The organism is Streptomyces sp. NPDC050560 (genome assembly GCF_044457285.1).
GTDB lineage: Bacteria > Actinomycetota > Actinomycetes > Streptomycetales > Streptomycetaceae > Streptomyces.
Map to the genome: position 1 here is coordinate 57109 of NZ_JBITGT010000003.1, position 56495 is coordinate 113603.

The following is a 56495-nucleotide window of genomic DNA, read 5'->3' on the forward strand; positions in this document are numbered from 1 at the left end:
ACGAGCCCCAGCGGCATGTCGGCGGCGATCACCTTCCACACCGCGCGCGACCTGCGCAGCTCCCGCTTGAGCCAGGCCAGTTGGGCGGCGCCCATGATGCCCTGGTGGTCGTCGGGCTGCCGGTCGGGCGAGTTGGCGTCGCGGTACGTGCGCATGTCGAGGACGAACACGTCGAGGAGCGGCCCGTGCCGCATTACCCGGTACACCCGGCCCTCCGGGTCGCCGGGCGGCAGGGTGGAGATCGGGAAGTACTCGCTGAACGCCCGCCGCGCCCGTGCCGCGAGCACGTCGACGTCCTTCACGGTGTACTGGTCGTCGTCGAGGATCTGCCCCGGGTACCAGTTGTTGTGGACCTCGTGGTCGTCCCAGCTCATGATCGTGGGCACCTGCGCGGAGAAGCGGAGCAGGTTGTCGTCGAGCCGGTTGTAGCGGAAGGCGCCGCGGAACTCGTCCAGGGTCTCGGCGACCTTCGACTTCTCCTCGGTGGTGATGTTCCGCCAGGTCCGCCCGTCGGGCAGGGTCGCGGTCCGCGGGATCGGGTTGTCCGCGTAGATGTTGTCGCCGCTGCACAGGAAGAAGTCCGGGTCGAGGCGCCGCATGTCCTCGAAGACCCGGTAGCCGCCGCGGTCGGGGTTGATGCCCCAGCCCTGGCCCGCGAGGTCGCCCGACCAGAGGAACCGCACGCCGCGGCCGCGCTTCGTCGGGGTGGTGCGGAAGGTGCCGCTGACGGGCTCCCCGGTGCGCCGGGGGTCGTCGGGGTCGGCGAGGCGCACCCGGTAGTGGATCTGCTCGCCCCCCGGCAGTCCGTGGAGTTGGGTCCTGCCGGTGAAGTCGGTGTCGGGGCCGAGCAGCGGGCCCCGCCACACGCGCGGGCGGTGGAACGACTCGGTCGCGGAGGTCTCCACGACCATCCGCGCGGGCCGGTCGGAGCGCACCCAGACAAGACCCGAGTGCGCGGTGACGTCCCCGGCCTGCACGCCCCATGCCGCTCCGGGCCGCCCGGACAGCGCCAGGGCGGGGGCCGCCGCCGCGACCCCGGGCAGGGCGAGCGCGGCGGACGCGACGACGGAGCCGCGCAGCACGCTGCGGCGGCCCGGGAGCTGACGGGGCGGAAGGTGTGCCATGGATACTCCTCCATCGACGGTTCAGGACGGGGCGCGCGGTGCTGCGCCGCGGGTCCTGTGCGCTGCCAAGACCTACTGCGGCGGTGCCACGCGCACACGAACCGCGGGTGAACAACCGTCGCGGCCACCCTGTCGGCCCCGCCCGCGCGGTGCCAGGCGCGGGGCGCCCCGCCTGGACAGCGGCCCGCCGGTGAGCTGGGATGGGGGCCGTGGGAACCGATACCGCAGTCGACGTCTTCGAGCAGCACCGCCCCGTTCTGATGGGGGTGGCGTACCGCATGCTGGGCGGTGTCGCGGACGCGGAGGACGTCGTGCAGGAGGCGTGGCTGCGCTGGTCAGCGGCGGACACCGGCGAGGTGCGCAGCCCGCGCGCGTATCTGGTGCGGGTCACCACCCGGCTCGCGATCGACCGGCTGCGGCATGTCGCCGCGCGGCGTGAGGCGTACGTGGGCCCCTGGCTGCCCGAGCCGCTCGCCACCGAACTCGACCGCACGGTGCCCGACGTGGCCGAGCGCACCGTGCTCGCCGACACGGTCTCCCTCGCCGTCCTCGTGGTCCTGGAGTCGCTCTCCCCGCTGGAGCGGGCGGTGTTCGTGCTGCGTGAGGCGTTCGGGCTGCCGTACTCCGAGATCGCCGTCACCCTGGAACGGGGCGAGGCCGCGGTGCGGCAGCTCGGGGCGAGGGCCAGGGCGCATGTCGCCGAGCGCAGGCCACGCTACGAGGTGGACCCGGCCGAGCGCCGGGAGCTGACCGAGCGTTTTGTGGCGGCGGCGGTCGAGGGCGATCTGGCGGGGCTTGTGGGCCTGCTGGCGCCGGACGCCACGCTGGTGGGCGACAGCGGCGGCAAGGCGAAGGGGCCGCTGCGGGTCATCGAGGGCGCCGACAAGGTGGGCAGGTTCGTCGCCGCCATCGCCCAGCAGGGGGCGCGGGGAGCCGAGTTGCGCTTCCTGGAGCTGAACGGTGTGGCGTCGCTGCTGGTGCTGGTGGCGGGAGCGCCGGACACGGTGGTGCAGTTGGAGGTCTCGGCGGGCCGTGTCGCTCGCGTCTACGTCCTGCGCAACCCGGACAAGCTGACCGGCCTCGGCGGGAGCGCGGCCGCGGGGGAGGGCGGCGCGGGCTGAGCGCCGGGGGAGCGCGGCGCACCGCGGCGCGCTCCGCCCGGGTCAGGAGGCGTGCCGCTCGGGGTCCTGGTGTATCTCGACGCCGCCGGAGTCACCGAAGGTGAGCCGGCAGGTGTCCGCGCGGTAGGTGGCCACGGACACGGCGGCGGTACGGTCGCCCGCGTAGAAGCGGGTGGTGACGACGAGGACGGGGGCGCCGGGCAGCCGGTCGAGTTCCCGCGCGTCGTCGGCGCCCACGGAGCCCAGCTCCACGGAGCGGTCCTGGCCCTGGAGGGTGCTGCGCTGTAGCTCCCGCAGTACGGCGCGGGCGCGCAGCGCCCCGGTGGGGGTGTCGATCGCGGGCAGACCGGGGACCGAGGCGGCGGGGATGTAGAGGAGTTCGGCGGCGACGGGGCGGCCGGCGAAGATCCGGCTGCGGCGCACCGTGTGCACCTGCTCGCCGTCGGCGGTACCGAGCGCGCGGGCGACCGCCGTCGGCGGCACCGCCTCGGCGCCGTCGAGCCCGCCCCAGGAGTCGTCGGCGGCGCCGGGCCACGCCTGCGCCGTGGTGCCGACGGAGACGCCGACCCGGGGCGGCGCGACGGTGGTGCCGACGCCGCGGCGGCGCTGGAGGCGCCCTTCGAGTTCGAGCTGTTCGAGCGCCTGGCGCAGGGTCGCGCGTGCGACGCCGAACCTGGCGGCGAGGTCACGTTCGTTCGGCAGGATCTCGCCCACCGAGAACTCGGAGTCCAGTGCCTCGCTGAGCACGGTCTTGAGATGCCAGTACTTCGGCTCCTGCGCCGATTCGAGCTGCGTGGTCCCCACCCTGTCCTCCGCAATTCCCGTGTCGCCGGCCGTGTGTGGCGTCTTTTGGCTTCATTGTTTATTAAAGGACCTTGCACTATCCGGTTCGACGATAGGGCCGGGCCCCGAGTTGGTCAAGACCAATCGGGGGAGGCGGGTGGGAGCAGGGGGCGCCCGTGGGGGGCGTGAACGGCGTGCGGGGGAGGGGGCCGGGGCCCGGTTCAGCGGCGGGCGGTGACGGTGCTCTCCACCGCGAACAACTGCTCCTCCACGTGGTCGAGGGCGAGCCGCAGCGCGCCCGTGGCGACGGCCGCCTCTCCGAGCAGCGAAAGGGCCACCCGTGGCGGCCGCAGACAGAAGCGGGCCAGTTCGCTGCGGAGCGGCGCGAGCACGCCGTCGAGACCCGCGGCCCAGCCGCCGACCACGACAAGCTCCGGGTCGAGCGCGAGGACCAGCGCGGCCACGTCGTGCACCAGCCGCTCGATGAAACGCTCTACGGCCTCCCGCGCCCGCGCGTCGCCCGCACGCGCCAGCCGGAACACCTCGGCGACCGCCTGCTCGTCCAGCGGGTGCAGGGGCTCGCCCGTCGTGGAGAGCAGGGTCTCGGGCGTGGCCTCGCGGCCCAGCAGGTGCAGCGCGCCGATCTCGCCCGCGGCGCCCCCGAAGCCGCGGTGCAGCCGTCCCCCGATCAGCGATCCCGCGCCGGGGCTGAGCCCGGCCATCACGAACACGATGTCGTCGGTGCCGGTCGCCACGCCCTTCCAGTGCTCGCCCACGGCGGCCGTGTTGGCGTCGTTCTCGACCAGGATCGGGCAGGTGAAGGAGCGCCGCAGCCGGTCGGCGAGCGGCAGCCCCGTCCAGTCGGGCAGCGCCGTCCCGAGCCGTACCGTGCCGTCGGCCTCCACGATGCCGGGGCTGCCGACGCCGACCGCCCGCAGCGAGCCGCGCGCCACGCCCGCCCGGCGCAGCAGGTCCGCGACCGCGGCCCGCAGCCGCTCAAGGCGCTCGTCGGCGCTCGCGGTCTCCCCGACCTGCTTCGCGGCCGTGCCCAGCACCCTGCCCTCCAGGTCGGACAGCATCGCCGCGACCCGGTGCGCCCCGATCTCCAGGCCCAGCAGATGGCCCGCCTCGGCGCGGAACCTGAAACGGCGCGCGGGTCTGCCCTGCTTGCGCGCGCCGCCCTCCTCCGCGGCGACCTCCACCACGAGCCCCGCCTCGCCCAGGCCCTCCACGACGCCCTCGACGGTCGGCCGGGAGAGCCCCGTCACCCGGGTGATCTCGGTCAGCGTCGCCCCGTCGCCGCCGCGCAGCGCGTGCAGTACCACGGCGGAGTTGATCCGCCGCAGCAGAGAGGGATCTCCGCCGGTCAGCCGCCCCAACGTTCGTCCTCCCGCCCATCCGGTGCGCGTGTGGGCGGATCGTACCCGCAGCGCACGGCGGCTGCGAGGGCGGGGACGTGCGGGCGCGCTCCCACTCCCGCGCACCCTGCCGCCGCCGGTGCCCGCGGGGCGCGCTGCGGGGCGTCCGGCCCGGCGGGGGAGCGACCGGGGCCGCGCCTCGTGGCGCCTGCGCGGCGGGCAAGAGACCGGGGCGGCGCCTGACGCGGTGCCAGTTTCCGCGCGGGCACGGTTTACTGGAATGCATGGCACTCGCCCAGCAGCTCGCCGCGCTCGACGCGCTGTGCTCCCGCGCGCCGGGAGCCGCCGCGCCCGGCAGTGCCGCGCAGGACCACGGCACCGCGCTGCTGCCGGGCACCGCCGACGGGGAGCACGGGGAGCGCTCGCGCGAGCAGTGCGAGGCCGAACGGGACGCGCTCACCCTGCTGCTGACCGCCCGCTGGGGCGCCCCGCACCGCTTCGGCCTCCAGGGCCTGCCGCTGCGCGCCGCCGAATACGGCGAGGACATACCCGAGCCCTGGCGCTCCCTCGCCGGCCATGTCGGCGACGTGCACGCCTGGCACACCGGGGGCCGGTGGGTCGTCCTCGGCGTCTCGCGCCGCGGCGACGACCTGCCCTGCCGGCTCCTCGCCGCGGTCACCCCCGTCGACCCGCCCTGACCCGCGGCCGCCCGCGCCCGTCCCTCGGCTCACGCGCCGCGCCCTCCACCCCCGCGCGCAGCGCCTCCTCGGTGACGGGCACCATCAGTGCATCCTCCTGCCGGTACACACCTCTCCCCTCCCCAGGGCGCGCCCGGTGCGCCGAGGTTCTGACGCAGAAGCTAGCGCCGGGGTTTGACAACGGCCCGCGAGGCGTGCCGGGCGGGAACCACCGGACCCGTGGCGCTGTCAGTCCCCCTTGGTAGAAAGTGCGCGGGCACGACAGCCCGCCGGGGCCCGGGGTCCGTACACGCGCGTCGCAGACACGACATCAGGAGCAGGTCCATGAACGACTGGAAGAAACTCCACGGCAGCGACATGGGCGGCCTGCCCACGTTCGCGTTCCCCCGCGCGGGGGAGAGCGCCGGGAAGCTGCCCGACGCCGCCTCCGTGGCCTGGAAGGTCCGGGTGCAGGCGTGGGGCGACGAGGAGAAGTGGACCGACGCGTTCGCCCGCTTCCTCGACACCGTCGACACCGCGCGGGTACGCGCCCTGGTCATCGGCGCCTGGGAGGAGCCGCAGGACGGCGGCGCGCAGGAGGTCGTGGAGGCGGTGGCCGCCGCCCGCGACCGGCTGCCCGCGCTGCGGCACCTGTTCTTCGGCGACATCGACTCCGAGGAGTGCGAGATCTCCTGGATCGAACAGACCGATGTGGCACCCCTCCTGACCGCCTTCCCCGACCTGGAGTCCTTCCGGGTGCGCGGCGCGCTGTCCCTGGCCCTCACCCCGCTGCGGCACGAGAAGCTGCGTCACCTGACGGTCGAGAGCGGCGGGCTCCCCGACGCTGCCGTGCGCGAGATCGCGGCGTGCGACTTCCCCGCGCTCGTCGAACTCGACCTGTGGCTGGGGGAGCCGAACTACGGGGGCACCGCCGAGGTCTCCGACCTGGCGCCGTTCCTCGACGGCACCCGGCTGCCCGCCCTGCGCTCCCTCGCGCTGCGCAACAGCGAGATCCAGGACCGGATAGCGGCGGCGTACGCGTCGGCGCCCGTCGTGGCCCGGCTCAAGCGGCTCGACCTGTCGATGGGCATCCTCACCGACGAGGGCGCCGCCGCGCTCCTCGGCGGCCAGTCGCTCACCCACCTCGCGATGCTCGACCTCCACCACAACTACCTCACCGACGCGGTACGGAGCCGGATCGAGGAGGCACTGGCCCCGGCGGGTGTGGAACTCGACCTCGACCCCGACGACGCGTACGAGGACGAGATGGACGACGGCGAGGTCTGGCGCTCGGTCGCCGTAGGCGAGTAACGCACGGTCGCCACGGGCGTGCCCGGCCCGGTACCGACAGCCGCGCCGCCCTCCTGCGGGGGCGCGGCACCCACACCCCGCGGCGCGCCCCGCCGCGGCACGAACGGGGGAGAAGGTATGGACGAGCCACCGCGGCACGCGCGCGTGGACGGCGCCGCGCGCCGCTTCACGGTGGTGGGCAACCCCGAGAACCGCAGGGTCGCGCTCTTCGCCGACGCCGTGCGCGCCGCAGGGCTGCCCGCGCCGCGCGTGGTGCCCTGGCTCACCGTGCTCCGCGACGGCGGCGCCGACTTCGGCCCGGGCGAGACCGTACGCCTCGAATCGCCCGGCGAGAACGCGGAGGTGGACCGGATCTGGCGCGGCCTCGACGACCCCACACGCGTCGAGGGCGGCGCCCGCTGGTACGCGGGCCTGAACGCCGCCGTGCGCACCCTGCGCGGCGGCGTCAGACTCGACGACCCCGGCGAACTCGCGGTGCTCTTCGACAAGCGGCTCTGCCACCGCGTACTCGCCGACGCCAACGTCCCGGTTCCCGACTCGCCCACCTCGGGCGCGACCACCGCCGTCACCGGCTGGGACGGGCTGCGCGCGCTGATGCGCGCCCACGGCCTGCCCCGGGTCTTCGTGAAACCGGCGCACGGCTCCTCGGCCGCCGGGGTGCTCGCGCTGGAGACCGCGGGCGGCGGCCGCACCCAGGCCACCACCTCCGTGGAGTCGGCGGACGGGCGCCTGTACAACTCCCTGCGGGTGCGCCGCCTCACTCGCGAGCGCGACATCGCCGCCCTCGTCGACGCGCTCGCCCCCGACCACCTCCACGTCGAGCGCTGGCTGCCCAAGGCGTCCCTCGGCTCACACCCCGCAGACCTGCGGATCGTCGTCGTCGCGGGGCGCGCCACCCACGCCGTGGCCCGCACCGGCAGGCACCCCATGACCAACCTCCACCTCGGCGGCGCACGCGGCGACCTCGCCGCGGTCGTCGAGGCCGCGGGACCCCGCTGGCCCGAGGCGCTGCGGGTGGCCGAACGCGCCGCCGCCTGCTTCCCCGGCACCCTGTGCGTCGGCGTCGACGTACTGCCCGCCACCGGCTGGCGGCACTTCGCCGTCGGCGAGGTCAACGCCTTCGGCGACCTGCTGCCCCGGCTCACGGGGCTGCCCGGCAGCGGCGCCGAGGGACTCGACACCTACGGCGCCCAGGTCGCCGCCCTGACCGCGCCCCACACCCCGAGGAGCGCCCGTGCACCCCACTGAACCCCCGGCCACCACCCCACACCGACTCCTCGACACCGCACCCGACATGAACGAGGTCGTGGGCCGCGACGACATCCTCCTCGTCACCCTCGACACCCTCCGCCACGACGTCGCCGCCGCGGCCGCGGCCGACGGCCTCACCCCGCACCTGGCCCGCCACCTGCCCGGTGGGGCGTGGGAGGAGCGGCACGCGCCCGGCAGCTTCACCTACGCCTCCCACCAGGCCATGTTCGCCGGATTCCTGCCCACACCCGCCACCCCTGGACCGCATCCGCGGCTCTTCGCCGCCCGCTTCGACGGCAGTGAGACCACCGCGCCGCGCACCTGGGTCTTCGACACCCCCGACCTGGTCGGCGGCCTCGCCGCGGCCGGTTACCACACGGTGTGCCTCGGCGGCGTCGGCTTCTTCAACAAGCGCGGCGCCCTCGGCGGAGTCCTGCCCGGACTCTTCCAGGAGAGCCACTGGGAGCCCTCCTTCGGCGTCACCTCACCCACCTCCTTCGAGGCGCAGATCCGCCGCGCCGAGCAGTGCGTCGCCCAACTGCCCAACGAAAAACGGCTGTTCCTCTTCGTCAACGTCTCCGCGCTGCACCAGCCCAACTGGTTCCACACCCCGGGCGCCACCCGCGCCGACGGCGACACCCTGGACACCCACCGCGCCGCCCTCGCCCACGTGGACCGGCACATCGGGCGCCTCTTCGACCTGATGAGCGCGCGCCGCAGGTGCTTCGCCATCGTCTGCTCCGACCACGGCACCGCCTACGGCGACGACGGCCACACCGGGCACCGCATCGGCCACCCCGCGGTGTGGACGGTCCCCTACGCCCACTTCTTCCTCACCCACCAGGAGCCCGACGCATGACCCAGGCCGCCGCGCCGCCCGCCGTTCGCCCCTACGAGGCGTACGTGTACGCGTACCCGCACAAGACCGCCTACCGCCCGCTGCCCGACAGGCCCGCGCTGCGCGACGTGTGGCGCGGCGAGCCGAAGGACACGCTCGCGCTCTACCTGCACATACCCTTCTGCGAGGTCCGCTGCGGCTTCTGCAACCTCTTCACCCGCACCGGCGCCCCCGCGGAACTCACCGCCCGCTACCTCGACGCCCTCGACCGCCAGGCCGCCGCGGTCCGCGACGCGCTGGACGACGGCGGCCCCGTGCGCTTCACCACCGCGGCCTTCGGCGGCGGCACCCCCACCCACCTCGACCCGGGCGAACTCGACCGGCTCTGCGACATCGCCGAGCACCGCATGGGCGCCGGGCTGCGCGCCGTGCCCCTGTCCGTCGAGGCGTCCCCCGCCACCGCCACCGCCGACCGGCTCGCCGTGCTCGCGGCGCGCGGCACCACCCGGCTCAGCCTCGGCGTGCAGTCCTTCGACGACAGGGAGGCGCGCGCCGCCGTACGGCCGCAGCGGCGCGCCGACGTGGAGGCCGCGCTCGCCCGCGTCAGGGACACCGCCATCCCGGTCCTCAACATCGACCTCATCTACGGCATCGCCGGGCAGACCACGGCGACTTGGCGCGCCTCCCTCGACGCCGCGCTCGCCTGGCGCCCCGAGGAGCTGTACCTCTACCCGCTCTACGTACGCCCGCTGACCGGCCTCGCCCGCAGGGGCGCGGAGCCGGACGCGGCCTGGGACGAGCGGCGGCTCGCGCTCTACCGGCAGGGCCGCGACCACCTCCTGGAGCGCGGCTACGAGCAGGTGTCGATGCGGATGTTCCGGCGCGCGGGCGGCGCTCCCCAGGGCCCCGACGACCACGCCTGCCAGACCGACGGCATGGTCGGCCTCGGCTGCGGCGCCCGCTCCTACACGGCCGGGCTGCACTACTCCTTCGACTACGCGGTCGACGCCCACCGGGTCCGCGGCATCATCGACGCCTACACGGCCGCCGCCGACTTCACCACCGCCCGCCACGGCCGCCGTATGGACGCGGGCGAGACCAGGCGCCGCCATCTGCTCCAGTCCCTGCTCCAGGCCGCCGGGATGCCGCTCGCCGACTACCGCGCCCGCTTCGGCACCGGCCCGTACGACGACTTCCCCGCGGAACTCGCCGACTTCGCACGCCGCGGCTGGCTCGCCGACCCCGCGGCCGGCACCCTGCGGCTCACCCCCGAGGGCCTTGCCCACTCCGACGCGGTCGGCCCCGCCCTCTTCTCGCCCCGGGTACGGGCCGCCATGGCCGCGTACGAGGCGAAGTGAGCCGCGCATGGACCTGACCCTGCTCTACCGCGGCCCGCTCGCCTCCTGCGACTACGACTGCCCCTACTGCCCGTTCGCCAAGCGCCGCGACACCCCCGCGCAACTCGCCGCCGACCGCGCCGCCCTCGACCGCTTCACCCACTGGGCGGGGGAGCGGCCCGAGGACCGCCTCTCGGTGCTGTTCACACCGTGGGGCGAGGCCCTGACCCGGTCCTGGTACCGGCGGGCCGTGGTGCGGCTCTCACGGCTCGGCCACGTCCGCAGAGTCGCCGTGCAGACCAATCTGAGCTGCCGCACCGGCTGGCTCGCCGCCGCCGACCGCGACACCGTCGCCCTCTGGTGCACCTACCACCCGGACCAGGTCCCGTACGACCGCTTCCTCGGCAGGACCCGCGAACTGGCCGCGCTCGGCGTCCGCTTCAGCGTCGGCGTCGTCGGGCTGCCCGAACACCGGGAGGCCGCCGCCCGGCTGCGCGCCGACCTGCCGTCCCATGTCTACCTGTGGGTGAACGCCGCCGAGGGCCGCGCCTACACCGACGCGGAGGCCGCGGCCTGGACGGCGCTCGACCCGCTTTTCCCCTACAGCCGCCACCCGCACGCCTCGGCGGGCGCGCCGTGCCGCACCGGCGACTCGGTGGTGTCCGTCGACGGCGACGGCACCGTGCGCCGCTGCCACTTCGTCCGCGCCGCACTCGGCAACCTCTACGACGGCTCCTACCGTGCCGCCCTCGCCCCGCGCCCCTGCCCGCTGGCGGTCTGCGACTGCCACATCGGCTACGTCCATCTGGAGACGCTGCCGCTGTACGACGTGTTCGCCGGGGGAGTGCTGGAACGCGTCCCGGCCGCCGTACCGCCGCGTAAACCCGCTCGCCCCGCGGGCCGCGCGCCGCTTACCGTCCTCCCGTGACCACCGCCCTGCGCCGCTTGACCCCCGCCGACACCGACGCCCTGACCGCGTTCCTCACCGCCGAGAGCTGGCCGTACCACGGCTCGCACCGCCCCGACCCGGGCCTGGTGCGCCGCCGCGCGGCGCAGGGGTACTACGCGGGCCCCGGCGCCGAAACGTTCTGGATCACCGCCGACGGCACGGACGTCGGCATGGCACGCCTCTTCGACCTCGACGACGGCGGCACCCCGATGTTCGACCTCAGGGTGGCCGCCGGGCACCGGGGCCGCGGTATCGGCACCGCCGCCCTCGCCCACCTCACCCGGCACGTCTTCACCGCGTACCCCGCCGTCCACCGCTTCGAGGGCACCACCCGCGCCGACAACACCCCGATGTGCCGCACCTTCCTGCGGGCCGGGTGGGTCAAGGAGGCCCACTACCGCGAGGGCTGGCCCGACGAGGACGGCACCCGCCACGACGCCGTGGGCTACGCGATCCTCGACCACGACTGGCGCGACGGCACCGTCACCCTCCCCCGCTGGGACGCCGCGCCGATGCCCGGCCCCGGCCTGCCGTAGCGACGGGCATGCCTTCGACCCCGGGGGCCTCACTCCCCGGTCGCCGCCCGCAGGCGGGCGAACTCCTCTGCCATCGTCTGGGCGGTCCAGTGGGCGTTGAGGCCGCTCGGGTTCGGCAGGACCCAGACGCGGCTGGTGCCGAACGTGCGCTCCTGGGGGCCGACCTTGGCGTGCTTGTCGCCGAAGGCCGCGCGGTAGGCGGTGACCCCGAGGACCGCGAGCCAGGCCGGGCGCAGCCGCTCCACCTTCGCGGCCAGCAGGCGCCCGCCCTCGCGGTACTCCTCGGGGGCCAGCTCGTCGGCGCGCGCGGTGGCCCTGGCGACCACGTTGGTGATGCCGATGCCGTGGTCCAGCAGCAGGTGCTGCTCGGAGGGGTGCAGTCGGCGCGGGGTGAACCCCGACAGGTGCAGCACCGGCCAGAAGCGGTTGCCGGGGCGGGCGAAGTGGTGGCCGGTGGCGGCGGTCATCAGGCCCGGGTTGATGCCGCACAGCAGCACCCGGAGCCCCGGCGCCACCACGTCCGGCACCAGCAGCTCCCTGGCGGCCTCCAACTGCTCGGGGGTGAAGCGGGGCGCGGCGGTGCTCGGCATCAGAGGATGGCCCCCGGCGTGTAGGCGGCGGCGCCCGGATGGCGCTTGACGATCTCGTCGACCGCCGCGGCCACGGCCGCGACCTGGTCGGCGGCGGCGCCGGTGAACGACAGCTTGTCGGCCATCAGCGCCTCAAGCGCGGGGCGGTCGAGCGGAATCCGCTCGTCCGCCGCGAGCCGGTCGAGCAGGGTGTTGTGCTCCGTGCCCTCCTCGCGCATCGCGAGAGCGGCGGCGACCGCGTTCTCCTTGATGGCCTCGTGCGCGACCTCCCGGCCGACGCCCGCACGCACCGCCCCCATCAGCACCTTGGTGGTCGCCAGGAACGGCAGGTAGCGGTCGAGTTCGCGGGCGACGACCGCGGGGAAGGCGCCGAACTCGTCGAGCACCGTGAGGAACGTCTCCAGCAGCCCGTCCAGCGCGAAGAACGCGTCGGGCAGCGCCACCCTGCGCACCACGGAGCAGGACACGTCGCCCTCGTTCCACTGGTCGCCCGACAGCTCCCCGGTCATGGCGGCGTAGCCCCGCAGGATCACCATCAGGCCGTTCACACGCTCGCAGGAGCGGGTGTTCATCTTGTGCGGCATCGCGGAGGAGCCGACCTGGCCAGGCTGGAAGCCCTCGGTGACCAGCTCGTGCCCCGCCATCAGCCGGACCGTCTTCGCCAGCGACGACGGGGCCGCCGCGAGCTGCACCAGGGTGGTGACGACCTCGTAGTCGAGGGAGCGCGGGTACACCTGCCCCACCGAGACCAGGCCCTCGGCGAACCCCAGGTGCTCCGCGACCCGCCGTTCGAGCAGGGCGAGCCTGTCGGTGTCCCCGCCGAGCAGGTCGAGCATGTCCTGGGCGGTGCCCACCGGGCCCTTGACGCCGCGCAGCGGATAGCGTGCCAGCAGGTCGTCGAGGCGGCCGAAGGCCCGGGTCAGCTCGTCGGCCGCGGTCGCGAAGCGCTTGCCGAGCGTGGTGGCCTGGGCGGCGACGTTGTGCGAGCGGCCCGCCATCACCAGCTCCGCGTGCTCCACGGCCAGCCGGGAGAGCCGGGCGAGCACCGCCACCGTGCGCTCCCGCACCAGTTCCAGGGAGAGCCTGACCTGAAGCTGCTCCACGTTCTCCGTGAGGTCGCGCGAGGTCATGCCCTTGTGCACCTGCTCATGACCGGCGAGGGCGTTGAACTCCTCGATCCTGGCCTTCACGTCGTGCCGGGTGACCCGCTCGCGGGCGGCGATCGAGGCGAGGTCGACCTCGTCCACCACCCGCTCGTAGTCCTCGACGGCGCCCTCGGGCACCTCGATGCCGAGGTCGCGCTGGGCGCGCAGCACGGCCAGCCACAGCCGCCGCTCAAGGCGTACCTTCTGCTCGGGCGACCAGAGGGCGGCCAGCTCGGCGGAGGCGTAGCGGCCGGCCAGGACATTGGGGATACGGGGCTTCGACGGCGCAGATGTCACGTGGAGCGAGTCTACTGGCGCCGCGCGCCGGTCCGACACCTCGGCCCCGGCCTCACGCCCGCTGCCCGAACAGCTCCCGCAGCACGTCCTCCATGGTCACGAGACCGCTGAGCCGGCCGTCCGCGCCGCGGACCGCCGCCACATGGGCGCGCCCGCGGCGCATCGCGGTGAGGACGTCGTCGAGCGGGGTGGCCTCCCTGACCCGGGGGATCGCCCGCATCCGCTCGCGCGGTACCGGCTCGCGCCGCGGCAGCTCCTCCAGGGCGTCCTTGACGTGCAGGTAGCCGACGATGTGCCGCCCTTCGTCCACCACCGGGAAGCGGGAGAAGCCGGTGCGCGCCGACAGCCGCTCAAGCTCCTCGGGGGTGACCCCGAGGCGGGCGTACTCCACCCGCTCCAGCGGCAGCACCACGTCGCGCACCGGGCGGCGGCCCAGTTCCAGCGCGTCGTGCAGCCGCTCGCGCGCCCGGTCGTCGATCAGGCCCGCGTCCGTGGAGTCCTTCACGATGCGGGCCAGCTCGTCGTCCGAGAACACCGCGCTGACCTCGTCCTTCGTGTCCACCCGCAGCAGCCGGAGCAGCAGGTTCGCGAAGCCGTTGACGGCGGCGATCACCGGGCGCAGCGCCCGGGACAGCGTGACGAGCGGCGGCCCGAGCAGCAGCGCGGTGCGCACCGGCTCGGCCAGCGCCACGTTCTTCGGCACCATTTCGCCGAACAGCATGTGCAGATACGTGGCCAGGGCGAGCGCGATCACGAACGACACGGGGTGCACCACGCCGTGCGCCACGCCCGCCGCGTCGAACAGCGGCTCCAGCAGGTGGGCGATGGCGGGCTCGGCGACGATGCCGAGCACCAGGGTGCACAGGGTGATGCCGAGCTGCGCCGCGGCCATCAGCTCCGAGACGTGTTCGAGGCCGTACAGCACTCGGCGGGCGCCGCGGTCGCCGTTCTCCGCGCGCGGCTCGATCTGGCTGCGGCGCACCGAGACGAGGGCGAACTCGCCGCCCACGAAGAACGCGTTGGCGACCAGGGTCGCGAGGCCGACGAGGAGTTGGACGACGGTCATCGCGCACCGCCTCCCGCACCGCCGCGCCGCCCGCCGCCGTGCGCGCTGCTCGGCCCGTCCGGCCCGTCCGGCCTGCCCGGCGCATCGGGCCCGTCCGTTCCGTCCGTCCCCGCGCCGTCCCGCGGTCCAGGCGGCGGCGCGTGCAGCAGCACCCTCGCCGCCCGGTGCCCGGTCGCGTCCGTCACGTCGAGCCGCCAGCCGTTCACCACCACGCTGTCCCCGTCCCGTGGAATGCGCCCCAGCTCCGTGGCGACCAGGCCCGCCAGGGTCTCGTAGGGCCCCTCGGGCGCCCGCAGCCCGACCCGCGCGAGCAGGTCCGTACGGGCGCCGCCGTCCGCCGTGTAGAGCGCCCTGCCGTCGGCGTCGTGCCCCGCGGACGCGAGGTCGGGGTCCTCGTGCGGGTCGTGCTCGTCGCGTACCTCGCCGACGACCTCCTCGACGATGTCCTCCAGGGTGGCGACGCCCGCGGTGCCGCCGTACTCGTCGATGACGACGGCCATGGTCCTGCGGGCCGAGAGCCGGTCGAGGAGCCGGTCCACGGTCAGCGACTCCGGTACGAGCAGCGGTTCGCGCATCACCCGCGACACCGGGTGCCGCGGCCGCTGCGCCGCGGGCACCGCGAGCGCGTCCTTGATGTGCGCGACGCCCACCACCCTGTCCAGGCTGTCGCGGAAGACCGGGAAGCGGGACAGCCCCGTGGCCCGGGTGGCGTTGGCGACGTCCTCGCAGTCGGCCCGCTCGTCCAGCGCGATGACCTGCACCCGGGGCGTCATCACGTTCTCCGCGGTCAGCTCGGCCAGGTTCAGGGTGCGTACGAACAGCTCGGCCGTGTCGGCCTCCAGCGCGCCCTCGCGCGCGGAGTGCCGGGCCAGGGCGACGAGTTCCTGGGGGGAGCGCGCGGACGCCAGCTCCTCGGCCGGTTCCAGGCCGAAGGCGCGCACCACGCGGTTCGCGGTGTTGTTCAGATGGCTGATGAAGGGCCGGAAGGCGAGGCTGAACCAGCGCTGCGGGGTGGCCACCCGGCGGGCGACCGCGAGCGGCGCCGAGATCGCCCAGTTCTTCGGCACCAGCTCGCCCACCACCATCAGGAACACCGTGGACAGCGCGGTGCCGACCACCAGCGCGGCGGAGGAGGCCACGGAGGGGGCGAGGCCGAGGCCGCGCGCGGGGCCCGCGAGCAGCCTGGCCACGGAGGGCTCGGCGAGCATGCCGACGACCAGGTTGGTGACGGTGATGCCGAGCTGTGCCCCGGAGAGCTGGAACGTCAGGTTCCGTACGGCGGTGAGCGCGCCGGAGGCGCCGCGCTCGCCGCGCTCCACGGCCCGTTCGAGATCGCTGCGCTCGACCGTCGTCAGCGAGAACTCCGCCGCGACGAAGGCCCCGCAGGCCAGCGAGAGCAGCACCGCCACCAGCAGCAGGAGGGCTTCGGTCATCGGGTCACCTCGGTCCCATGGTCGGTCAGGGGCCGGGCGGCCGCGCGTCGGTGGTGCCCGGGTCGGGGCGGCTTCTCTCTGCGGTCACGGGGGGACACGGGTGGGCGCTCACACCTTCCGACGGCGGCGATGACGGCGCCCCGCGCACCGTACGGCCGCGGGGCGGGGGCGGCGGACCGCTCCCCGGGACTCGGACTACCCCGCCATGGTAAAGGAACCGCAAAGTTGCCTAGGGGGCGCCCGCCCGGCCCCGCCGCCCCCGTGCCCCGGGACCCGCGAGCAGCAGCCACGCAAGGAAGGCGCCGCCGACGGCGCCCGTCACCACCCCGGTGGGCAGCGTGACGCCGGGCGCCCGGCACACGGCGTCCGCGAGCAGCAGGGCCAGCGCCCCGGTGAGCGCGGCGGGCAGCACCCCGGTCCCGGGGGACCCGGTCAGCCGGCGCGCGAGCGGGGGCGCGGCCAGCGCCACGAACGGCACCGGGCCCGCCACACAGACCCCCGCGCCCACCAGCGCCACCGCGAGCAGCAGCGCGGCGGCCCTGGTGCGCCCGGCCTCGACGCCGAGCCCGCGCGCCCCGTCGTCGCCCATCTCCAGCAGGTCGAGCGGCCTCGTCAGGGACAGCAGTACGGCGAGCAGCGGCGGCAGCGCGAGCCCGGCGGGCAGCACCTGCTCCCAGGTGGCGCCCGCGAGTCCGCCGGTCAGCCAGAGCTGGGCGCCTGCCGCGTCCTCAAGACCGGCCCTGCTCAGGAAGTAGTCGGTGAGCGCGTACGCCATCGCGTTGGCGCCGATGCCCACGACCACCACCCGGTGGCCGCCCACCCCGCGCGCGGCGGTGCACAGGAACACCACGAGCGCCGTGGCGAACGCGCCGCAGAGCGCGCCGCCCGCGACGGCCGCGGCGCCGCCGTGCAGCAGGGCGATCACGGCGGTGGCCCCGGCCGAGGCGCCGCCGGTGAAGCCGAGCAGGTCGGGGCTGCCGAGCGGATTGCGGGTGACGCTCTGGAAGACGGCGCCCGCGGCGCCCAGCGCGAGCCCGGCCACGAGCGCGCCGACCGTGCGCGGCGCCTCGATCCGGTACAGCACCAGCTCCTGGAGCCGGTCGCCGTGCCCGGAGAGCGTGTGGAGCGCGGCGGCGGGCGACAGCGTCCCGAGCAGCAACAGGGACAGCAGCCCGCACAGCGCGCAGCCCGCCGCGAGGAGCGCGGTCACCAGCACCGCGCGCGGGCGCAGCCGCAGCGCAGCGCCGCGGCCGAGCCGCAGGACGGGGCGGCGGGGCGTCGCCGCGGTGTTCACACGGACCCCCTGCCGCGCGCGGCGAGCAGCATCAGCACCGGCGCCCCGCAGAAGGCGGTGACGAGCCCCACCTCAAGCTCGCCCGGGGGCGCCGCCACCCGCCCGACGATGTCGGCGGCCAGCAGCAGCGAGGGCGCGGTGAGCATCGAGTAAGGGACGACACGGCGCTGGTCGGGCCCGGTGAGGCGGCGCACCAGGTGCGGCACCGCGAGCCCCAGGAACGACACGGGACCTGCCGCTGCCGTGGCGGCCCCGCAGAGCAGGGTGACGGCGAGGGCGGCGAGCAGCCGGGTGCGCCCCGCGCTCACCCCCTGCGCGCGTGCCACGTCGTCGCCGAGCGCGAGGGCGTTGAGCGCGCGCGGCAGGCACAGCGCGATCACGGCACCGGCCAGCAGGAACGGCAGCACCGCGAGCAGCACCCCGGTGCCGCGCCCCGCGAGCGAGCCGATCTGCCAGTAGCGGAAGCTGTCGAAGGCGCCGGGGCGCTGGGTGAGCACGGCGCGCACGAAGCCGAGCAGCCCCGCGCTCACCGCCGCCCCCGCCAGCACGAGCCGTACCGGGGTGGCGCCGCCGGGGGCGCGGGAGCCGATGGCGTACACCAGGACGGTGGCCCCCGCGGCGCCGAGCAGCGCGAGCCAGACGTACGCGCCGGGTGCGGCCACGCCGAGGAGCCCCATGCCCGCCACCACGGCGGCCGACGCGCCCGCGTTGACGCCGAGGAGCCCGGGGTCGGCCATCGGGTTGCGGGTCACGGCCTGCGCCAGGGCGCCCGCGGTGCCGAGCGCGGCGCCGACGGCGATCCCGGTGAGGGTACGGGGCACCCGCAGGGTGCGCACGGTGATCTGGTCGGCGGTGCCGGTGTAGTGGAACAGCGCGTCGAGGACGGTGTGCGGGGCGATCGGCCTGCTGCCCACCGCGACGCTGCACAGCGCGAGCGCGGCGAGCGCGAGCACGCCCGCGACGGGCAGCAGCGCCATGCGCCGCGCCGCACGGACGGAGGGGCGCGCGCCGGCCGCCTCCGTGGGCGCGGGGGCCAGGTCCGCTGCGGGCGGGGCTCCGGTACCTCTCGCCCGTGGGCCTGCCACCGCTCCATCCCCCCTTGGCACCGTGCTCCTTTGTGGTTAGGTTAGCCTAACCTTCACCGTATGTGGTGTGCGCCCCGGGGCCGCCCCACCCGCGCCCACCAGCCGTCCCCCGACCCCCGGAAGGCAGCAGCACCCGTGCCACCCCGGCGATCCGCCGTCAGCCACCGTGAAGGAGTGGAAACATGACCGTTCCCGCCCGCCGCCGACTCCCCACCGGGCTCTCGGGGCGCCCCACCCGCCTCTTCCCGGTACGGGTCGCCCGGCGCACCGCGCTGACGCCCCACATGGCCCGTATCACCTTCGAGGGCCCCGCACTCGCGGACTTCGCCGACGACGGCCCCGACCAACGGGTGAAACTGATCCTGCCGCGCGCCGACGGGCCGGGCCTCGACCTGCCCGCCGACCTCACCCCGCTGGACATCCTGGCGCTGCCCGAGGCGGAGCGCCCGCTGATGCGGACCTACACCGTACGCGACGCCGACCCCGAGGCGCGGCGGGTGTCCGTCGACTTCGCGCTGCACCACCCGGCGGGGCCCGCCACCGAGTGGGCCGCCGCCGCGCGCCCCGGCGCCGAGGCCGCCCTCTTCGGCCCGGTGGCCGCGTACGCCCCGCCGCCCGACACCGCCTGGCAGTTGATCGCGGGCGACGAGACGGCGCTGCCCGCCATCGCCGCCATCGTCGAGCGCCTGCCGGCCCGGATGCCGGCCCATGTCGTCGTCAGCGTCCCCGCGCCCTCCGCGGTGCTGCCGCTCGCGGTGCGCCCCGACACCAACGTCACCTGGCTGCCCCGCACCACCGGCGAGCCCGAGGGCGCCGAGGACCGGCTGACCGCGGCCGTGCGCGCCGCCAACCTGCCGCCGGGGCCCGGCTACGCCTGGGTCGCGGCCGAGCAGTCCGTCGCCGGTTCGGTCCGCCGCCACCTCGTGCACGAGCGGGGCATGGACCGCGACCGCATCTACTTCTCCGGCTACTGGCGCCGCGGCAAGAGCGAGGGGGACGCGTGAACATCCGCACCCGGGGCCGGTACGCGGCCGTCGCCGCCGCCGCGCTCGCCGCGCTGACCGCCTGCACCAACAGCGACGCCGGAGGGCCCGCGCCCGCCACCTCGGGCGGCACCTCCGTCACCGTCAAGGGCAAGCTGGGCACCGCCACCGTCAAGGGCCGCCCCCGCACCGTGGTCGCGCTCGACTTCACCAGCGCCGACATCGCCACCCAGCTCGGCTTCCAGCCCGTGGCCATGTCCGACGTGCCGCTCGGCCCGAAGGACGGCATCCAGCCCTGGACCGAGGCCGCCCTGCACGGCGACAAGCCCGCCCTGCTCTCCACCGCGGACGGTGACCCCGTCGACAAGGTGGCGTCGTACCACCCCGACGTCATCCTCGCCACCAAGGACTACAACCTCACCAAGAGCTACCCGCAACTCAGCGCGATCGCGCCCGTGGTGCACTACACCGACGCGCCCAACACCGACTCCTGGCAGCAGACCACCCGCACCGTCGCCAAGGCCCTCGGCGTCCCCGGCAAGGGCGAGAAGCTGATCAGCGGGGCCGAGTCCGCCATCGCCAAGGCCAGGAAGGACCACCCCGCGGTGGTGGGCCGGAAGTTCAACTTCCTGGTCTCGCCCGAGCCCAGCGGCGTCTGGGCGGTCAACTCGACGAAGGACGTCTCCGCGCAGTTCCTCTCCAGGCTCGGCCTCACCCTCGACGAACCCCTGCGCAAACTGCCGACGTCGAGCATCCCGGGACGCACCCGCCTCAGCTACGAGCGCATCTCCGACACCGACACCGACATCCTCTTCGCCACCGGCTCCGCCGCCTCACTGCGCACCCTCGGCGGGCAACAAGGCTTCAAGGCGCTCGCCGCGGTACGCGAGCACCGCTACCTCACGCTCGACCCCACCATCGCACAGGCCATCGCCTTCCCCTCGGCGACCAGCATCACCTGGGCCGTCGACAAGCTGATGCCCAGGATCGACAAAGCCGCCAAGCGGGGGTGAGACGGTGGCCGCCCGGTTAACAACCGCATAACCACGTACAACCGACCGGGTGCCCGCCCGGGTCTCACAGGTCATGCGGATCAGATTCCTCCTGCACAACGCCTACGGCATCGGAGGCACCATCACCACGACCCTCAACCTCGCCCAGGCGCTCGCCGACCGGCACGAGGTCGAGATCGTCTCCGTGTTCCGGCACCGGCAGCGGCCCAACCTCACCCCCGACCCCCGGGTGCGGCTGCGCCCGCTGGTGGACCTGCGCCACGAGAAGGACGACCCGCGCCACCGCGCGCCCGCCCGGGTCTTCCCGGCGTCCGAGTACCGCTACCGGCAGTACAGCGCCCTGACGGACAGCCGCATCGGCGAGGCCCTGGCCGAGGACACCGCGGACGTGGTCATCGGCACACGACCCGGGCTCAACGTGCACCTCGCCCTCCAGGGCCCGCGCGGCGCCCTCAGGATCGGGCAGGAGCACCTCACACTCGACAACCACCCGCCCGCGCTCCGCCGCGTCCTGCGCCGCACCTACCCGGCGCTCGACGCCCTCACCACCGTCACCCACGCCGACTCCCGTGCCTACCGGCGCAAGCTGCGGCTGCCGGGGGTGCGCCTAGAAGCGCTTCCCAACAGCGTGCCAGAACCGGCGCTTCCGGTCGCGGACGGCTCGGCGAGGACCGTGGTCGCCGCCGGGCGCCTGGTCCCGGTGAAGCGCTTCGACCTGCTGATCACCGCGTTCGCCCGGGTCGCCGAGCGGCATCCGCAGTGGCGGCTGCGGATCTACGGCAAGGGCGAGGAGCACGGCAGGCTCAGGGCGCTGATCGACTCACTCGGACTGTGCGAGAACGTCCTGCTGATGGGCGCCACCGCACCCATGGAAGCGGAGTGGGTGAAAGGCTCCATCGCCGCCGCCACCTCGAACTTCGAGCCCTTCGGCATGACCATCGTGGAGGCCATGCGCTGCGGCCTGCCCGTGGTCAGCACCGACTGCCCCTACGGCCCCGGCGAGATCATCCAGGACGGCGTCGACGGCCGCCTGGTGCCGGTCGGCGACGCCGACGCGCTCGCCGACGCCCTGCTCGCCCTCGTCGAGGACGACGAACTGCGCCGCCGCATGGGCACCGCCGCCGTACGGGCCGCCCGCCGCTTCGCCCCCGGCCCCGTCGTCGGCCAGGCGGAACGCCTCATCGAGGAGCTGATGGACTCCGCCCGGACCACACGGCCCGCCAAGGCCACCCGGCGCCCGCCCGGCGTACGCCACCGCGTCGTCAGCGGCGGCTACGCGGCGAAGGACACCCTCCACGCCACCGCCTCCGCGGCCCTGCGTACCGTACGGGGAATACGGGGAGGCCACCGGTGACCCGCACACCCGCCACCGAGCCCCGCGCCCACTGCACCGCCGCCGCCGACGGCACCCTGACCTGGCTCCTCGACCCGCCGGCCGCCACCGCGCCCGCACTGGTGCTCACCCGCCGCCGCAAGCAGGGGCGGGAGCAGGCCCCGGGTGACGAGCGCACCCTGCCCCTCACACCCACGCCCGAGGGCGGCAGGCGCGCCGTCCTGCCGCCAGAACCGCCCCTCGCCGAGGGCCGTTGGGACACCTGGGCCCTCCTCGACGACGGCACCCGCCACCGGCTGCGCCCCGGCCTGCGCGACCTGCGGCTGCTCACCGAGGGCGCCGCCCGCGACCGTCCGTCCCCCGTGGCGGTGCGCATCCCCTACCCCACCAAGGACGGCTACCTCGCCCTGCGCACCTGGCTGCGCACCGCCCACGCCGAGGCCGAGACCCTCCGGGTCACCCCCGGCACGATGACGGTACGGGCGCGGCTGCACGGCGCCACGACCGGCCCCGGCGCCGCCGTGCTGCTGCGCGAGCGCGCCCACGGCGCCGTACGCGAACTGGAGCCCACCCGCCGCACGGACCAGGAGATCGAGTTCACCGTCGGCTACGCGGCCCTCTTCGACGAGGGCAAGGAGGCGGCGCGGGGCCGGGTCCTCGACGTCTTCGTCAGGCCCCGGCAGGGCGCCGACCGCGTCCGCGTCGGCCGGCTCCTCGACGACCTGGCCGACCGCAAGGCGGTCAGCGTCTACCCGGCGGCCACCGTGCACGGCACCGCCGTGCGGCCCTACTTCACCGTCGACAACGACCTGGCGCTCGACGTGGGCGGCGCCGCCGTCTGAGCCGTCCGCCTCACCCGGCGAGCGGCTTCACCCACCGGCGCCAGTGGTCCTCGCGGTGGTAACCGGCGGAGCCCCACGCCCGGTGCGCCCGCTCGTTGACTTCGAGGACCATGGCGTCGGCGCGGCGCCCGCCGAGCGCTTCGAAGCGCCGCTCGGCGGCATCGAGCAGCGCGGTGGCGACGCCCCGGCGGCGGTGGCCGGGGTGGACGGCCAGCCGGTACAGGGAGCAGCGCCACCCGTCGAAGCCCGCGATGACGCTGCCGACGAGCAGCCCCTCCCGCTCCGCGAGCAGCAGCGCCCCGGGGTCGGTGCCGATGAGCACGGCCACCCCCTCCTGGTCGTCGCTGACGCTCGTGCCCTCCGCGGCCTCCCGCCAGAACCGCAGGACGGACGCGATGTCGGAGGCGGCGGCCGGACGTATGCGCAGATCACTCATGCGCCCACCCAAGCACGCGGTGCGCGGCCGCCGCGAACGGGTTCCCGACGGCCGCCCCCCCCCCGCTCAGCCGCCCGTGGTGAGACGGAGGGTGTCCAGGTAGATCCCCGGCTCGGTGAACACCAGGTGCAGCGCGCGGTGTCCATCGCCGCCGGGGTCCTGGCGCAGGGCGGTGTGCGCGGTGCGGAAGTCCTGGAGGCCGCCCGTGGGGGCGAAGGACACCGTGCCGAGCAGCGGCCCGTCGGGCGCGTCGGCGTGGACGCGGACGGCGGGCCTGTCCACCCCCGCCCAGGAGGCGTCGGTGGTGGCCACCCGCAGTTCCACGCCGCGCACCCCGCGCAGGTCGACACGGGTGAAGCCGATGTGGTCGCCCGCCTTCCGCGAGGCCACCGAGTGGTAACCCCCGCGGCCCGCGAAGGTGTTCTCCTTCGACACCTCCCAGTGGGTGATGCCGGGGCTGCTGACCGTGTAGTGCTCCCAGGCGTTGCGCGCGTGGCCCTTCAGGTCGAGGGTGCCGATGGTGTGTCCTGCGATCCGCAGGGTGCCGCGCAGCCTGATGTCGTCCGACGCGGCACCCACCATGATCTCGTAACGGCCGTCCTCCACCACCGTGGTGCCGCTCACCGGGTCCCACACGGCCAGGTCCGCCGGGTCGACACGCACCCTGACGGTACGGCTCTCGCCCGGGCGCACCCCCTTCACCCGCAGGAATCCGGCGAGTTGCCTGACGGGGACGTTGTCGCCGTACGCCGAGTCCAGCGAGCGGACGTACACCTGCACGACCTCGTCGCTCGTGGCACGCCCGGTGTTGCCGAGCCGCAGCGACACCGTGAACGGCTCCCGCGCCCGCGCCCTGCCCGGGAGCACCAGCTTCCCGTAGCGGAACGTCGTGTACGTGAGCCCGTGTCCGAAGGCGTAGGTGTACGGCGCCGTCGAGTAGCGGTAGGTGAGCTTCGCCGCCAACTGGTCGTACTGGAGCATGTCCACGGTGTATTGGGGCTCGTGGCCGTCCGCGTCGGCCAGCATCCTCGGCAGCGACGACTCGTCCCGCAGCCATGTCGAACTCAGCCGTCCCGCGGGGGAGCAGCGGCCGAACAGCACGTCGGCGAGCGCGGTCCCGGCGGCCTGGCCGGCGTGCGACGTGTAGAGGACGGCCGCCACGTTCGGGTCGTCCTGGATCTCCTGCACCGCGTACGGATAGCTGCTGACGATCACCACCACGGTGCGCCCGGGACGGGCCGCCGCGGTCGCCCGCACCAGCTCCAACTGCCCCGTGGGCAGGGCGAGTCCCGGCCTGTCCTGGCTCTCGCGCGCGTTCACCCGCACGTTGTTGCCGACCACCACCACCGCGTAGTCGCTGGAACGGGCGAGCCCCGCCGCGCTCTTCGCGCCCCGTTCGAGGACCACCTCGTGGAACTCGGCGGTGGCACGCAGCGCCGCGTCGCCCGAGTGGAAGTCGTCATGGCTCAGGTCCGGCACCAGGCGGTGGTCGCCGCCCTCCTCGGCGCGCACATAGCGGCCGGTGGGGTACTGCCGGTAGAACTGGTCGTTCTCGATGTAGTCCACCCCGTAGAGCGACCTGGTGCCGTTCGCGCCGCGCGGGTAGTGCCAGTTGGTGTTGGTGTTCCACTGCGCGTCGCCGTCCGGCATCGTCGGCTGCGAAGTGCGCAGCTCCGTCGCGTCGTTCACGATGTCCTGGTCCGTGTCGACATAGGCGCCGCTCGCCACACTGCGGAAGAACTGCTGGTCGTAGCCCCAGTCATAGACACGGAACGCCTGCTCCGGGCCGATCAGGCCGCCGGGCACCCGGTAGCCGCCCTGCACCCCGCCCGCCGCCGGTGTGCAGGCCGCGGTCATCGGCCCGTCGCCGGTGCCCGCCGTGACGTAGGTGCCGTACGCGGCCGAGCGCCAGGCGACGACGTCGGTGCCGGTGGTGAACCGCACCTTCCCCCGGCCGATCTCGGCCTCGATGCCCCCGAGCGGGGTGACCCGCTCCTCGTCGGGGGGCGCGGGGCTGTAGTAGTCCCGCAGGTTCACGTCCGCGAGCGGCCCCACCACCGCGACCCGGCGCGCCCTGGCGCGGTCCAGCGGCAGCAGGCCGTGCTCGTTCTTCAGCAGCACCATCTGCTCGCGCGCGGCCAGCAGCGCGAGCCTCCTGCTGCTCGCCTTCCGCTGCGGCCGGTCGTCGGGCGGCACCGTCTTCACGTTGTACGGGCTCGCGTCGCCGTCGAGGGCGCCGCTGCGGATCTGGTAGGCGAGCCAGTCCCGCACCACCCGGTCCACGTCCGCCATCGACGCGCCGAGCACCCCCTTCGCGACGGCGTCGCGGGCGTAGGCGTCCGGGGTGAAGTCGGCGCCGTTGCCGTCGGAGAAGTTCGACATGCCCGAGTGCAGCAGCAGCGCGCCCGCGGTGGCCAGGTTCGTCGCCTCGTCCGCCGGGTCGGGGCTCAGACCCGTGGTGTACGACACGTCGGCGCCGTCCGGCACCGTCAGCGGGAACACGTACGGCGCGCCCTTGGTGGCGTAGACGTTGAACTCGTCCCAGGCGTCGGACACGAACATGAAGCTGCCGGGCGCCCACTCCTCGCGCACCTGCTTCAGCACCGGGTTCATGTTGCTCGGCACCCCGTTGACGAGGTTGTACGCCACCATCGCCCCGAGCACCGCACCGGCCGCCACCGGCATCCGGTAGCTGACGATGTTGAACTCGTGCAGGGCGCGCGCGCTCATGCTGCTGCTCGAACGGGCCCTGTTCCACTCGTGGTTGTAGGCGAAGAAGTGCTTCATCTCGGGCTTCGCCAGGATGTAGAGGGGGTGGCGGCCCTTGATGCCGAAGGCGTACGCGGTGCCCAGCGTCCCGCTCAGGAACGGGTCCTCGCCGTAGCCCTCCTCGTAGCGCCCGGCGAGCGGGTTGCTGCGGGTGTCGGCGACCGGCGCCCAGGCGCGCAGGTTCGCCGGGTTCCTCGCCCGCACCTCCATCCCGACGACCCGGCCCATCTCCTCGACGAGTTCGGTGTCCCAGGTGGAGCCGAAGCCGATCGCCTGCGGGAACATCGTGGCGTTGGGCACCTGCCCCGAGCCGTGCAGGCCCTCGACGCCCGCGCTGCTGCGGGCGGGCAGCGCGTAGCCGTCCTCCAGGGTCATGGCCGGCAGGCCGGTGAGGCAGGAGAGCTTCTGCTCGTCGGTGAGCCGGGCGAGCAGCGCGTCGACGCGCCTGTCGAGCGGGAGCGAGGTGTCGAGGTAGTCGGCGACGGCCTTCTCGGCCGCGGCCCTGTCCGCGGCGCTCGCGTGCTGTGCGGGCAGCCCGAGCACGAGGCCGCCCGCGCCCGCGGCGAACACACCGAGGAGGGCGCGGCGGCGCACACCGCCGCCTCCTGTCGACTCGTCACTGGTCTGCGGGTGCTGGGTCATGGTCACTGTCCTCCGTGGGAAGTACCTCTGCCATGCGGAATCGAAGGGAGCGGGTGGGGTGCGGGGGTGCGCGTGCGGGCGCGGTGTCGCGCGGGCATGCCGAGCGGTCATGCGGTGCGCTGCGGCGAGGGGGGCGCTCCGGGGCCGGGGCGGAGGCCGTCCGCCCCGGGCCCGGGCGGTTCAGGCGAGGCGCGCGGTCAGCCGGCGGGTGCCCGCGGGGAGGGTGTACAGGGCGCCGAGCGGATCGGCCGCCGCGTCCCCTGCCGGGGCGGCGCCCACGAGCAGGACCCGCCAGGGCCCCGCGGCGTCCGTCTCCACGGTCACCTCGTGGCCCGCGCGGCGGACGGTGAACACGGCGGCCGCCTCCGAGCCGTCGCGGGACGGGATCGCCGTCACCCGCTCCGAGCCGTCGGCGGGCTCGTGCACCCGGAGGGTGACCCCGTCCGCCCAGTCGTACCCGGGGCGGTCGTCGACGGCGCCGAACGGCACCACCGAGCCGGGGCGCGCCAGCAGCGGCAGTGTTCCGAAGCCGTGGGTCTCGCGCCGCCAGCGGGGCCCCTCGACACGCTCACCGGTGAGGACGTTGGTCCAGACGCCCTCGGGCACGTAGTACTCGACGACGCCGTCCTCGTCGAACACCGGCGCCACCAGCAGGTCGTCGCCGAGCATGTACTGCCGGTCGAGGGCGTGGCACGCGGGGTCGTCGGGGAATTCGAGCACCATGGCGCGCATGGTGGGCGTGCCGTCGTCCCTGGCCTGGAGCGCCGCCCCGTACAGGTACGGCATCAGCCGGTGCTTGAGGCGGGTGAAGGCGCGGGTGACCTCCACCGCCTCCTCCCCGAAGTCCCACGGCACCCGGTACGACTTGGAGCCGTGCAGCCTGCTGTGCGAGGACAGCAGGCCGAACTGCACCCACCGCTTGAAGAGCGCCGGGCTCGGCGTCCCCTCGAAGCCGCCGATGTCATGGCTCCAGAAGCCGAAGCCCGAGAGGCCGAGCGAGAGCCCGCCGCGCAGCGACTCCGCCATCGCCTCGAACGTCGACTCGCAGTCGCCGCCCCAGTGCACCGGCAGCCGCTGCCCGCCCGTGGTGGCGGAGCGCGCGAACACCACCGCCTCTCCCTCGCCGCGCTCCCGGCGCAGCAGGTCGAACACGGTCTCGTTGTAGAGCTGGGTGTAGTAGTTGTGCATCCGCTCGGGGTCGGAGCCGTCGTGCCACACCACGTCGGTCGGCACCCGCTCGCCGAAGTCGGTCTTGAAGCAGTCCACGCCCTGGTCGAGCAGCGCCTTGAGCTGCCGCGCGTACCAGTCCCGCGCGTCCCGGTCGGTGAAGTCCACCAGAGCCATCCCGGCCTGCCAGCGGTCCCACTGCCACACGTCGCCCTCCGCGGTGCGGAGCAGGTAGCCGCGCTCCATGCCCTCCGCGAACAGGTGCGACTTCTGGGCGATGTAGGGGTTGATCCACACACAGACCCGCAGGCCGCGCTCCCGCAGCCGGGCCAGCATGCCCGCCGGGTCGGGGAACACGTCGGGGTTCCAGACGAAGTCGCACCACTGGTAGCCGCGCATCCAGAAGCAGTCGAAGTGGAAGACGCCCAGCGGGATGCCCGCGTCCGTCATCCCGTCCACGAAGCGGCCCACCGTGGCCTCGTCGTAGTCGGTGGTGAACGACGTCGAGAGCCACAGCCCGAAGGACCAGTCCGGCGGCAGCGCCGGGCGCCCGGTGAGCGCGGTGTAGCGCGCCAGCACCTCCTTGGGCGTGGGCCCGTACACCACGAAGAATTCGAGCGACTGGTCCTCGACGCTGAACTGGACCTGCCCGACCGCCTCGGAGCCCACCTCGTAGGAGACGTGCCCCGGGTGATTGACGAACACCCCGTAGCCGCGGCTGGAGAGGTGGAACGGCACGTTCTTGTACGCCTGCTCGCTGCTGGTGCCGCCGTCCGCCTGCCAGACGTCGACGCTCTGGCCGTTCCTGACGAACGGGGTGAACCGCTCGCCGAGCCCGTACACCTGCTCACCGACGGCCAGACTGTGCCGGCCGACCATGAAGTGCCGCCCCTCGGCGTCCTCGGTGTACCCGGTGCCGCGGTCGCCGAGCGAGGTCAGGAGGAGGCCCCCGGCGCCGAAGTCGAGCCGCCAGGGCGCCTCGGTGTCCACCCGCAACGACAGTTCCCCTGAGCGCAGTTCGAGCGCGGAGCCCTCCCGTACGGTCTTGGCGTGGCCGCCGTCACGGGCCGTGGCGAGGGCGAACTCGGGGCCGCGCGGGGCACGTCCCGCGTGGTGGGTGGTGCGCACCCCGATCACCCCCTCGGCGGGGGACCAGCACTCCACGGTCAGCAGCGGGGCGTTGAGGGTGTCGCCCCGGTGCCGCACCCTGTCGACCGGCGCGTACAGCGTGAACCGGTCCTCGGCGACGACGGCGTCGGCGACCGAGGACGCGTGGTACGCGCGCACCCCGGGACGCATCAGCCAGTAGCCGTCGGTGAACTTCATCGGTACTCCACTCTGTTCACTTGACCGAGCCGCCGGTGATACCGGCGGCGACGTACTTCTGGGCCAGCACCAGCAGGATCGCCGCGGGGACCGCGGAGACCACGGCGGTGGCCATGACCGCGCCCCAGTCGCTGACATGGGCGCCGATGTACTCGTACATGCTCAGCGTGATCGGCTTGACGTCGTCCGTGGTGTTCAGCGTCAGCGCGAACATGAAGTCGGACCAGGCGAAGAGGAACGTGAACAGGCCCGCCGTGATGAGGGCGTTGCGGCTCATCGGGAGCACGATCCGCACGAACGAGGTGAACCTGTTCGCGCCGTCCACCAGCGACGCCTCGACCACCTCGCGCGGGATCGACACCATGAACGCGCGCAGCAGCACGAGCGAGAACGGCAGCCCGAGCGAGGCGTCCGCGAGGACGAGGCCGAGCAGCGAGTTCACCAGGTGCAGGTCGACGTAGGCGCTGTAGAGGGCGTTGGCGACGACGATGCCCGGCACCATCTGGGTGATCAGGGTGCCGAACAGGATGGTCCTGCCGCCGCGTAGCCCGAACCGCGCGAGCCCGTACGCGGCGGGGGCCGCGAGCACCAGGCACACCACCACGGCGCCGAGCGCGACGAGGAGGCTGGTGCCGAGCGAGCCGCCCTGGCTGCTCAGCGCGCGGTGGAAGTTGTCCCATCCGGGCGAGACGGGGAACCAGTCGGTGGCGGCCAGGCTCTCCCCGGGCTGGAGCGCGATGTTGACCATCCAGTACAGCGGGAACAGCAGGACGACCAGGATCACCACGGCGACAGCGGTGTTGGCGCCGCGCGGCATCCTGCGGGCCCGGCCTGGGCCCCGGCGCGCGGTGCCCGCGGGCCTGCGGGTGGACACTGAGGGTGACGACATGGCGGCTCACTTCCCCCGGCCGAAGTCGGCCCTGTTGGCGCGGAGGTAGAGCACGGCGAACACCGCGCTCACCAGGATCAGGATGTTGCCCACCACCGCGCCCTGCCCGAAGTCGAGCTGCTGGAAGGACAGTTGATAGGTGACGGTGCCCAGCGTCTGGGTCGAGTCCGCGGGGCCGCCCGCGGTCAGCGCGAGGATCAGGTCGAGGATCTTCACCGTGGACATGAAGCCGAGCACCAGCACCACCGTGACCACCGGCCGCAGCAGCGGCAGCGTCACACTGCGGAACGTGCGCCAGGCCCCCGCGCCGTCGAGCGACGCGGCCTCGTACAGCTCCTCGGGTATCTCCTGGAGGCCGCCGTAGAGGATCACCATGTTGAACGGGATACCAATCCAGATGTTCACCAGGATCGCGGAGAGCAGCGCCACGCTCGGGCTGCTCAGCCAGTGCACGGGCGACGACGCCAGATGCAGGTCGGCCAGCAGGGTGTTGACGACCCCGGTGTCCTGGTCGAGCAGCTTGCGCCACACGATGGAGGTGACCACCATCGGCACCAGCCACGGCAGCAGCAGCACCGCGCGGGCGAAGCCGGAGAGCCGGAAGCGCCGGGAGAAGAACACGGCGAGGGCGAGCCCGATGGCGAACTGCCCGAGCAGTGAGCCCGCCGTGAAGACCAGGGTGTGCCAGAGCGAGTCGGTGAAGAGCGGGTTGTCGAAGACGGCGCGCCAGTTGTCGAAGCCGTTGAACGGCGACTCGCCGGTGAAGTAGGTGCGCGGTGTGTAGTGCTGGAAGCTCATGACGATGTTGCGCACGAGCGGGTAGCCGAAGAAGGCCAGCATGTAGAGGACGGCGGGGGCGACGAAGCACCAGCGCAGCAGGCTGCTGCGGCGCCCGCCCGCCCCCGCGGTCCGCACGGACGCCGGGTCGGGGGCGCCCGGGGCGGTGGTGGCGCCGGCGGCGGTGATGGTCATGGCTGTCTCCTCACTCGCCCGACGCGGCCCGGGCCTGGGCCCGCGCGAGCGCCGACTGCGCGGACGCCCTGCCGGTCAGCACGGACTGGAACGCGCCCGCCAGCGCGTCGGACACGACGGGCCAGTTCGCGCCGACCCGGTCGGTGCGCGAGCGTGCGGTGGCCACCTCGTCGGCGAAGGCGGCCAGCTTCGGGTTCTGCTTCTTGTACTGCTCGGTCGCCGCCGCGACCGTGGGCACGTTGTTGACCGCCTCGCCCCAGGCGACCTGGTTGCGCCGTTCGTTGAGGCAGTTGATGATCCTGGCGGCGGTGTGCTGGCGGTCCTTGTCGTCCGTCCTCGGGATCGTCATCACCGTCCCGCCGATGGGCGGCACCGGCGGCTTTCCCGCCTGCGGGACCGGGATCGGCGCCACGGCCCAGTGCAGGTCCTTGTGCTGCCCGAGCACCGGCACCTGCCAGGGGCCGTTGACCATCATGGCGGTGCGCCCCGCGATGAACTGGTCGTTGACGTCCTGCTGGTTCCAGGTGACCACGGCGCTCGACGCGGACTTCTGCGCCACCAGGTCCTTCCAGAGCTGGAGCGCGGGCGCGCCCTTGCCGTCGTCGAGGTGGGCCTCGTCGCCGCCCGCCGACCAGAAGAACGGCAGGAACTGGTAGACGCCGTCGGCGTCGGGTGTCGCGCTGAACGCCATGCCGAAGGTGGAGCCATGGGTGAGCTTCTTCGCCGTGGCCTTCAACTCGTCCCAGGTGGTGGGTGGTTCGAGCCCGGCCTGCTTCAGCAGGTCGACGTTGTAGATCAGCGCCAGCGAGTTCACCGCCCGGGCGACGCCGTACTGCGTGCCCTTGAAGCTGCCCATCGTCACGGCGCTCCCCGACATCCCCGTGACGTCCACACCGGCCTGCCGCACCGGCACCAGGCCGCCGGTGTCGGCGAACTGGGGCACCTCGGAGCCGTCGAGTTCGAGGATGTCGGTCAGCGAGTGCGACGACGCCATCCGGAGCGCCTTGGACACCACCTGGTCGGCGGGGACGCTGGTCTGCCTGACCTTGACCCCCAGCGGCTTCGCGCACTGGTCGAAGAACTGCTGTGCCTGAGCGTGCTCCAGGCTGTCCGTCGCGGAGTTGAGCACCGTGATGGTGCCGGGGTCCGGGACGCTCGCGCATCCCGTCAGCGCGGTGGCCGCCATCGCGGCGGCGAGCAGGGCGGCCGTCGCCTGGCGGCGACGGCGAGTGGGGTGCATGGTCGTGGGCTCTCCGTTCGGTCTGCGGCGCTGTGCGAACGCGGAGGGGCGCACCCGGGTCGAAGCAACTGTCGAATCGATTCGATCGAGGTGACGCGGCGATGCTAGGCGCTGCCGGGGGTGGCGACAATAGGTCGGGGCCGACCGGGAATGTTCGGCCGGGAGCGGAGTTTGGCCACGAGGCGCGGCGCGCTGCGCACGGTGGCCGCGGACGGGCCGCCGGGCGCGCCCGCCCGCCGCGGACGGCGGTGCCGGGGGCACCCGACGGCGTTGGATACGATGGCCGACCGTGTCGTCGAAGGGCTCGAAGTTGGCCACCATCAGGGATGTCGCCCAGCGGGCGGGGGTCGCTCCGAGCACCGTCTCCTACGTACTCAACGGGTCGCGGTCCATCTCGGAGGAGACGCGGGAGCGGGTCCGTGAGGCGGTGGACGCGCTCGGCTACCACCCGCGCGCCAGCGCCCGTACGCTGCGCAGCAGCCGTACCCGGGTGATCGCGCTCGCGCTGCCGCGCAGGGCCGGGTTGCAGCACTCGGTGGACGGCAGGTTCGCCATCGAGCTGAGCGACGCCGCCCACGGCCTCGGCTTCGACCTGCTGCTGACGACCAGCCGCGACAAGGCGGAGGGGCTGCGCAGGGTCGCGCTCAGCGGGCTCGCGGACGCCGCGGTGCTGATGGCCGTCGACATGGAGGACGCCCGTATCGACGTCGTGCGCGAGGTGGCCTTCCCCGCCGCGCTGATCGGCAGGCCCGCCGACGAGAACGCGCTGCCGTGGACCGACCTGGACTGGGCCGGGGCGGCCGCGCTCGCGGTGCGCACCCTGGCGGCGGCGGGCCACCGCTCACTGGTGTACCTCGCGCCGAGCGAGGCGGAGGTGCGGGCGCGGCGCAGCTACGCGCTGCGCGGCATCGAGGGCGCGCGGGGGGCCGCCGCGGCCACGGGGTGCGCGGTCGAGGTGGTGCACTCGCTGGACGACCCGGCGGGCGAGGCGCGGCGGCTGCGGGCGCTGCTGACGGACGACGGTGTGTCCCTGCGCCCCGGCGGGCCCACCGCGCTCGTGGTGCAGCACCCCTCGGCCCACCACCACCTGCTGGCGTCGATGCCGTCGGCGACGGGGCTCAGGGTGCCCGACGACCTGCCGATGGTGGTGATCGGCACCCTGCCGGAGGACCGGTCGAGCAGCGCGCTCTCCCGGATCGAGCTGCCGGTCAGAACGCTCGCGGACGAGGTGACCAGGCTCGCGGTGGCCGCCGCGGAGGCGCTGCGACAGCGGCGCGGCGCGAGCGAGGAGCCCGGCGCCCGGCTGCTCGCTGCGGCGCTGGGACACCTGCTGGTCGAGCCCGAACTGCTGCCCGGTCCCACGCCGTTGGCGCCGCCGCAGCACTGAGGCGCTCCCACAGGGCAACCCCCGACAGCCACACGCGGGAGGGCGGCGTCACCCCGCCTCCGGCGGCGGCACCGTGCCGCACGACTCCCGCACCACGATGTTCGGCCACAGCTCCACCCGGTGCACCGGCCACTCGTCGCCGACCTCGGCCAGTCTGGCGAGCGCGAGTTGGGCCGCGAGCATCCCCAGCCGGTGCTTCTGCGGGCGCACCGCGGTCAGCGGCGGGTCGGACGCGGCGCCGATCTCGTCGTCGTACGTCACGATGGCCAGGTCCCGCGGCACCTCGACACCCAGGTCCCGGCCCCGCTCGATGAGCCCGATGGCCTCACGGTCGGAGTGCACGAGCAGTGCGCGCACCCCGCGCTCGCGCCCGCGCCTGAGCACGTCGGTGTACGCCTCGGCCCAGCCGGGCTCCCCGTACGACGGCACCTCGACGTCCATCCCGTCGTGCGGCGGCAGTTCGAGCGCACGCGCCGCCTCCCGCCAACCGGCGCGCAGCGCCTTGCTCGTGGGGCTCTGCCGGGTGGTGACAAGACCGATCCCGCGGTGGCCGAGGGTCACCAGGTGCCGCACGGCGAGCCCGGCGCCGAGCGCGTGTGCCGTCGTCGCCGCGTCCAGCGCGAGCGTCGCGAGCCCGGGCGGCGGGCGGCGCTCGACGAGGACCACAGGCACCCCGAACGAGCCCAGCCGGCGCAGCAGTTCCACCGCCGCGTCACCGCTCGTCGCCGGTGCGACGAGCAGCGCCTGCACACCGCGCTCAAGAAGCGCGTTGATCTGCCGCCGGTCCTCCGCGGGGTCGTCCCACCGCGAGGCGCGCATCACGAGCCGGCCCTCGGCCGCCGCCACCGCGGTGTGCGCGCCCTGGATGACCGGCGGCCAGTAGTACTCGACCGAGGGCACCACCATGCCCACCAGGGCCCGCGTCGCCATCGGCCCGTACGCGCCCTGCGGGCCCTCACGCGCCCGCGGCGCCTGGGCGCGGTGCGGCAGCGCGATGCCGCCGTGGAGGCGCCGTACGAGGCCGCGGTCGGCGAGCAGCGTCACATCCCTGCGCACCGTCACGGCGGTCACACCCAACTCCGCCACCAGCTCCGCGAGGCGGACCATGCCGTGCTGGCGCACCGCCGCGAGTATCCGCTCCTGGCGCTCGGCGGCCAGCGGCATGGTGTGCTCCTGACGCTCCATCCGCTCCTCCTGACGCCTCGTCACATACCATCGCCCGCCCGTGCCGTGGGCCCACCCCGGGGCGGCGGGGCCGTTGTGCCGGGCGCCGGGGGGGGCGGTGCGACGGGGCCCGCGTGGGCGATCGCTCCTGATCGGAACGGATCGTCAATGTACCGGGGGTTGAGGAACATCGGAACGAAAACCGGCGCTAAGCCTCGCGCGGGCCTGAGAGCGCTTTGACCTGGGACTCTGAGGGGGCGGAGCCTTCGGCAGTCGTGTTGATCATTGACTGTCTGGAGGTCCGGGATGCCGGTCGAGTTTCTGACGGATTCGCAGGTCGCGGGGTACGGGGCGTACGAGGGGGCGCCGTCGCGCGCGGAGCTGGAGCGGTTTTTCTTCCTGGACGATGCGGACCGCGCGCTGGTCGACCCGAAGCGACGGGCCCACAACCGGCTGGGCTTCGCGGTCCAGCTGACCACCGCGCGGTTCCTCGGGGTGGTCCTGGACGACCCGGCCGACGTGCCGGCGGAGGTCGCCGGCTACCTCGCCGAACAACTCGGCATCCCGGACGCCTCCGCACTGAAGACGTACGGCGAGCGGGAGAACACCCGGCTCGACCACGTCCGGGAGCTGCGGGAGGTCTTCGGCTACCGGGAGTTCGCCGGGGCGGAGGCGGAGCTACGGGAATGGGTGGACGCGCGGGCCTGGACGGCCGAGGAGGGCCCGAAGGCGCTGTTCGACGCGGCGGTGGGGTGGCTGCGCGAGCGGCGGGTGCTGCTGCCGGGGGTGACGACGCTGGTGCGGCTTGTGGCGTCGGTGCGGGCGGAGGCGAACGAGCGGCTGTGGCAGACGCTGTACGGGCTGCTGAACACCGGTCAGCGGACGGTGCCGGACTCTTTGCTGGAGGTGCCGGCCGGTGCGCGGGTCCCGGAGCTGGACCGGCTGCGCCGGGGCCGGTGCGGGTGTCGGGTCCGGCGATGAAGGCCGCGCTGGAGCGGGCGGCGGAGATCGCCGCGTTCGGCATGGCGGACCTGGACGTCGCCGCGGTCCCGCCCCGACGGCTGGCGGAGCTGTCGCGGTACGGGGTGGACGGGAAGGCGTCGCTGCTGCGGCGGCACGGCGACCACCGGCGCCTGGCCACGCTGATGGCGACTGCGGTGTACCTGACGACGCGTGGTGGGTCGGTTCGGCACGGTCCGGCCGTTCCTGAAGACCCTGGTGGACGTCGTCGACTTCGGGGCAACCCCGCAGGGCGCCGACGTGCTGGCCGCACTGAAGTCGCTGCCCGGCCTGCTGAGGCGCCGCAAGGTCGCGCCCGCCGAGATCGACGCGGGGCTGCTGGCCGGGTCGTGGAAGCGCCTGGTGCTGGCCTCTTCGGACGCCGAGCCGGGGTGCGTGGATGTGAAGGCGTACGCGCTGTGCGTGCTGGAGGGGCTGCACCGGATGCTGCGGCGCCGCGAGGTGTTCGCGGCGAACTCCTCGAAGTGGGGCGACCCGCGCGCGAAGCTGCTGGACGGGGCGGTGTGGGAGCGGGTGCGGCCGGTGGTGCTGGCCTCCCTTGGCCTGCCCGGCGAGCCCGGCGAGCACCTGGCCGCCCGCGCCGCGCTGCTGGACGGCACCCACCGGGAGGTCGCCGCCCGGGTGCCGGCGAACTCCCACATCGTGTTCGACGGCGACGGGCGGCTGCACTTCGCCGCCCTGGAGCCCGAGCCGGAACCGGCATCCCTGCTGGAGCTGCGGGCGGCGGTCAACGCGATGCTGCCGCGGGTGGACCTGTCGGAGGTGCTGCTAAAGGTCTTCTCCTGGACCGGCGCCGACAAGGCGTTCACCTCCATCACCGGCGGCGAGGCCCGCCTGGCGGACCTGGAGGTGACGATCGCCGCGCTGCTGGTCGCGCACGGCTGCAACGTCGGCTACACCCCGGTCATCGGCGGCGTCATCCGCTTCACCCAGCCCGGCACCGCCGGGCCGTCGTAGCCGTGGTCCGCGCACCAGCCGAGCCAGGCCAGCACCGCCGCGCGGCGCGCGTTCCAGGTGTTGACCGCCGCGGTGTCCCAGAGCTGTTCCAGTGCCTCGCCGGCCTCGGCGTCGGCGACCGCCGCCAGGGGCCGCTCCTCGTCGAGCCGTTCGGTGGTCTTCCCGACGCCGGTGCCGTAGCCACGGGCGGTGTTGGCGTTGGTGAGCGAGCCGGGGAAGGCGTCGTCGGCCGCGCGGACGGTCAGCGCCTTCCCGGACCGGAGCTGGACGACGGCGGGTACCGTTTCCCCCTTGCCGCAGATAACGGGGTCGCTTCGCGCACCGGCTCGGCGACGTCGGCGCAGGTCGGGTTCAGCGATGCCGCAGATAAGCCGCAGATAATACGACGTTATCTGCGGGAAGACTTCCGACCCGCCCGGCCACCGTCGGCCCGACCGCCGCTCACCAGCACCGCCGGGGTCTTAGCGCCGATTTTCGTTCCGATGTTCCTCAACCCCCCAGAGGCCCGCGAGTTCGCGGAAACTGAAGTTCATTCGGCGGGAACTCAAGGGTCTGTCGCCCTGATGCCAGGGGATGGACCCGTGGGTTCACTGGGAAGTCGCGGGTCAGGGTTGGCGAATGCTTGCCTACTGTGCAGGAGCAGTTCACGCATCCCTGGGCTGTGGGCGCTCTTCCAGATCAGGGCGAGCAATGCGGGTGTATCGACGTCTTCGATGGTGCGGGCGGTGAGCCTGTCGCGGTAGCGCGCGGCCATGGAGTCGCTGAGGATGGCGACAGCAAGCCCGCGGGCGGCGAGGTCGGCAATGGCATCCGCGGCGCTGGCTTGCAGCGCGATCGCAGGTTGGAGGTTCTGTGCGACGCAAGCCTGGTCGAATACCGAGCGCAGGCCGGTACCGGTCGGCATGCACACGATCGGGTAGACGACCAGGTCGCGCAGAGTGACCCGCCGCTGTTTGGCCAAGGGGTGCCCGGCCGGGACTGCCACGACGAGCCGCTCGCTGATGATGGTCAGCGCGTCCAGCCCCTCGGGGGTGGCGGCTGCGGCACCGATGAGTGCCAGGTCGACGGCACCGGTGCGCACCCCTTCGACGAGTCGGTCCGAGCTGTCCTCCAGCAGCGAGATCTCCACACCGGGATGTGCCTGGTGGAACACGGCGAGGGCGTCGAACAGCGGGGTGAGGGTGCAGCCGATGACCATCCCGACGGTGAGGTGCCCCCGGATCAAGGCGGTCACCTCGCCTACCGCTTGGCCGACTGCCCCAGCGGCGGCGAGGGTTGCGCGGGCGTGTTCGAGTGCGGCCTTTCCCGCGACGGTGAGGGTGACGGCGCGGGCTGACCGGTCGAACAGCTCGGCGCCGAGTTCCCGTTCCAGTTGGCGGATCTGGGCGCTGACGCCGGACTGGCTGATGTGCACTCGCTCGGCTGCCCGGGTGAAGTTCTGCTCCTCGGCGACCGCGACGAAGTATTCCAACTGCCTCAGCTCCATGACTGTAGATTCTAGCTTCCAGAAGATTCATCTGTTGGACTTCTGGTCAGTCGATGGCCACGCTGGGAGGCGTCGAAGCCCGACCTCTAGGAGGAATTCATGCCGGAGTACGAGAAGGCCATGCGCCCCGAGGACGTCACCCGCTTGTTCGTCGAACGATCCAATGCTGGTGACGCGGCCGGGGTCGCCGCACTCTACGAAGAGGATGCGGTGATGGCCTACCCGCCCGGTGACCAGACAGTGGGCAGGAAGGCGATTCGCGCGCTGTGGGAGAAGGTGCTGGCCAACCGTCCCCATTTTGAGCCGGAACAGCCGCTGCCGACACTGATCAGCGATGACATCGCCCTCACCTCGACCCCACCGAAGGACGGTGCTGGTGCCCGGGCACAGGTCGTCCGGCGCCAGCCTGATGGAAGCTGGCTGCGCCTGCTTGACCAGCCCGAGTTCGTCCCACCCGCCCCCTGACTCATCGCCGTCGTGAGTTCGCGGAACTGAAGGACTGTCGACCTGGCCCTGGGGCGGTGCCCCCAGGTCAGGGAGCTGACTCGTGGGCTCGTGGTGAAGTGGCGAGGCCGGTCTCGGCGGCCTGTTCCAGCAGCGCTGGTGCGGAGTCCGCGTAGCGCATCTCGGTCTTCTCGTCGAGTCCGAAGACCTTGGCGAGATGGAGCGGGTCGGGCCCGTGGGTCAGGGCCTCTTCGAGTTGCCGGTCGACGCGGAGCCGCTCCAACGTCGCATCCTGCCCGCGCATCGCGGCACTGATCCAGTGGTTGCTGGCGCGGCTGGTCATGTTGGCGGTTTGGTGGTTGATCAGCAGGTGGAGGTTCGCGGTGTTCGGCCACCGGCGGCGCCGGTGCTCCAACCAGTCCAGCAGCAGCTTCCGGGTGAGATCGTCGAGCGGGCGGACGCGTCCGGCGATGGTCAGCCGGTGGTTGCCGAGGTCGACGTCGTCGAGCCTGAGGGTGGCGATCTGGGCGACCCGGGCGGCGTGCACCGCTGCGGAGGCGAGGATGAGCCGCGTCGCCGGGGTGGTGGCCGCCGCGACGGAGCGGTCGACCTGCTCGGGGACGAGCGGTTGCAGCACGGCGTACTCGAATTGCCCGACCTTGATCCGGCTGGTGGGGTTGCGGGAGATCAGTCCGTAACGCTTGGCCCAGGTGAACAGCGAGTGCAGGGCGACGAGTTGGTCGTGGCGCTGGTGGCCGTGCAGTGTCTTGATGTAGGTGAGGACGTCGTCGCGGGTCACTTCGTGCAGGTGGTCGTAGGGGTTCGACCATTCCAGCAGGGCCGGGCGGACTCGGTTGAGGTAGAGCCAGACCGTGCCTTCACGCGGCGAGCCGGTCCCGCACGTCCGTCTCGTCCCATGGGCTGGCCGACGAAAGTCTTCGCGCTGAGGCGGGCCTGGCACCAGCACAAGCGGCAGTAGTTCCACTTCAGCGGCTGGATGCGGCGGCAGCCGGTGCATGCGGCCGCGTCGTGGCCGCGGCCGAACATATAGCAGGTGGGGCAGAGGCGGCTGCTGAAGTTTCCCCAGGCCAGGCAGCTCTCGCAGGAATCGGTGGGCTTGACGTAGCCCTTCGGGAACCGTGCCACCGGCTCACTCCGGCGGCAGCGACCGGCCGTCCCGCCGCTTGCGGACCACCTTCGGTGCGACGGTTCCCGCGCGACCGCGGCCCGTTCCGTCTCCTCTGCCTGGCCAGGGCGGCGGACCTTCTCAGGTTCGGGGACCAGCAGGTCGCCGATCTCGCAGCCGAGGGTCACGCAGATGACGTCCAGGTCCTCCAGCTTGAGCGAGACCGGCTGGCCCGACCACAGCCCGGTCATCTTGTCGGCCGAGATCACCAGGCCGTGCTCGGCCAGGCTCCGCTGGAGCTCAGACGCCTTCCAGATACCCTTGTTCGCGGCGGTCAGCCGCAGGTTCCACCTCATCGGGCGTCCTTCCAGCCGCTTCGCGGCCCGTTCCATCCCGGCGACCCAGGCGTCCTCGACCCGGGTCTGCTGCATGTGGATATACCGCATGGTTGTAGCAATCCAGGAATGTCCGAGAACCTCCTGGATAGCGAGCAAATCCGGCTCGTTTCCGTAGAGTTGGGACGCACAGAAGTGCCGCAGGACGTGAGGGGTCACAGCCTGTCTGTCCAATTCGGCAGATGAGCCACGACCGCGTTGTCGAGCCCGTTGCGCAGGGCGTCGTCGCCGACCCGGCGGGCGGAGCCGTCGGTGTTCTTGCGTTCGGAGGGAAACAGCGGGGCACCAGGGCGCGTGTGATCGTCGTCGAACTGACCCCACACGTCCTCGATGAACCACCGCTGTGTCCGATCGGCACCGCTGATCAGCGGAACCATCCGCTCGCGCGGCCCCGAGCTGCGGGCCCCCTTGCCGTTGCGGACGTGGAGTTTGCCGAAGCGGCCCAGGTCCCACTTGATGTCGTCCAGGTCGAGCCCACATGCCTCGCTCACCCGCAGGCCGACCTGGGACATCAGCTTCGAGGCGGTGTAGTTCCGGGCGGTCGGGGCGAACTTCCGGCAGGCCGCCAGCTCGCCGCCCCAGCCCGTGAAAAGCGTCCCGGTCTCCGGCTCACTCGGCGGGATCCGCAGCGGGCGCCCTTGGCCCCGCGCGGCCGGTTCATCTCGTCGATCGGGCACTCGACCGCCCGGCCGGTCATCCGGTGGATTTCGACCTTGTGCCGCAGCTCCAGGAACATGAAGTACGTGCTCGACGCCTGCGACCGGCCCAGCCGGGTGCCGCTGGGCGAGTGCCGCAGCACCTTCCCGAAGTACCCGTCCGCGTCGGCGGGCTCCATGTCCCACAAGGGCCGGCCGAACCAGTTCCTGATCTGATCCAGGTGACCGATGTCCCCGCGGATGGTGCTGTCCGCCAGCCCTGCCGAGGCCCGTGCCAGGACGACGCAGCTGGACTCAGGGAAACCCACGGGATGTCGCACACCCCACCGCCGCGCCCGGTGTCAGCGGGGGCGACCCCATCCTCACTATCGTTTCTGTTCGTTTCTGATCGAACTGGTTCCGCCTCGTTGACCCCGGGCGACACCGGGCGCTGAAGTGATCCGCACCACCACCTCAGGAGGAGACGATGGGGTCACTCAGGCCGGAACAAGGCCGGGGCGCGACGGCCGGGTCCGCACCCGGCGCCGGGCCGCCGGGCCCCACCCGCCGTGCGCTGCTGCGCGGTTCGCTCGGCGCGGGCGCCGCCGCCCTCACCGGCGCCGCGGTGTCCGGCTGCTCCGGGTCCTCCTCGGGGGCCACCACGGTCACCGTGTGGTCATGGCTGACGGGCATGGACAAGTACGTGGCCGCGTTCAACGCGTCCCACCCCCGCATCAGGGTCGAACTGAGCGTCATCGCGGCCGGGCTCTCCGGCGGCTACGCCCAGCAGACCAACGCGTTGCGCGCCCACAACGCGCCCGACATCCTGCACGTCGAGTACCAGGGCCTCCCGCAGATCCTGACGAGCGGCGGCCTGCGTGACCTCACCGCCGACCTGCACGACCTGGCGGACGGCTACGCCCCCGCCGCCTGGGAGGGGGTGCGGCCGGACGGGCGCACCTGGGCGGTGCCGATGGACATCGCGCCCATGGTGCTCTACTACCGCAAGGACCTGTTCGACCGGCACGGCATCGAAGTGCCCCGCACCTGGGAGGAGTTCCGCACCGCGGCGCACGCCGTGCGCGACGCCCGCCCCGACGCCCGCATCACCACCTTCCCGCTGAACGACGGCTCCTTCTTCGCCGGAATGTCCTGGCAGGGCGGCGACCCCTGGTGGCGCGTCGAGGGGGAGAGCTGGCGGGTCGACGTCGCGGGGGAGGGCACCCTCCGCACCGCCGCGTACTGGCAGGAGATGATCGCCTCAGGACTGGTGCGCTCCGACCCCACGGGCAGCCAGGAGTGGATCTCCGCCGTCCACACCGGGCGCCTGTGGGCACTGCTCGGCGCCTCCTGGAGCGTGGGCACCCTCGGCAAGTCCATCCCCGGCGACACCGGCCGCTGGGCGCTCGCCACCCTGCCCACCTGGGACGGCAGGCCCGCGGCCGGCATGCAGGGCGGCACCGCCTTCGGCATCTCCGCCGAGAGCCGCGCACCCGACGCGGCGCTGACGTTCCTGCGCTGGCTGAGCACCGACCCCGAGGTGGTCCGCATCGGCGCCGCCTTCACCTCCCCGTTCCCCGGCTACACCCCCAGCCGAGCCGAGGCGCGCAGGGTCTACCGGGGCGGCTACTTCCTCGGCGACCCCGTCTACGACGTCCTCGACAAGGCGGCCGCCAGCGTGCCCGAGTGGACCTGGGGGCCGAACGCGCTCGGCCTGTTCTCCACCGTCGCCAACGCGTTCGGCGGTGTCACCTCGCACGGCACCACCCTGCCCCGCGCCGTCCGCACCGTGCAGCGGGAGGCGGCCTCCGCGATGCGGGCCCGCGGCCTGTCCGTCGTCGAGGCCGCCCCGGCAGCCGCGCCGCACACCCCGGCGGGAGACACCGCCACGTCCGTGAGGAGGCACGTATGAGCCTGCTCGGCCCCGCACGCGGCCTCGACCCCGGCACACCGCCGCGCCGCCACCCCGCCGCCCGCCGCCGCGGCGGCACGGCACGGGGCGGCCTGCTGCTCGCCGCGCCCTTCGCGCTGCTGCTGCTCGCCACGGTGCTGGTCCCCGTCGGCTACGCGGTCTGCCTCAGCCTCTTCACCGACCGCCTCTCAGGACTCGGCTTCGGCGGCCCGCACCGGGTGTTCGTCCGGCTGGCCAACTACACGGACGTGCTCGGCGACGCCGACTTCCGCTCCGGCGTGGGCCATGTCGCCCTCTACGCCCTCATCCATGTGCCCGTGATGCTCGGCGGCGCCCTGGTCCTCGCGCTGCTGCTCGACTCCGCCGTCGTACGCCTGCGCGCGGTGTGGACGCTCGCGGTGTTCCTGCCGTACGCGGTGCCCGCGGTGATCGCCGGTCTGATCTGGGCCTACCTCTACAGCCCCACCATCGGCCCTGTCGACGACCTGCTGCCCTTCGACCCGCTCGGCGGCAACGGCGTGGTCGCGTCCATCGCCAACATGGCCGACTGGCAGTGGTGCGGCTACAACATGATCATTTTCCTGACGGCGCTGCGCTCCGTCCCCCGGGACATCCTGGAGGCCGCCCGGGTGGACGGCGCGGGAGCACTGCGCACCGCGCTGCGCATCAAGGTGCCCGTCATCGGGCCCACCCTGTTCGTGGCCCTGGTCTTCACCCTCATCGGCTCCCTCCAGCTCTTCACCGAGCCCCTGGTCCTGCACACCTTCACCGGCTCCGTCACCAGCGACTGGACACCCAGCCTGTACGTCTACGACTCCGCCTTCGTGGGCGACGACTACGGCCGCGCCGCCGCGGCCTCGATCGTCCTCGCGGTGGTGTCGGCCCTGCTCTCCGCGCTGGTCATGCGCCTGTCCACCAGGAGGTCCGCGCGATGAACCGCACCACACCCGGCACCACACCCCGCGCCACCCCCGGCAGCACACCCCGTACCGCCGCGGCCCCCGCGTCCGCGTCCGTGTGGACCTCGCGGGCCGGTGTCCACGCCGTCCTGCTGATCGGCGCCCTCTACAGCGTGCTGCCGCTGCTGTGGCTGGTGACCTCCGCCACCAAGGACGTCGGCGACTTCTCCACCACCGGCGCCTTCACCCTCCACCCGGGCTCCTTCAGCCTCGGCGACAACCTCAGGGCCCTCTTCGACGAACAGGACGGCGTCTTCCTCTTCTGGGTCCGCAACTCCGTGCTCTACGCCGTGGTCGGCGCCGCCGTCGGCGCGCTGGTCTGCGCGGCCTGCGGCTACGCCGTCGCCAAGCTGGACTTCCCCGGGCGGCGCACCCTCTTCGCCGTCACCCTCACCGGGGTGCTGGTGCCGACCACCGCGCTCGCCCTGCCGCTGTACCTGCTCGCCTCCCAACTCCGCCTGGTGGACACCTTCTGGGCGGTGTTCCTGCCGGTGCTCACCAACCCCTTCGGCGTCTACCTCGCCCGGGTCTTCGCGGACGCCGCCGTACCCGACGAGATCCTGGAGGCGGCCAGGGTCGACGGCTCGGGGGAGCTGCGGACCTTCTTCACGGTGGGCCTGCCGATGATGCGCAACGGCGTCGTCACCATCCTGCTGTTCCAGTTCGTCGCCATCTGGAACAACTTCTTCCTGCCGCTGGTCATGCTCACCGACCCCAAGCTCTTCCCGATGAACCTCGGCATCTTCCAGTGGAGCACCAGGGTCACCCAGTTCCCCCAGTACAACCCCCTGGTGATCACCGGGTCGCTGCTCGCCGTCGTCCCGCTCGTCGCCGCGTTCGTCCTGCTCCAGCGGCAGTGGCGCAGCGGACTCGCCACCGGGAGCGTCCGATGACCGCGGCCCGCGCCGCCGCGCCCCGCCCGGCACGCCCCGAGACACTGCTCGTCATGGACGACAGGGCGCTCGCCATGCAGTTCGGCGCCGCGGAGCTGGCCAGGCTCGGCGCCACCGCCGCCCTCGGGGAGCCGGTGGCCGTCACCGAACTCACCTCCGGGGCCGCCCGCCGCCGCCTCGCGGAGGCCGAGGTCCTGCTCACCTCCTGGGGCTGCCCGCCCCTCGGCGCCGACGTCCTGGCCGCGGCGCCCCGGCTGCGCGCCGTGCTGCACGCCGCGGGCTCGGTGCGCCCGCACGTCACCGACGCCGTCTTCGACCGGGGCCTGCTGGTGACCACCGCGGCCGACGCCAACGCGGAGCCCGTCGCCCACTTCACCCTCGCCGCGGTGCTCTGGGCGTTCAAGAAGGCACCCTTCCTCGCCAACGACGCGCGCCGCTTCCGCGACGACTGGACGTACGCGACCGGCCGCGGCGAACTCTCCGGGCGCGACCGCACGGTGGTCGTGGTCGGCTTCTCCCGCGTCGGCGGCCGGGTCACCAGGCTGCTGCGCCGACTCGACCTGGCCCGGGTGCTCGTCGTCGACCCCGTGGTGGACCCCGCGGCCGTCGCCGCGGCGGGCGCCGAGACCGCCACCCTGGCCGACGCCCTGCCGCGCGCCGACGTGCTCAGCCTGCACGCGCCCGCCCTGCCCGGCACCCGGCACCTGATCGGCGCCGCACAGCTCGCCGCCCTGCCCGAGCACGCGGTGCTCGTCAACACCGCACGCGGCTCCCTCGTCGACACCGCGGCCCTTGAGGCGGCCTGCACGGCGGGGCTGCACGCCATCCTCGACGTGACGGACCCCGAGCCGCTGCCCGCGCACTCCCCGCTGTACACCCTGCCCAACGTGGTGCTCACCCCCCACATCGCCGGCTCCCTCGGCTCGGAGACCCGCCGCATGACCGACCTGGCCCTGACCGAACTGGAGCGCTACGCCGCCGGGTTGCCGCCCCTGGCCCCGGTCACCCACGCGTCCCTTGAGGTGCAGGCATGACCACCCCGGCCGAACTCCTCGGCGCCGCCGGGACCTCCCCGTACACCGGCTGGCGCCGCCAGGACTGGACCGCGCTCGCCGACCGGATGCTCGCCGCACTCGACCCCCACCGCTCGCCCGGCGGCGCCCGCGTCCTGCCGCCCGGTCCGCCCAGTGCGTACGGGCCCGACTCCGACGGGCTCGAAGGCTACGCGCGCTCCCTGCTCCTCGCCGCCCTGCGCGTCGCGGGGGAGGACGGCGCGGACCCGGCCCACCTCATGGAGCGCTATGCCGCGGGACTCGCCGCGGGCACCGACCCACACCACCCCGAGGCATGGCCGCGCCCCGACCGCCTCGACCAGGCCAAGGTGGAGGCCGCGTCCGTCGCCCTCGCGCTCCGGCTGACCGGCCCCTGGCTGTGGGACCGCCTCGACGACCGGGTCAGGGACACCACCGTGCGCTGGCTCTCGACGGTGGTCGGGCAGCCGTACCCGCCGCTGAACTGGGTGTGGTTCCGTATCGTCGTCGAGTCCTTCCTGCGTGAGAGCGGCGGCCCCTGGGCGCCGGGCGACATCGAGGCGGACCTCGCGGTGCACGCCTCGCTGCGCCGCGCCGACGGCTGGCTCGCCGACGGGCCCGAGCGCGCCTACGACCACTACACCGGCTGGGCCCTGCACACCTTCCCGCTGCTGTGGACCCACCTCTTCGATGTCACGGGGACGCTCTGTCCCCCCGCGCTGCGCGCACGGTGGGGCGCCGACCTCGCCCGCTACCTCGACGACGCGGTGTGCCTCGTCGGCGCCGACGGCTCACCGCTGCTCCAGGGGCGCAGCCTCGTCTACCGCTTCGCCGCGGCGGCCCCTTTCTGGGTGGGCGCCCTCACCGGGACCACCCGGCTGGCGCCGGGGCTCACCCGCCGCGCCGCCAGTGGCATGCTGGACCACTTCACCCGGCACGGGGTGCCCGACGGGCGCGGGCTGCTGACGCTCGGCTGGCACCGGCCCTGGCCGGGGATGCGCCAGTCCTACTCGGGCCCCGGCTCCCCTTACTGGGCCGCGACGGGCATGCTCGGCCTGCTGCTGCCCGCCGGGCACCCGGTGTGGACCGCCACCGAGCGGCCGCTGCCGGTGGAGGAGGGCGACCGGGCGCGGATCGTGCGCGCCCCCGGCTGGCTGGTCTCGGGCCGCGCGGCGGACGGCGTGGTGACGGTCCTCAACCACGGCACCGACCACGCCGCCCCCGGCGCGGTGCGCACCGACGCGCCCCTCTACGCCAGGCTCGGCTACTCCACCGCCACACTGCCCCCGCTGACCGGCGCCACCACGGCGGACCCGGTGGACAACACCGTGGCCCTCGTCGACGCGCACGGCCGCGCCACCCACCGCACCGGCTTCCGCACCCGCGGCCTCGCCGAACTGCCGGGGAGGGTGCTGACGGCGGTGTCCGGCGGGCGCGTGCACTGGGTGGCGGCGGCGGGGGACGCCGCCGACCACGGCTCGGGGCGCACCGGGACGGCCACCGCGGGCCCGGTGGTGACGGTGGCGTCGGTGGTACGCGACGGGGTGGAGGTGCGCCTCGCCCGGGTGGAAGGGCCCCTCGGCCCGGCCCGCCGCCTCCGGCTCGGCGGCTGGCCCGTCGCCGCCGACGTACGCCCGGACACCGAGGCCACCGACGCCCACGGGGCGCCACCACCCGGCGGTACGGCGCCCGGGGGCGCGCCGCACGCGGTGGCGGCCACCGGCGAACTCACCTCCAGGCTGCGCGGGTTGCGCGGCTTCGACCGGGGCGGTGTGCTGCTTGAGCAGGACAGCGGGCCGCTCGGCCACTGGACGGCGATCCCGTGGCTCACCGCCGAGGCGCCCGCGGAAGGCGCCCTCGTCGCCGCCGTGGTCACCCTCGACGGGGGAGCGCCGCACACCCCGCCGGGCGCCCTTGCGGTCAGGTCCGACGGGGCGGGCGGCCATCTGGCCCTCGTCACCTGGTGCGACCGCCTGGTCTCCGAGGTGGCGCTCCCGGCGGGCTGAGGCGCGCCCGCGCCCGCGTGGGAACCGCCACCCGCCCGTGGAACCCGCTTTTACTCCTCCGTCGGGCCCAGGTCGGGGGTGTCCACGAGGTCGGCCACGGGCGCCACCGTTGCGTGCAGTTCGAGCACCACGATCTCGTTCTCGCCCGCCACGAGGACCGGCGCCGGGACGTAGAGGCGCCGCTGCGGGCCGCGCGACCAGTAGCGCCCCAGCGGGAACCCGTTGATCCAGGCGCAGCCCTTCGTCCACCCGGTGAGGTCGAGGAAGGTGTCGGCGGGCTCCGCCACGGTGAACACACCGCGGTGGAACGCCGGTCCCGGCACGGGCCGCCCGCCGACCGCGAACCGCAGGCCGTCGAGCGACGCCAGCCCGACCGGCCGGGAACTCCACCCCCGCAGCACCTCGCCGTCCAGGAGCACGTCGCCCAGCACCCCCTTGCGGTCGTGGAGGGCGGGCCCGTAGTTCACCCTGCCCTGGTTCTCCACCAGGAGGTGCAGCCGCGCCCCCGCCCGCGGGACGTCCACGACCACCGCGGCCTCGTGTGCCTCACGCTCCAGCACCCCGCAGGGGCGCCCGTCGACGAACACCTGGGCGCGGTCGCGCACCCCGCGCACCTCAAGCAGCGCCGTACCCGCCGCGTCCAACGGGCGCTCGTACAGCACGAAGCCGAAGTCCTGGCCCAACTCCTCCATGGAGAGCGGGTGTTCCCCGAAGACCGCCTCGCCAAGGCGCTCCCGCTGGTCCAACAGCCCGGCGCTCTCGCCGAGTACGACGCCCGGCACCGCGAGCTTCCGGGACGGCCCGGGGAACGGCTCGTCGGACACCGGGACATGACGGCCTATCACCTTGCGGAACGCGTCGAACTTCGGCGTGGGGTCCCCGGCCTCGTCAAGCGGTGCGTCGTAGTCGTACGAGGTCACCGTGGGGCGGTAGGTGTGCTTGTCGTTGGCCCCGTTGGTGAAGCCGAAGTTGGTGCCGCCGTGGAACATGTACAGGTTGACGCTCGCGCCCGAGGCGAGCAGGGTGTCCAACTCCCGTGCGGCGTCGTCCGGTTCCCGTACGACATGGGTGCCGCCCCAGCGGTCGAACCAGCCGTTCCAGAACTCCCCGCACATCAGCGGCCCCGAGGGCCGGTGCGCGCGCAGCGCGGCGAGCCCCGCGGCCGTGCCGCTGCCGAAGTTCACCGTGGCGAGCACCCCCGGCACGCTGCCCGCCGCCAGGTCGCCCGGCTGGTCGCAGGTGAACAGCGGGACGTCCACCCCCTGGGCGCGCAGCAGTTCCGCCAGCCAGCGCGGGTGCTCCGGGTCCTCGCCGTAGGCGCCGAACTCGTTCTCCACCTGCACCGCGAGCACCGGCCCGCCGCGGTTGCCGAGGAGCGGCAGCACCCGGGGGAGCAGCCGGCCGAAGTACGACGCCACGGCCTCCAGGTAGCGCGGGTCCGACGACCGCAGCCGGATGCCCTCCTCGGCGAGCAGCCAGGAGGGCAGGCCCCCGCCCTCCCACTCGCCGCAGATGTACGGGCCCGGCCGGAGCAGGACGTGCAGGCCCTCCTCCTGCGCCAGCCGGACGAACCGCCGGAAGTCGAGACCGCCGTCGAGCACGAGCCGGCCGCGGCGGGGCTCGTGGAGGTTCCACGGCAGATACGTCTCGACGGTGTTCAGCCCCATCAGCCGGGCCTTGCGCAGCCGGTCCCGCCACTGCCCGGGGTGGACGCGGAAGTAGTGCAGACCACCGGAGACGATCCGGAACTCGGCACCGTCCAGCAGGAACGCGTCCTGGTCGACCCGCAGCTCTGGCATGGGACAGCCTCCTCCTCGACAGGGGCCACGGCCCGGAGGCGGTGACGGTATGTTTGCGCAATCATACGGGGAGCCGGGCTCACCGCGGGTGCGATGCGGGGCGGCCCGCATGGGTGGGCGAAATGTGCAATGCCCGGTGTTCGCGCGGGTGTTGGATGCGGGGTCTTCGCGCGGTGCGGGGCCGGGTGCCCGGTGGCTCAGACGGCGGCCGCGGGCGGCGGTGCCGTGCTGGCCCTGGTGACCAGGCGCGTCGGCACCAGCGTGGTGCCGGTCTCCGGCTCGTCGCTGCGGATCTGCCGCAGCACACTGTCCACGCAGCGCCGGCCCACCTCCGCGAAGTCCTGGTGGATCGTCGTCAGCGGGGGGATGAACGAGGTGGCGTCGGGGATGTCGTCGAAGCCGACGACGCTGACGTCCCCCGGCACCCGGCGCCCCGCCTCACTCAGGGCGCGCAGCACCCCCAGCGCCATCTGGTCGTTGGCGGCGAACACCGCCGTGCAGCGCGGCTCCAGGGCCAGTTCGCGCCCCGCCTCGTAGCCGGAGTCCGCGCTCCAGTCGCCGCGCAGCAGCCGGGGCACCGCGCGCGCCCGCGCCTCCAGCATCTCGCGCCACGCCCGCTCCCGGCGCTGCGCCGAGAAGGAGTCCGCGGGGCCCGCGACATGCCACACCGTGTCGTGGCCCAGCTCCAGGAGGTGGTGCACGGCCGCGCCCGAGCCGCCGACCTGGTCGGTGTCGACCACGCAGCGGCTGCCGCCCGCGCCGGAGTCCACGACGACCACATGGGTGCGCGGCGGCAGCAGCACCGTGGCCGCGTCCAGCAGGTGCGACTCCATCAGGATGACGACACCGTCGACGGCCAGCTCGCTCAGCCTGCTGAAGGCGCCGCGCACCCCGTCCTGGGTGGGCACCTCCACCGGCAGCAGGACGGTGGCGTACCCCTCGCGGGCCGCGGACGAGGAGATGGCGTCCAGGGTGCGGACGTTGCCCGTGGTGGACAGGTTGAACAGGATCACCCCGATGGTGCGGAACTCCCCGCTCTTCAGGGCGCGCGCCGCGCTGTTGGGCCGGTAGCCCAGCTCCTCCATCGCGGCGAGCACCTGCTGCCTGGTGGGTTCAAGCACCCCCGGGTAGCCGTTCGACACCCGCGAGACCGTCTGGCTCGACACCCCCGCGAGACGGGCCACGTCGGCCATCGACGCGCCCCTCCTGCGGCGTGCGGCGGTCCCCGGCGTGCCCGGTCCTTCGCTGGCGGCCACGTGCTCGCTCTCCTCGTTCCTCTGCGTACCAGCAACCTCGGCGGGCCGGCGCATCAGCCTACGGTAAGGGCGGCCCGCCGCCGGGTGGGCGGCCCACCCGGCGACCGGCGCTCCCGGTGCGGCGCGGCTCAGCCGCCGACTGTGAAGCCCTGCTCCTTGCCGTACTTGACGGAGGCGTCCTGCCACGCCTTCAGGCCCTGGGAGAGCGGGGTGGAGGACACGTACGCCTTGCCGACGGTGTCGCCGAAGACGGAGTTGGCGTACACCTGGAAGGGCAGGTAGGACCAGCCGGTCCTGACGTCCTTCGCGGACCGGGCGAAGATCCTGTTGGCCCGCTGGCCGTCGAAGTAGGGGAAGGCGCGGTCCTGGAACTCGCGGGAGTCGAGGTCCGCCGTGGTCGCGGGGAAGGCGCCCCCGTCGATACGGGTCCGCACGCCCGCGTCCTTGTTCGCGTACTCCAGGAAGCCATAGGCCAGGTCCTTCTCCTTGCCCGCCTGCATCAGCGCCAGCGAGCTGCCGCCGTTCTCGGCACTGGCGTGCTCGCCCTCCGCCCACTGCGGCAGCGGGGCCGCCCGCCAGTCACCGGAGGCGGAGGCCACGCCCGAGGTGAAGTTGGCGGGCATCCAGGCGCCGGCCGGCAGGGTGGCGATGGTGCCGTCGCCGAGCCCCTTGTACCACTGGTCGGTCCAGCCCTTGACCGGCGCGAGCAGGTGCTCGGACACGAGCTTCTGCCACACCCCGGTGTACCTCGCCGTGCCCGCGTCGCCGAAGTCGACGCCCACCTTGGTCCCGTCGACCCGGTAGGGGTGGCCTCCGGCCTGCCAGATCATGCTGGTGGTGAGACCGGCGTCGCCGACATCGCTGGCGATGTACGCCTTCGGGTCGGCCTTGTGCAGCTTGCGGGCGGCGTCCAGATACGCGTCCCAGGTCGCGGGCACCGAGATCCCGTACTTGTCGAAGACCTTCTTGTTGTAGAAGAGCGCCATGGGGCCCGAGTCCATGGGCAGCGCGTACACACTGCCGTTGATGTCCACGGAGTTCCACGGTCCTGGCGAGTACAGCTTCTTGAGGTTCTCGGCGCCGTAACCGTCCAGCTTCGCCACGGACTTGCCCAGGGCGAACTGGCTGAGCGCGAAGTACTCGATCTGCGCCACGTCGGGCACCCCGGAGCCGGCCTGCACGGCGTTCTGGAGCGCCTTGTACTGGTCGTCGCCGGTGCCCGAGTTCACCAACTGCACCTTGACCTTGGGGTATTTGGCCTCGAAGTCCTTGACCACCTGCTTCAGCGTGGGCTCCCACGCCCACACCTTGAGGGTGCCGCCCTCGGCGAGCGCGGCCTTCACGTCCTTCGCGCCGCCGCCCGCGTCCCCGTCGTCGGAGCCGCCCGAACCGCAGGCGGTGAGGGCGAGGAGGGCCGCGCACACCAGGGCCGCGCCCGGCACCGTCCGGCGGTGTCTGCTGATCTTCATCTCATTCACTCCGTTGTGATGCTGAAACCGGGAATTCGAAGCCGGGCGGGACGCGGCACCGGCCGGGGCCGCGCCCCGCCGGTCACTCCTTGACGCCGCCCGCCGCGAGACCGGAGCGCCAGTAGCGCTGGAGGAGCAGGAAGGCGGCGACCAGCGGCAGCACGGTGACCAGCGAACCGGTGATGACCAGGTGGAACACGGGCTGCCCGCCGACGGTGCTGGCCTGCTTGTTCCACGCGTCGAGCCCGAGGGTGAGGGGGTACCAGTCCGCGTTCCTGAGCATGATCAGCGGCAGGAAGTAGTTGTTCCACGTCGCGACCATGGTGAAGAGCAGCACCGTGACGATGCCGGGGGCCAGCAGCGGCACACAGATCGTGAAGAACGTGCGCACCTCCCCGGAGCCGTCCATCCGCGCCGCTTCGAGGAGTTCGTCGGGGATGGCCTCCGTGGCGAACACCCACATCAGATAGAGCCCGAACGGCGAGATCAGCGACGGGATGATCACCGCCCAGGGGGTGTCGGTGAGGCCCATCTTGCTGAACATCAGGAACGTCGGCACCGCGAGCGCCGTCCCCGGTACCGCCACCGCTCCGATCACCACCGCGAAGACGGCCCGCCTGCCGGGGAACGCGAACTTCGCGAGGCCGTAACCGCCCAGCACGGCGAGGAAGGTGGCACCGCCCGCGCCCACCACCACGTACAGCAGGGTGTTGAGGAGCCAGCGGACGAAGATGTGGTCGTCGTAGGTGAAGGTCTGCCGGATGTTGTCCCAGAGCGCGAAGTGGCCGTCGAACCAGAGGCCGAAGGAGTTCAGCAGGCTCGGCTGGGTCTTGGTCGCGTTGATCAGCAGCCAGGCCAGCGGGACGAGGGCGTAGAGCACGACGAGGGCGGTGAGCACCGTCAGCAGGACGCTGCGCCGCGGCCTGCCGGGGGAGTGGCGGCGCCGCGCGGGGCGCCTGAGGGGCGTGGTGCGCCGGGTCCTGCCGGCCGCCCGGGGCGGTGACACGCTCGTGGGGGCCATCGGTCATGACTCCCTTCGCATGCCGCGCAGTTGCACCGCGTAGGCGACGGCCATCGTGATCAGGCCCATGATGATGGCCACCGTGGCCGCGTAGTTGTGCTGGCGCCCGGAGAACGCCAGCGAGTACGTGTACACATTGGGGGTGAAGTACGTGGTGATCGCGTTGGGCGCGAGGGTCTTGAGGATGCTGGGCTCGCTGAAGAGCTGGAAGCTCCCGATGATGGAGAAGATCGTCGCGATCACCAACGCGCCCCGGAGCGCGGGGAGTTTGATGGCCGCGATGACCCTGAGCTGCCCGGCGCCGTCGATCTCGGCGGCCTCGTACAGCGCGTGCGGGATGACGCGCAGCGCGGCGAAGAAGATGAGCATGTTGTAGCCGACGAACTCCCACGTCACGATGTTGCCGATGCTCGCCAGTACCAGGCCGGGCGAGAGCGGGTCGGGCAGCGGGACGCCGAGGGCGTCGCCCAGGTCGGCCACGAGCCCGAACTGCTTGCCGTACATGAAGCCCCACATCAGGGTGGCCACGACCGCGGGCACGGCGTAGGGCAGGAAGATCGAGACGCGGAAGAAGCTCCTGCCGTAGAGCCGCCCGCTGTCCAGCGCCAGGGCGACGAGCAGGGCGATACCCAGCATGATCGGCACCTGTACGAGCAGGAAGAGACCGACCCGCGCGAGCCCCTGCCAGAACTGCCCGTCCCCGAGGGCGTCGCGGTAGTTGTCGAGCCCCACGAAGGAGTTGCCCCCGATGAGCTGGTCCCTGAAGAGGCTCAGATAGACCGAGTAGGCGATCGGCGCGAGGAAGACGAGCAGGAAGACCAGCGCGAAGGGCGCCACGAACCCCCAGCCGGTCCACCGCCGCCGACCGCGGGCGCCCCGTCGGGGCGCGGTCCTGCCCCTGGCCGGGGGCGAGATGACTGCCATCTTCCATCCCTCACATCGGTGGGGTGAGCGGACCGGGCGCGACGTCCCGGGGCCGCGCGGGCGGCAGCGCCGAACCTCCGTACGCGCCGGGACGTTTACGTAAACATTTCCCGGCGATGCTGACACCGGCGCGCGGGTACGTCAAGAAGTGGGGAGTTCTGTCGGGGGGTTGGCCCGGGAAGAGCGTCCGCGCTGCCCGCTCGGTTCTTCGGGTGACGGGCGGCTGCACCGCGGCGACCGGCGGTGTCGCGGGGTGGAGGCGGACTTGTGGCGCCGCGCGGCCGACGACGGCCCGTGCCGAAGGACCAACAAGAACGAACAGCTTCCTACCGCACCGTTGACGTGTCCCCGACACGCCTCTACATTTTCGAACGGTATACCGAACCACGTTCGAGATACCGTCAAGGGCGCCGGGTCACCGGGCACGCCCCGCCTCCCGGCGCCCCCGACGCGCGTGCGAACCCTCCGCGCAGGCCGCCACCAGAACCGCCCCCGCCCGGCGCCGGTCGGCGGGCCGGATTCCGGGGCGGCCCCCGCCGCGGCACCGGTCCGCGCACCGTGCGCCTCGCCGCCACCACGCACGCGCACCACCCGCCCCTCTTCCGGGAAAGGAAGCGAACACACCATGAGAGCGCACCTCAGGCCCGTCCTCGCCGGGCTCCTGCTGACCGCACTGGCGACCGTCGCCGGCTGGGGCCAGGGCACCGCCCCCGCGGTGGCCGCCACCGACGGCTTCCGCGGCGTCAACTGGGCAGACGAGCGGGACAACTTCGTCGACGGCGCCCTGGTGCTCGGCGGTCTCAGCACCTCCGACAGCTATGACACCACCCGGGCCAAGACGGACCGGATCGTCACCGGCCTCCAGGACAACCTCGGCGCCAACACCGTACGCATGCCCGTCAACTACGCCACCGTGTCCGGGTCCTACTGGAACTCGTACACCGGCGCCGTCGACGAGGCCACCGCCCGCGGCATGAAGGTCATCCTCAGCTACTGGGAGGGCGACAGCTCCCGGGACGGGAAGGTCGACGACCTCTCCCAGTTCTGGTCGATGTGGCGGACCGTCGCCGACAAGTACGCGGGCAACGCCAACGTCTACTTCGAGCCGATGAACGAGCCGCACGGCTACAGCGACGACGACTGGAAGGACCTCGCCGCCCAGTGGCTGGACACCTACCCCACCGTGCCCAGGGGCCGGGTCATCGTCAGCGGCGCCGGATACAACCAGCGGCTCATCACCATCGGCGACGACAGCCGCTTCGACGGCACCCTCCTCTCCCGCCACATCTACCAGTTCTTCGACACCGGCCGGCACACGGAGGCGTCCTGGCGCCAGGCGCTCTCCGACAGCATCGGGAAGTACGCCGACCGTTCCCTGGTGACCGAGTGGGGCGCCCCCATGACCGACGGCAGGAACTACGGCGCCCCCGCCGACAACAGCGACGACTTCGTGGCCTTCGTCCGCGGAGTCGCCGCCGAGTCCCGCGACCTCGGCATCGGCACCGTGTACTGGCCGGGCATCAGGCCGAACGACGCGTACCGCATGGAGACGCTGAACGGCAGCGGCACCGACCTCTCGCTCACCACCACGAGCACCTCGGGCCGCGACCAACTCCGCCACTCCTGGGGATTGTGACGGGCCGTCAGTTACGACGCCCGCCGACGCCGACCGACCCCCATCGACCGGAAAGCACCGCACAGGCTCCCGAAAACCACCCCACACAAGGAGAACTGATGCCCCATCAGCCATGGACACCACCCTCCGGCACCGACCGCCCCCTCGCTCGCCGCACCGCGCTCGGGCTGCTGGGCGGCGGACTGCTCGCGGGCGCCGCGGCCACCGCGCTCCCCGGCCGCGCCCACGCCGCCACCAGGGCGACGGAGGTGCTGATCAACGGCTCCCTGGCCTCGTACGGCACCTTCGAGAGCGCCTGGAACTACCTCTACCCGTGGGGCGACCACCACAACGGCTCGGCACTCATGGTCGCCGACTCGGGCAACCACAACCACGTCTCGCTCTCCGGCGGCGTACTGACCCTGACCTCGACGCCCTCCACGGGCGGCGACTACCACTACCACTCGGGCACCGTGTACGCGAAACAACAGGTCACGGTCAGCGACACCTGGCCGGTGTGGGACGTGCGCGGGGACTTCCAGGCGCCGTCCGCCCGGGGCACCTGGCCCGCCTTCTGGCTCACCGGGGCCAACAGTTGGCCGCCGGAGAGCGACATCCTGGAGTTCAAGGGCTCGGCCACCAACTGGTCGAACACCTACAAGAACCAGAACGGCGACTGGTCCACCACCCAGACCGCCGTCTCCAACCCGGCATCCTGGCACACCTACCGCGCGGTGCTGCACAAGTCGAGCGGCACCGACGTCCAGATCCAGTACTACGTCGACGGGGCGCTCAAGGGCACCCACACCGGCGCGGGCTTCCTCGGCCAGCCGCTGTGGCTCATCATCGACCTTCAGATGGAGGGCTCGTCCGGCTCCCCAGGCCCCACCGGTACCACGTACTTCCGCGCCCAGAACCTCTACCTCGCCCGCTCCACCGCCTGACCCACGGCGCGGGCCGCCCCGGGGACACCCCCGCGGGCGGCCCGCACCCCCGCACCTCGAAAGGCGCCGCGCCCCGAGGACACGACGCCCCAGCCCCGCAAGGGAGTTCATGATGCGACGACGCTCGTTCGTGGCCGGCGCCCTGCTCGCCACCGCGACGGCCACCACCTCCACCCCCGCCGCTGCCTCCGCGTCGGGTGCCGCGGGGGCCGCGGCCCCTCCGGGCCCTTCGGTGACCCCCCTGG

Annotated in this window: 48 protein-coding genes and 3 pseudogenes (2 of these 51 only partly in view); 24 read left to right on the plus strand and 27 right to left on the minus strand. The window is 73.4% G+C overall.

Translation table 11 applies throughout. The features are described from left to right. On the minus strand, positions 1-1124 hold the 5' portion of the coding sequence (locus ACIBIW_RS07670; RefSeq protein ID WP_399333082.1) for an alkaline phosphatase D family protein. 457 nt of this gene lie to the left of the window's left edge; only the first 1124 of its 1581 coding nucleotides appear in the window; it begins with the start codon at positions 1122-1124; its stop codon lies beyond the left edge, outside the window. A gap of 209 nt (positions 1125-1333) precedes the next feature. Between ACIBIW_RS07670 and ACIBIW_RS07675 the strand changes: the two genes are divergently transcribed. Continuing rightward, a complete protein-coding gene (locus tag ACIBIW_RS07675) occupies positions 1334-2245 on the plus strand; it encodes an RNA polymerase sigma-70 factor (protein ID WP_399333084.1) in 912 nt (303 codons plus the stop codon). A gap of 42 nt (positions 2246-2287) precedes the next feature. On the opposite strand, the gene ACIBIW_RS07680 is transcribed toward ACIBIW_RS07675, so the two are convergent. Further along, positions 2288-3049, minus strand: coding sequence for a GntR family transcriptional regulator (locus tag ACIBIW_RS07680; RefSeq protein ID WP_399333086.1), 762 nt, complete (start codon positions 3047-3049; stop codon positions 2288-2290). 200 nt (positions 3050-3249) lie between these two features. Further along, positions 3250-4407: an ROK family transcriptional regulator gene (locus ACIBIW_RS07685; RefSeq protein ID WP_399333089.1), complete on the minus strand. Its 1158-nt coding sequence runs from the start codon at positions 4405-4407 to the stop codon at positions 3250-3252. A 263-nt stretch (positions 4408-4670) separates the two neighbouring features. Between ACIBIW_RS07685 and ACIBIW_RS07690 the strand changes: the two genes are divergently transcribed. The 7 genes from ACIBIW_RS07690 to ACIBIW_RS07720 all read left to right on the plus strand — a co-directional run bounded on the left by ACIBIW_RS07690 (position 4671) and on the right by ACIBIW_RS07720 (position 11285). Next, the gene (locus tag ACIBIW_RS07690) at positions 4671-5084 is read left to right on the plus strand and encodes a hypothetical protein (protein WP_399333091.1); all 414 of its coding nucleotides are present in this window, start codon (positions 4671-4673) and stop codon (positions 5082-5084) included. A 324-nt stretch (positions 5085-5408) separates the two neighbouring features. Then, a complete protein-coding gene (locus tag ACIBIW_RS07695; protein WP_399333093.1) occupies positions 5409-6374 on the plus strand; it encodes an STM4015 family protein in 966 nt (321 codons plus the stop codon). A 117-nt stretch (positions 6375-6491) separates the two neighbouring features. Then, positions 6492-7622, plus strand: coding sequence for an STM4014 family protein (locus tag ACIBIW_RS07700; RefSeq protein ID WP_399333095.1), 1131 nt, complete (start codon positions 6492-6494; stop codon positions 7620-7622). A gap of 46 nt (positions 7623-7668) precedes the next feature. After that, positions 7669-8484: an STM4013/SEN3800 family hydrolase gene (locus ACIBIW_RS07705; RefSeq protein ID WP_399333992.1), complete on the plus strand. Its 816-nt coding sequence runs from the start codon at positions 7669-7671 to the stop codon at positions 8482-8484. Beyond that, positions 8481-9821: an STM4012 family radical SAM protein gene (locus tag ACIBIW_RS07710; protein WP_399333097.1), complete on the plus strand. Its 1341-nt coding sequence runs from the start codon at positions 8481-8483 to the stop codon at positions 9819-9821. Before ACIBIW_RS07705 ends, ACIBIW_RS07710 begins: the two co-directional genes overlap by 4 nt. Positions 9822-9828: 7 nt before the next feature. Further along, on the plus strand, positions 9829-10728 hold the full coding sequence (locus ACIBIW_RS07715) for an STM4011 family radical SAM protein (protein WP_399333099.1): 900 nt from the start codon (positions 9829-9831) through the stop codon (positions 10726-10728). After that, positions 10725-11285, plus strand: coding sequence for a GNAT family N-acetyltransferase (locus ACIBIW_RS07720; protein ID WP_399333101.1), 561 nt, complete (start codon positions 10725-10727; stop codon positions 11283-11285). Before ACIBIW_RS07715 ends, ACIBIW_RS07720 begins: the two co-directional genes overlap by 4 nt. 29 nt (positions 11286-11314) lie before the next feature. Here ACIBIW_RS07720 and mug read toward each other — a convergent pair whose 3' ends face one another. From mug to ACIBIW_RS07750, 6 genes are all read right to left on the minus strand, one after another. Beyond that, positions 11315-11875: a G/U mismatch-specific DNA glycosylase gene (gene mug / locus ACIBIW_RS07725; protein WP_399333103.1), complete on the minus strand. Its 561-nt coding sequence runs from the start codon at positions 11873-11875 to the stop codon at positions 11315-11317. Beyond that, positions 11875-13317: an adenylosuccinate lyase gene (gene purB, locus ACIBIW_RS07730; protein WP_399333105.1), complete on the minus strand. Its 1443-nt coding sequence runs from the start codon at positions 13315-13317 to the stop codon at positions 11875-11877. The genes mug and purB overlap by 1 nt, the downstream gene beginning before the upstream one ends. A gap of 52 nt (positions 13318-13369) precedes the next feature. Further along, the gene (locus ACIBIW_RS07735) at positions 13370-14383 is read right to left on the minus strand and encodes a hemolysin family protein (RefSeq protein WP_399333107.1); all 1014 of its coding nucleotides are present in this window, start codon (positions 14381-14383) and stop codon (positions 13370-13372) included. Next, the gene (locus ACIBIW_RS07740; RefSeq protein ID WP_399333109.1) at positions 14380-15816 is read right to left on the minus strand and encodes a hemolysin family protein; all 1437 of its coding nucleotides are present in this window, start codon (positions 15814-15816) and stop codon (positions 14380-14382) included. The genes ACIBIW_RS07735 and ACIBIW_RS07740 overlap by 4 nt, the downstream gene beginning before the upstream one ends. A gap of 229 nt (positions 15817-16045) precedes the next feature. Continuing rightward, positions 16046-17110, minus strand: a complete 1065-nt coding sequence (locus tag ACIBIW_RS07745) for a FecCD family ABC transporter permease (protein ID WP_399333111.1) — start codon at positions 17108-17110, stop codon at positions 16046-16048. Further along, positions 17107-18087: a FecCD family ABC transporter permease gene (locus ACIBIW_RS07750; protein ID WP_399333113.1), complete on the minus strand. Its 981-nt coding sequence runs from the start codon at positions 18085-18087 to the stop codon at positions 17107-17109. The genes ACIBIW_RS07745 and ACIBIW_RS07750 overlap by 4 nt, the downstream gene beginning before the upstream one ends. A gap of 290 nt (positions 18088-18377) precedes the next feature. On the opposite strand from ACIBIW_RS07750, the gene ACIBIW_RS07755 reads away from it, so the two are divergent. The 4 genes from ACIBIW_RS07755 to ACIBIW_RS07770 all read left to right on the plus strand — a co-directional run bounded on the left by ACIBIW_RS07755 (position 18378) and on the right by ACIBIW_RS07770 (position 22366). Next, a complete protein-coding gene (locus ACIBIW_RS07755) occupies positions 18378-19199 on the plus strand; it encodes a siderophore-interacting protein (protein ID WP_399333115.1) in 822 nt (273 codons plus the stop codon). Next, a complete protein-coding gene (locus ACIBIW_RS07760) occupies positions 19196-20191 on the plus strand; it encodes an ABC transporter substrate-binding protein (RefSeq protein WP_399333117.1) in 996 nt (331 codons plus the stop codon). Before ACIBIW_RS07755 ends, ACIBIW_RS07760 begins: the two co-directional genes overlap by 4 nt. Positions 20192-20264: 73 nt before the next feature. Continuing rightward, positions 20265-21545 carry a glycosyltransferase gene (locus tag ACIBIW_RS07765; protein WP_399333119.1) on the plus strand — a complete coding sequence of 427 codons (1281 nt, stop codon included), beginning with the start codon at positions 20265-20267 and terminating at the stop codon, positions 21543-21545. Beyond that, positions 21542-22366 (plus strand): transferase, encoded by an 825-nt coding sequence (locus tag ACIBIW_RS07770; protein WP_399333120.1) that lies wholly within the window; start codon positions 21542-21544, stop codon positions 22364-22366. Before ACIBIW_RS07765 ends, ACIBIW_RS07770 begins: the two co-directional genes overlap by 4 nt. A gap of 10 nt (positions 22367-22376) precedes the next feature. On the opposite strand, the gene ACIBIW_RS07775 is transcribed toward ACIBIW_RS07770, so the two are convergent. From ACIBIW_RS07775 to ACIBIW_RS07800, 6 genes are all read right to left on the minus strand, one after another. Beyond that, positions 22377-22802 carry a GNAT family N-acetyltransferase gene (locus ACIBIW_RS07775; RefSeq protein WP_399333122.1) on the minus strand — a complete coding sequence of 142 codons (426 nt, stop codon included), beginning with the start codon at positions 22800-22802 and terminating at the stop codon, positions 22377-22379. Between the two features lie 66 nt (positions 22803-22868). Then, positions 22869-26213, minus strand: a complete 3345-nt coding sequence (locus ACIBIW_RS07780) for a glycoside hydrolase family 3 C-terminal domain-containing protein (protein ID WP_399333124.1) — start codon at positions 26211-26213, stop codon at positions 22869-22871. A 180-nt stretch (positions 26214-26393) separates the two neighbouring features. Beyond that, the gene (gene yicI, locus ACIBIW_RS07785) at positions 26394-28706 is read right to left on the minus strand and encodes an alpha-xylosidase (RefSeq protein ID WP_399333126.1); all 2313 of its coding nucleotides are present in this window, start codon (positions 28704-28706) and stop codon (positions 26394-26396) included. Positions 28707-28722: 16 nt separating this feature from the next. Next, complete coding sequence (locus ACIBIW_RS07790) at positions 28723-29523, minus strand: carbohydrate ABC transporter permease (RefSeq protein WP_399333994.1); 801 nt, start codon at positions 29521-29523, stop codon at positions 28723-28725. A 78-nt stretch (positions 29524-29601) separates the two neighbouring features. Then, positions 29602-30567 carry a carbohydrate ABC transporter permease gene (locus tag ACIBIW_RS07795; RefSeq protein ID WP_399333128.1) on the minus strand — a complete coding sequence of 322 codons (966 nt, stop codon included), beginning with the start codon at positions 30565-30567 and terminating at the stop codon, positions 29602-29604. 10 nt (positions 30568-30577) lie between these two features. Next, positions 30578-31807, minus strand: a complete 1230-nt coding sequence (locus tag ACIBIW_RS07800) for an extracellular solute-binding protein (RefSeq protein ID WP_399333130.1) — start codon at positions 31805-31807, stop codon at positions 30578-30580. A 289-nt stretch (positions 31808-32096) separates the two neighbouring features. Here ACIBIW_RS07800 and ACIBIW_RS07805 point away from each other — a divergent pair, with 289 nt between their 5' ends. Continuing rightward, a complete protein-coding gene (locus tag ACIBIW_RS07805; RefSeq protein ID WP_399333132.1) occupies positions 32097-33194 on the plus strand; it encodes a LacI family DNA-binding transcriptional regulator in 1098 nt (365 codons plus the stop codon). Between the two features lie 48 nt (positions 33195-33242). Here ACIBIW_RS07805 and ACIBIW_RS07810 read toward each other — a convergent pair whose 3' ends face one another. Beyond that, positions 33243-34379 (minus strand): substrate-binding domain-containing protein, encoded by a 1137-nt coding sequence (locus ACIBIW_RS07810; RefSeq protein ID WP_399333134.1) that lies wholly within the window; start codon positions 34377-34379, stop codon positions 33243-33245. A 285-nt stretch (positions 34380-34664) separates the two neighbouring features. Here ACIBIW_RS07810 and ACIBIW_RS07815 point away from each other — a divergent pair. Further along, positions 34665-36293 (plus strand): annotated as a pseudogene (locus tag ACIBIW_RS07815) (DUF4158 domain-containing protein); the annotation flags it as partial. Here ACIBIW_RS07815 and ACIBIW_RS07820 read toward each other — a convergent pair. Together ACIBIW_RS07820 and ACIBIW_RS07825 are read right to left on the minus strand one after the other, a co-directional pair. Beyond that, a pseudogene (locus ACIBIW_RS07820) lies at positions 36287-36580 on the minus strand (site-specific integrase); the annotation flags it as partial. The pseudogenes ACIBIW_RS07815 and ACIBIW_RS07820 overlap by 7 nt on opposite strands. 299 nt (positions 36581-36879) lie before the next feature. Then, positions 36880-37821: a LysR family transcriptional regulator gene (locus ACIBIW_RS07825; RefSeq protein WP_399333136.1), complete on the minus strand. Its 942-nt coding sequence runs from the start codon at positions 37819-37821 to the stop codon at positions 36880-36882. 99 nt (positions 37822-37920) lie between these two features. Here ACIBIW_RS07825 and ACIBIW_RS07830 point away from each other — a divergent pair, with 99 nt between their 5' ends. After that, positions 37921-38286, plus strand: coding sequence for a YybH family protein (locus ACIBIW_RS07830; protein ID WP_399333138.1), 366 nt, complete (start codon positions 37921-37923; stop codon positions 38284-38286). A gap of 67 nt (positions 38287-38353) precedes the next feature. Here ACIBIW_RS07830 and ACIBIW_RS07835 read toward each other — a convergent pair whose 3' ends face one another. The 4 genes and pseudogenes from ACIBIW_RS07835 to ACIBIW_RS07850 all read right to left on the minus strand — a co-directional run bounded on the left by ACIBIW_RS07835 (position 38354) and on the right by ACIBIW_RS07850 (position 40463). Then, complete coding sequence (locus ACIBIW_RS07835) at positions 38354-39064, minus strand: hypothetical protein (RefSeq protein WP_399333140.1); 711 nt, start codon at positions 39062-39064, stop codon at positions 38354-38356. Further along, positions 39061-39822 carry a helix-turn-helix domain-containing protein gene (locus ACIBIW_RS07840; protein ID WP_399333996.1) on the minus strand — a complete coding sequence of 254 codons (762 nt, stop codon included), beginning with the start codon at positions 39820-39822 and terminating at the stop codon, positions 39061-39063. Before ACIBIW_RS07840 ends, ACIBIW_RS07835 begins: the two co-directional genes overlap by 4 nt. 51 nt (positions 39823-39873) lie before the next feature. After that, positions 39874-39945, minus strand: a pseudogene (locus ACIBIW_RS07845) (integrase); the annotation flags it as partial. After that, positions 39942-40463, minus strand: a complete 522-nt coding sequence (locus tag ACIBIW_RS07850) for a tyrosine-type recombinase/integrase (RefSeq protein ID WP_399333142.1) — start codon at positions 40461-40463, stop codon at positions 39942-39944. The gene ACIBIW_RS07850 and the pseudogene ACIBIW_RS07845, both read right to left, overlap by 4 nt. Before the next feature lie 57 nt (positions 40464-40520). Here ACIBIW_RS07850 and ACIBIW_RS07855 point away from each other — a divergent pair, with 57 nt between their 5' ends. The 6 genes from ACIBIW_RS07855 to ACIBIW_RS07880 all read left to right on the plus strand — a co-directional run bounded on the left by ACIBIW_RS07855 (position 40521) and on the right by ACIBIW_RS07880 (position 47222). Beyond that, positions 40521-40658, plus strand: a complete 138-nt coding sequence (locus tag ACIBIW_RS07855; RefSeq protein ID WP_399333144.1) for a hypothetical protein — start codon at positions 40521-40523, stop codon at positions 40656-40658. 250 nt (positions 40659-40908) lie between these two features. Beyond that, complete coding sequence (locus tag ACIBIW_RS07860; RefSeq protein WP_399333146.1) at positions 40909-42333, plus strand: ABC transporter substrate-binding protein; 1425 nt, start codon at positions 40909-40911, stop codon at positions 42331-42333. Continuing rightward, entirely contained in the window at positions 42330-43268 is a 939-nt protein-coding gene (locus ACIBIW_RS07865; protein WP_399333148.1) for a carbohydrate ABC transporter permease, read from the plus strand. The genes ACIBIW_RS07860 and ACIBIW_RS07865 overlap by 4 nt, the downstream gene beginning before the upstream one ends. Beyond that, the gene (locus tag ACIBIW_RS07870; protein WP_399333150.1) at positions 43265-44185 is read left to right on the plus strand and encodes a carbohydrate ABC transporter permease; all 921 of its coding nucleotides are present in this window, start codon (positions 43265-43267) and stop codon (positions 44183-44185) included. Before ACIBIW_RS07865 ends, ACIBIW_RS07870 begins: the two co-directional genes overlap by 4 nt. Then, positions 44182-45219: a hydroxyacid dehydrogenase gene (locus ACIBIW_RS07875; RefSeq protein WP_399333152.1), complete on the plus strand. Its 1038-nt coding sequence runs from the start codon at positions 44182-44184 to the stop codon at positions 45217-45219. Before ACIBIW_RS07870 ends, ACIBIW_RS07875 begins: the two co-directional genes overlap by 4 nt. Continuing rightward, positions 45216-47222 (plus strand): DUF2264 domain-containing protein, encoded by a 2007-nt coding sequence (locus tag ACIBIW_RS07880; protein WP_399333154.1) that lies wholly within the window; start codon positions 45216-45218, stop codon positions 47220-47222. The genes ACIBIW_RS07875 and ACIBIW_RS07880 overlap by 4 nt, the downstream gene beginning before the upstream one ends. A gap of 50 nt (positions 47223-47272) precedes the next feature. Here ACIBIW_RS07880 and ACIBIW_RS07885 read toward each other — a convergent pair whose 3' ends face one another. The 5 genes from ACIBIW_RS07885 to ACIBIW_RS07905 all read right to left on the minus strand — a co-directional run bounded on the left by ACIBIW_RS07885 (position 47273) and on the right by ACIBIW_RS07905 (position 53691). Next, on the minus strand, positions 47273-49021 hold the full coding sequence (locus ACIBIW_RS07885; RefSeq protein WP_399333156.1) for a beta-galactosidase: 1749 nt from the start codon (positions 49019-49021) through the stop codon (positions 47273-47275). A gap of 197 nt (positions 49022-49218) precedes the next feature. After that, the gene (locus ACIBIW_RS07890; protein ID WP_399333158.1) at positions 49219-50214 is read right to left on the minus strand and encodes a LacI family DNA-binding transcriptional regulator; all 996 of its coding nucleotides are present in this window, start codon (positions 50212-50214) and stop codon (positions 49219-49221) included. 191 nt (positions 50215-50405) lie between these two features. Then, positions 50406-51746: an extracellular solute-binding protein gene (locus tag ACIBIW_RS07895; RefSeq protein WP_399333160.1), complete on the minus strand. Its 1341-nt coding sequence runs from the start codon at positions 51744-51746 to the stop codon at positions 50406-50408. A gap of 82 nt (positions 51747-51828) precedes the next feature. Then, the gene (locus ACIBIW_RS07900) at positions 51829-52767 is read right to left on the minus strand and encodes a carbohydrate ABC transporter permease (protein ID WP_399333162.1); all 939 of its coding nucleotides are present in this window, start codon (positions 52765-52767) and stop codon (positions 51829-51831) included. Positions 52768-52770: 3 nt separating this feature from the next. Next, complete coding sequence (locus tag ACIBIW_RS07905) at positions 52771-53691, minus strand: carbohydrate ABC transporter permease (protein WP_399333164.1); 921 nt, start codon at positions 53689-53691, stop codon at positions 52771-52773. Positions 53692-54316: 625 nt separating this feature from the next. On the opposite strand from ACIBIW_RS07905, the gene ACIBIW_RS07910 reads away from it, so the two are divergent. From ACIBIW_RS07910 to ACIBIW_RS07920, 3 genes are all read left to right on the plus strand, one after another. Next, the gene (locus ACIBIW_RS07910; protein WP_399333166.1) at positions 54317-55327 is read left to right on the plus strand and encodes a glycoside hydrolase family 5 protein; all 1011 of its coding nucleotides are present in this window, start codon (positions 54317-54319) and stop codon (positions 55325-55327) included. A 98-nt stretch (positions 55328-55425) separates the two neighbouring features. After that, the gene (locus ACIBIW_RS07915) at positions 55426-56250 is read left to right on the plus strand and encodes a family 16 glycosylhydrolase (RefSeq protein WP_399333168.1); all 825 of its coding nucleotides are present in this window, start codon (positions 55426-55428) and stop codon (positions 56248-56250) included. Between the two features lie 109 nt (positions 56251-56359). Beyond that, positions 56360-56495, plus strand: partial view of a BNR repeat-containing protein gene (locus ACIBIW_RS07920; protein WP_399333170.1) — the 5' portion only. The gene runs 1313 nt beyond the window's last position; the window shows 136 of its 1449 coding nt (coding positions 1-136); it begins with the start codon at positions 56360-56362; its stop codon lies off the right edge, out of view.

What these genes read in the sequence shown, in the direction of transcription:
- ACIBIW_RS07690 (WP_399333091.1), top strand. Translation starts at nt 4,671, where the DNA reads ATGGCACTCGCCCAGCAGCTCGCCGCGCTCGACGCGCTGTGCTCCCGC.
- ACIBIW_RS07695 (WP_399333093.1), top strand. Translation starts at nt 5,409, where the DNA reads ATGAACGACTGGAAGAAACTCCACGGCAGCGACATGGGCGGCCTGCCC.
- ACIBIW_RS07700 (WP_399333095.1), top strand. Translation starts at nt 6,492, where the DNA reads ATGGACGAGCCACCGCGGCACGCGCGCGTGGACGGCGCCGCGCGCCGC.
- ACIBIW_RS07705 (WP_399333992.1), top strand. Translation starts at nt 7,669, where the DNA reads ATGAACGAGGTCGTGGGCCGCGACGACATCCTCCTCGTCACCCTCGAC.
- ACIBIW_RS07710 (WP_399333097.1), top strand. Translation starts at nt 8,481, where the DNA reads ATGACCCAGGCCGCCGCGCCGCCCGCCGTTCGCCCCTACGAGGCGTAC.
- ACIBIW_RS07715 (WP_399333099.1), top strand. Translation starts at nt 9,829, where the DNA reads ATGGACCTGACCCTGCTCTACCGCGGCCCGCTCGCCTCCTGCGACTAC.
- mug (WP_399333103.1), bottom strand. Translation starts at nt 11,875, where the DNA reads ATGCCGAGCACCGCCGCGCCCCGCTTCACCCCCGAGCAGTTGGAGGCC.
- ACIBIW_RS07735 (WP_399333107.1), bottom strand. Translation starts at nt 14,383, where the DNA reads ATGACCGTCGTCCAACTCCTCGTCGGCCTCGCGACCCTGGTCGCCAAC.
- ACIBIW_RS07740 (WP_399333109.1), bottom strand. Translation starts at nt 15,816, where the DNA reads ATGACCGAAGCCCTCCTGCTGCTGGTGGCGGTGCTGCTCTCGCTGGCC.
- ACIBIW_RS07750 (WP_399333113.1), bottom strand. Translation starts at nt 18,087, where the DNA reads ATGGCGCTGCTGCCCGTCGCGGGCGTGCTCGCGCTCGCCGCGCTCGCG.
- ACIBIW_RS07755 (WP_399333115.1), top strand. Translation starts at nt 18,378, where the DNA reads ATGACCGTTCCCGCCCGCCGCCGACTCCCCACCGGGCTCTCGGGGCGC.
- ACIBIW_RS07765 (WP_399333119.1), top strand. Translation starts at nt 20,265, where the DNA reads ATGCGGATCAGATTCCTCCTGCACAACGCCTACGGCATCGGAGGCACC.
- ACIBIW_RS07775 (WP_399333122.1), bottom strand. Translation starts at nt 22,802, where the DNA reads ATGAGTGATCTGCGCATACGTCCGGCCGCCGCCTCCGACATCGCGTCC.
- ACIBIW_RS07780 (WP_399333124.1), bottom strand. Translation starts at nt 26,213, where the DNA reads ATGACCCAGCACCCGCAGACCAGTGACGAGTCGACAGGAGGCGGCGGT.
- yicI (WP_399333126.1), bottom strand. Translation starts at nt 28,706, where the DNA reads ATGAAGTTCACCGACGGCTACTGGCTGATGCGTCCCGGGGTGCGCGCG.
- ACIBIW_RS07790 (WP_399333994.1), bottom strand. Translation starts at nt 29,523, where the DNA reads ATGCCGCGCGGCGCCAACACCGCTGTCGCCGTGGTGATCCTGGTCGTC.
- ACIBIW_RS07795 (WP_399333128.1), bottom strand. Translation starts at nt 30,567, where the DNA reads ATGACCATCACCGCCGCCGGCGCCACCACCGCCCCGGGCGCCCCCGAC.
- ACIBIW_RS07800 (WP_399333130.1), bottom strand. Translation starts at nt 31,807, where the DNA reads ATGCACCCCACTCGCCGTCGCCGCCAGGCGACGGCCGCCCTGCTCGCC.
- ACIBIW_RS07810 (WP_399333134.1), bottom strand. Translation starts at nt 34,379, where the DNA reads ATGGAGCGTCAGGAGCACACCATGCCGCTGGCCGCCGAGCGCCAGGAG.
- ACIBIW_RS07825 (WP_399333136.1), bottom strand. Translation starts at nt 37,821, where the DNA reads ATGGAGCTGAGGCAGTTGGAATACTTCGTCGCGGTCGCCGAGGAGCAG.
- ACIBIW_RS07830 (WP_399333138.1), top strand. Translation starts at nt 37,921, where the DNA reads ATGCCGGAGTACGAGAAGGCCATGCGCCCCGAGGACGTCACCCGCTTG.
- ACIBIW_RS07840 (WP_399333996.1), bottom strand. Translation starts at nt 39,822, where the DNA reads ATGCAGCAGACCCGGGTCGAGGACGCCTGGGTCGCCGGGATGGAACGG.
- ACIBIW_RS07855 (WP_399333144.1), top strand. Translation starts at nt 40,521, where the DNA reads ATGAAGTACGTGCTCGACGCCTGCGACCGGCCCAGCCGGGTGCCGCTG.
- ACIBIW_RS07860 (WP_399333146.1), top strand. Translation starts at nt 40,909, where the DNA reads ATGGGGTCACTCAGGCCGGAACAAGGCCGGGGCGCGACGGCCGGGTCC.
- ACIBIW_RS07865 (WP_399333148.1), top strand. Translation starts at nt 42,330, where the DNA reads ATGAGCCTGCTCGGCCCCGCACGCGGCCTCGACCCCGGCACACCGCCG.
- ACIBIW_RS07870 (WP_399333150.1), top strand. Translation starts at nt 43,265, where the DNA reads ATGAACCGCACCACACCCGGCACCACACCCCGCGCCACCCCCGGCAGC.
- ACIBIW_RS07875 (WP_399333152.1), top strand. Translation starts at nt 44,182, where the DNA reads ATGACCGCGGCCCGCGCCGCCGCGCCCCGCCCGGCACGCCCCGAGACA.
- ACIBIW_RS07880 (WP_399333154.1), top strand. Translation starts at nt 45,216, where the DNA reads ATGACCACCCCGGCCGAACTCCTCGGCGCCGCCGGGACCTCCCCGTAC.
- ACIBIW_RS07885 (WP_399333156.1), bottom strand. Translation starts at nt 49,021, where the DNA reads ATGCCAGAGCTGCGGGTCGACCAGGACGCGTTCCTGCTGGACGGTGCC.
- ACIBIW_RS07890 (WP_399333158.1), bottom strand. Translation starts at nt 50,214, where the DNA reads ATGGCCGACGTGGCCCGTCTCGCGGGGGTGTCGAGCCAGACGGTCTCG.
- ACIBIW_RS07895 (WP_399333160.1), bottom strand. Translation starts at nt 51,746, where the DNA reads ATGAAGATCAGCAGACACCGCCGGACGGTGCCGGGCGCGGCCCTGGTG.
- ACIBIW_RS07900 (WP_399333162.1), bottom strand. Translation starts at nt 52,767, where the DNA reads ATGGCCCCCACGAGCGTGTCACCGCCCCGGGCGGCCGGCAGGACCCGG.
- ACIBIW_RS07905 (WP_399333164.1), bottom strand. Translation starts at nt 53,691, where the DNA reads ATGGCAGTCATCTCGCCCCCGGCCAGGGGCAGGACCGCGCCCCGACGG.
- ACIBIW_RS07910 (WP_399333166.1), top strand. Translation starts at nt 54,317, where the DNA reads ATGAGAGCGCACCTCAGGCCCGTCCTCGCCGGGCTCCTGCTGACCGCA.
- ACIBIW_RS07915 (WP_399333168.1), top strand. Translation starts at nt 55,426, where the DNA reads ATGCCCCATCAGCCATGGACACCACCCTCCGGCACCGACCGCCCCCTC.